Annotated in this window: 51 protein-coding genes and 1 tRNA gene (1 of these 52 running past the window's edge); 34 read left to right on the forward strand and 18 right to left on the reverse strand. The window is 62.3% G+C overall.

The window, feature by feature from the left end:
• Positions 1-87 precede the first annotated feature (87 nt).
• Positions 88-1377 (reverse strand): isocitrate lyase, encoded by a 1290-nt coding sequence (aceA, locus tag USDA257_RS01800; RefSeq protein WP_014761156.1) that lies wholly within the window; start codon positions 1375-1377, stop codon positions 88-90.
• A 228-nt stretch (positions 1378-1605) separates the two neighbouring features.
• On the opposite strand from aceA, the gene USDA257_RS01805 reads away from it, so the two are divergent.
• The 5 genes from USDA257_RS01805 to USDA257_RS01825 all read left to right on the forward strand — a co-directional run bounded on the left by USDA257_RS01805 (position 1606) and on the right by USDA257_RS01825 (position 7328).
• Positions 1606-3015 (forward strand): helix-turn-helix domain-containing protein, encoded by a 1410-nt coding sequence (locus USDA257_RS01805; RefSeq protein WP_014761158.1) that lies wholly within the window; start codon positions 1606-1608, stop codon positions 3013-3015.
• A 204-nt stretch (positions 3016-3219) separates the two neighbouring features.
• Positions 3220-4314, forward strand: a complete 1095-nt coding sequence (locus USDA257_RS01810; protein ID WP_014761159.1) for a polyamine ABC transporter substrate-binding protein — start codon at positions 3220-3222, stop codon at positions 4312-4314.
• A gap of 130 nt (positions 4315-4444) precedes the next feature.
• A complete protein-coding gene (locus USDA257_RS01815; RefSeq protein WP_041414896.1) occupies positions 4445-5587 on the forward strand; it encodes an ABC transporter ATP-binding protein in 1143 nt (380 codons plus the stop codon).
• Between the two features lie 4 nt (positions 5588-5591).
• Positions 5592-6503 carry an ABC transporter permease subunit gene (locus tag USDA257_RS01820; RefSeq protein ID WP_014761161.1) on the forward strand — a complete coding sequence of 304 codons (912 nt, stop codon included), beginning with the start codon at positions 5592-5594 and terminating at the stop codon, positions 6501-6503.
• 3 nt (positions 6504-6506) lie between these two features.
• Positions 6507-7328 carry an ABC transporter permease gene (locus USDA257_RS01825; RefSeq protein ID WP_014761162.1) on the forward strand — a complete coding sequence of 274 codons (822 nt, stop codon included), beginning with the start codon at positions 6507-6509 and terminating at the stop codon, positions 7326-7328.
• A 7-nt stretch (positions 7329-7335) separates the two neighbouring features.
• Here USDA257_RS01825 and USDA257_RS01830 read toward each other — a convergent pair whose 3' ends face one another.
• Positions 7336-9156 carry an AsmA family protein gene (locus tag USDA257_RS01830; protein ID WP_041413803.1) on the reverse strand — a complete coding sequence of 607 codons (1821 nt, stop codon included), beginning with the start codon at positions 9154-9156 and terminating at the stop codon, positions 7336-7338.
• A gap of 167 nt (positions 9157-9323) precedes the next feature.
• On the opposite strand from USDA257_RS01830, the gene USDA257_RS01835 reads away from it, so the two are divergent.
• A complete protein-coding gene (locus tag USDA257_RS01835; RefSeq protein WP_014761164.1) occupies positions 9324-11276 on the forward strand; it encodes an acetoacetate--CoA ligase in 1953 nt (650 codons plus the stop codon).
• 284 nt (positions 11277-11560) lie between these two features.
• Here USDA257_RS01835 and USDA257_RS01840 read toward each other — a convergent pair whose 3' ends face one another.
• Complete coding sequence (locus tag USDA257_RS01840) at positions 11561-13243, reverse strand: ABC transporter permease (protein WP_041413806.1); 1683 nt, start codon at positions 13241-13243, stop codon at positions 11561-11563.
• 80 nt (positions 13244-13323) lie between these two features.
• Positions 13324-16734, reverse strand: a complete 3411-nt coding sequence (locus USDA257_RS01845; RefSeq protein WP_041413807.1) for a PAS domain S-box protein — start codon at positions 16732-16734, stop codon at positions 13324-13326.
• 332 nt (positions 16735-17066) lie between these two features.
• Here USDA257_RS01845 and USDA257_RS01850 point away from each other — a divergent pair, with 332 nt between their 5' ends.
• Entirely contained in the window at positions 17067-17513 is a 447-nt protein-coding gene (locus USDA257_RS01850; RefSeq protein ID WP_014761167.1) for a phasin, read from the forward strand.
• 160 nt (positions 17514-17673) lie between these two features.
• Positions 17674-17750, forward strand: a tRNA-His gene (locus USDA257_RS01855).
• A 19-nt stretch (positions 17751-17769) separates the two neighbouring features.
• Here USDA257_RS01855 and USDA257_RS01860 read toward each other — a convergent pair.
• Positions 17770-18651, reverse strand: a complete 882-nt coding sequence (locus tag USDA257_RS01860; RefSeq protein ID WP_041413809.1) for a LysR family transcriptional regulator — start codon at positions 18649-18651, stop codon at positions 17770-17772.
• A 113-nt stretch (positions 18652-18764) separates the two neighbouring features.
• Between USDA257_RS01860 and USDA257_RS01865 the strand changes: the two genes are divergently transcribed.
• The 3 genes from USDA257_RS01865 to USDA257_RS01875 all read left to right on the forward strand — a co-directional run bounded on the left by USDA257_RS01865 (position 18765) and on the right by USDA257_RS01875 (position 22624).
• A complete protein-coding gene (locus USDA257_RS01865; RefSeq protein ID WP_014761168.1) occupies positions 18765-20261 on the forward strand; it encodes a CoA-acylating methylmalonate-semialdehyde dehydrogenase in 1497 nt (498 codons plus the stop codon).
• Between the two features lie 202 nt (positions 20262-20463).
• Positions 20464-21579: a YjgN family protein gene (locus USDA257_RS01870; protein ID WP_014761169.1), complete on the forward strand. Its 1116-nt coding sequence runs from the start codon at positions 20464-20466 to the stop codon at positions 21577-21579.
• Positions 21569-22624 (forward strand): M48 family metallopeptidase, encoded by a 1056-nt coding sequence (locus USDA257_RS01875; protein ID WP_041413811.1) that lies wholly within the window; start codon positions 21569-21571, stop codon positions 22622-22624. Before USDA257_RS01870 ends, USDA257_RS01875 begins: the two co-directional genes overlap by 11 nt.
• Before the next feature lie 3 nt (positions 22625-22627).
• Here the strand turns inward: USDA257_RS01875 and USDA257_RS01880 are convergent, their stop codons facing one another.
• Together USDA257_RS01880 and USDA257_RS01885 are read right to left on the reverse strand one after the other, a co-directional pair.
• Complete coding sequence (locus tag USDA257_RS01880; protein ID WP_048657444.1) at positions 22628-23098, reverse strand: acyl-CoA thioesterase; 471 nt, start codon at positions 23096-23098, stop codon at positions 22628-22630.
• 218 nt (positions 23099-23316) lie between these two features.
• Complete coding sequence (locus tag USDA257_RS01885; RefSeq protein ID WP_014761172.1) at positions 23317-24360, reverse strand: Fe(3+) ABC transporter substrate-binding protein; 1044 nt, start codon at positions 24358-24360, stop codon at positions 23317-23319.
• A gap of 182 nt (positions 24361-24542) precedes the next feature.
• Here USDA257_RS01885 and rirA point away from each other — a divergent pair, with 182 nt between their 5' ends.
• The 9 genes from rirA (at position 24543) to USDA257_RS01925 (ending at position 32843) form a co-directional block, all read left to right on the forward strand.
• On the forward strand, positions 24543-25007 hold the full coding sequence (rirA, locus tag USDA257_RS01890) for an iron-responsive transcriptional regulator RirA (protein ID WP_014761173.1): 465 nt from the start codon (positions 24543-24545) through the stop codon (positions 25005-25007).
• Between the two features lie 407 nt (positions 25008-25414).
• Positions 25415-27010, forward strand: a complete 1596-nt coding sequence (locus tag USDA257_RS01895; protein ID WP_014761175.1) for an ABC transporter substrate-binding protein — start codon at positions 25415-25417, stop codon at positions 27008-27010.
• 108 nt (positions 27011-27118) lie between these two features.
• Positions 27119-28123 (forward strand): ABC transporter permease subunit, encoded by a 1005-nt coding sequence (locus USDA257_RS01900; protein ID WP_014761176.1) that lies wholly within the window; start codon positions 27119-27121, stop codon positions 28121-28123.
• Positions 28124-28132: 9 nt separating this feature from the next.
• A complete protein-coding gene (locus USDA257_RS01905; RefSeq protein WP_014761177.1) occupies positions 28133-29041 on the forward strand; it encodes an ABC transporter permease subunit in 909 nt (302 codons plus the stop codon).
• 1 nt (position 29042) lies between these two features.
• Positions 29043-29897, forward strand: coding sequence for an ABC transporter ATP-binding protein (locus USDA257_RS01910; protein ID WP_014761178.1), 855 nt, complete (start codon positions 29043-29045; stop codon positions 29895-29897).
• Positions 29894-30721 (forward strand): dipeptide ABC transporter ATP-binding protein, encoded by an 828-nt coding sequence (locus tag USDA257_RS01915; RefSeq protein ID WP_014761179.1) that lies wholly within the window; start codon positions 29894-29896, stop codon positions 30719-30721. Before USDA257_RS01910 ends, USDA257_RS01915 begins: the two co-directional genes overlap by 4 nt.
• Positions 30722-30901: 180 nt before the next feature.
• Positions 30902-31246: a RidA family protein gene (locus USDA257_RS01920; RefSeq protein WP_014761180.1), complete on the forward strand. Its 345-nt coding sequence runs from the start codon at positions 30902-30904 to the stop codon at positions 31244-31246.
• 153 nt (positions 31247-31399) lie between these two features.
• Positions 31400-31570, forward strand: coding sequence for a hypothetical protein (locus USDA257_RS36990; RefSeq protein WP_080605498.1), 171 nt, complete (start codon positions 31400-31402; stop codon positions 31568-31570).
• A gap of 145 nt (positions 31571-31715) precedes the next feature.
• Complete coding sequence (locus tag USDA257_RS01925) at positions 31716-32843, forward strand: AI-2E family transporter (RefSeq protein ID WP_014761182.1); 1128 nt, start codon at positions 31716-31718, stop codon at positions 32841-32843.
• A 31-nt stretch (positions 32844-32874) separates the two neighbouring features.
• Here USDA257_RS01925 and USDA257_RS01930 read toward each other — a convergent pair whose 3' ends face one another.
• Positions 32875-33672, reverse strand: coding sequence for a response regulator (locus USDA257_RS01930; RefSeq protein WP_014761183.1), 798 nt, complete (start codon positions 33670-33672; stop codon positions 32875-32877).
• 173 nt (positions 33673-33845) lie between these two features.
• Here USDA257_RS01930 and USDA257_RS01935 point away from each other — a divergent pair, with 173 nt between their 5' ends.
• Positions 33846-34037, forward strand: coding sequence for a NepR family anti-sigma factor (locus tag USDA257_RS01935; protein WP_041413814.1), 192 nt, complete (start codon positions 33846-33848; stop codon positions 34035-34037).
• A 99-nt stretch (positions 34038-34136) separates the two neighbouring features.
• Here the strand turns inward: USDA257_RS01935 and USDA257_RS01940 are convergent, their stop codons facing one another.
• Entirely contained in the window at positions 34137-34388 is a 252-nt protein-coding gene (locus tag USDA257_RS01940) for a YMGG-like glycine zipper-containing protein (RefSeq protein WP_014761185.1), read from the reverse strand.
• A 321-nt stretch (positions 34389-34709) separates the two neighbouring features.
• Here USDA257_RS01940 and USDA257_RS36705 point away from each other — a divergent pair, with 321 nt between their 5' ends.
• From USDA257_RS36705 to USDA257_RS01970, 6 genes are all read left to right on the forward strand, one after another.
• Positions 34710-35021 carry a hypothetical protein gene (locus USDA257_RS36705; RefSeq protein WP_041413816.1) on the forward strand — a complete coding sequence of 104 codons (312 nt, stop codon included), beginning with the start codon at positions 34710-34712 and terminating at the stop codon, positions 35019-35021.
• A gap of 100 nt (positions 35022-35121) precedes the next feature.
• The gene (locus USDA257_RS33365; RefSeq protein ID WP_014761188.1) at positions 35122-35286 is read left to right on the forward strand and encodes a DUF1328 domain-containing protein; all 165 of its coding nucleotides are present in this window, start codon (positions 35122-35124) and stop codon (positions 35284-35286) included.
• A gap of 270 nt (positions 35287-35556) precedes the next feature.
• A complete protein-coding gene (locus USDA257_RS01955) occupies positions 35557-36810 on the forward strand; it encodes an NAD(P)/FAD-dependent oxidoreductase (RefSeq protein WP_014761190.1) in 1254 nt (417 codons plus the stop codon).
• 153 nt (positions 36811-36963) lie between these two features.
• A complete protein-coding gene (locus USDA257_RS01960; protein WP_014761191.1) occupies positions 36964-37209 on the forward strand; it encodes a hypothetical protein in 246 nt (81 codons plus the stop codon).
• 77 nt (positions 37210-37286) lie between these two features.
• Positions 37287-38047 (forward strand): IS5 family transposase gene (locus USDA257_RS01965; protein WP_086017989.1). Its coding sequence is split into 2 segments (ribosomal slippage): positions 37287-37614 and positions 37614-38047, totalling 762 coding nucleotides; the frame shifts between segments, so codons are not numbered across the junction.
• Between the two features lie 67 nt (positions 38048-38114).
• Positions 38115-39329: an IS701-like element ISRm31 family transposase gene (locus USDA257_RS01970; protein ID WP_080605500.1), complete on the forward strand. Its 1215-nt coding sequence runs from the start codon at positions 38115-38117 to the stop codon at positions 39327-39329.
• 353 nt (positions 39330-39682) lie between these two features.
• Here USDA257_RS01970 and USDA257_RS01975 read toward each other — a convergent pair whose 3' ends face one another.
• Positions 39683-40243, reverse strand: coding sequence for an MgtC/SapB family protein (locus USDA257_RS01975; protein WP_041413819.1), 561 nt, complete (start codon positions 40241-40243; stop codon positions 39683-39685).
• A gap of 118 nt (positions 40244-40361) precedes the next feature.
• Positions 40362-40754 (reverse strand): hypothetical protein, encoded by a 393-nt coding sequence (locus tag USDA257_RS01980; RefSeq protein ID WP_041413821.1) that lies wholly within the window; start codon positions 40752-40754, stop codon positions 40362-40364.
• A gap of 282 nt (positions 40755-41036) precedes the next feature.
• On the opposite strand from USDA257_RS01980, the gene USDA257_RS01985 reads away from it, so the two are divergent.
• The 3 genes from USDA257_RS01985 to USDA257_RS02000 all read left to right on the forward strand — a co-directional run bounded on the left by USDA257_RS01985 (position 41037) and on the right by USDA257_RS02000 (position 46041).
• The gene (locus tag USDA257_RS01985; protein ID WP_014761196.1) at positions 41037-42182 is read left to right on the forward strand and encodes a fumarylacetoacetate hydrolase family protein; all 1146 of its coding nucleotides are present in this window, start codon (positions 41037-41039) and stop codon (positions 42180-42182) included.
• A 215-nt stretch (positions 42183-42397) separates the two neighbouring features.
• On the forward strand, positions 42398-42763 hold the full coding sequence (locus USDA257_RS01990; RefSeq protein WP_014761197.1) for a hypothetical protein: 366 nt from the start codon (positions 42398-42400) through the stop codon (positions 42761-42763).
• Positions 42764-43083: 320 nt separating this feature from the next.
• Positions 43084-46041 (forward strand): calcium-binding protein, encoded by a 2958-nt coding sequence (locus tag USDA257_RS02000; protein ID WP_041413826.1) that lies wholly within the window; start codon positions 43084-43086, stop codon positions 46039-46041.
• 149 nt (positions 46042-46190) lie between these two features.
• Here the strand turns inward: USDA257_RS02000 and USDA257_RS02005 are convergent, their stop codons facing one another.
• Positions 46191-46499 carry a hypothetical protein gene (locus USDA257_RS02005; RefSeq protein WP_014761199.1) on the reverse strand — a complete coding sequence of 103 codons (309 nt, stop codon included), beginning with the start codon at positions 46497-46499 and terminating at the stop codon, positions 46191-46193.
• A gap of 7 nt (positions 46500-46506) precedes the next feature.
• A complete protein-coding gene (locus USDA257_RS02010) occupies positions 46507-47304 on the reverse strand; it encodes a DUF899 domain-containing protein (protein ID WP_014761200.1) in 798 nt (265 codons plus the stop codon).
• A 91-nt stretch (positions 47305-47395) separates the two neighbouring features.
• Here USDA257_RS02010 and USDA257_RS02015 point away from each other — a divergent pair, with 91 nt between their 5' ends.
• On the forward strand, positions 47396-48616 hold the full coding sequence (locus tag USDA257_RS02015; protein WP_014761201.1) for a hypothetical protein: 1221 nt from the start codon (positions 47396-47398) through the stop codon (positions 48614-48616).
• Positions 48617-48665: 49 nt separating this feature from the next.
• The gene (locus USDA257_RS02020) at positions 48666-49298 is read left to right on the forward strand and encodes a Vgb family protein (RefSeq protein ID WP_014761202.1); all 633 of its coding nucleotides are present in this window, start codon (positions 48666-48668) and stop codon (positions 49296-49298) included.
• 47 nt (positions 49299-49345) lie between these two features.
• Here USDA257_RS02020 and USDA257_RS02025 read toward each other — a convergent pair whose 3' ends face one another.
• Entirely contained in the window at positions 49346-51109 is a 1764-nt protein-coding gene (locus USDA257_RS02025; protein ID WP_014761203.1) for an adenylate/guanylate cyclase domain-containing protein, read from the reverse strand.
• A 520-nt stretch (positions 51110-51629) separates the two neighbouring features.
• Between USDA257_RS02025 and USDA257_RS38980 the strand changes: the two genes are divergently transcribed.
• Positions 51630-51947 (forward strand): GFA family protein, encoded by a 318-nt coding sequence (locus tag USDA257_RS38980; RefSeq protein ID WP_435369378.1) that lies wholly within the window; start codon positions 51630-51632, stop codon positions 51945-51947.
• Between the two features lie 20 nt (positions 51948-51967).
• Here USDA257_RS38980 and USDA257_RS33370 read toward each other — a convergent pair whose 3' ends face one another.
• Positions 51968-52183: a hypothetical protein gene (locus USDA257_RS33370; protein ID WP_080605501.1), complete on the reverse strand. Its 216-nt coding sequence runs from the start codon at positions 52181-52183 to the stop codon at positions 51968-51970.
• A 149-nt stretch (positions 52184-52332) separates the two neighbouring features.
• Here USDA257_RS33370 and USDA257_RS02030 point away from each other — a divergent pair, with 149 nt between their 5' ends.
• Positions 52333-53070 carry a TetR/AcrR family transcriptional regulator gene (locus USDA257_RS02030; protein WP_014761205.1) on the forward strand — a complete coding sequence of 246 codons (738 nt, stop codon included), beginning with the start codon at positions 52333-52335 and terminating at the stop codon, positions 53068-53070.
• Positions 53071-53121: 51 nt separating this feature from the next.
• On the opposite strand, the gene USDA257_RS02035 is transcribed toward USDA257_RS02030, so the two are convergent.
• The 3 genes from USDA257_RS02035 to USDA257_RS02045 all read right to left on the reverse strand — a co-directional run.
• Complete coding sequence (locus tag USDA257_RS02035) at positions 53122-53655, reverse strand: cytochrome P460 family protein (protein WP_014761206.1); 534 nt, start codon at positions 53653-53655, stop codon at positions 53122-53124.
• A 12-nt stretch (positions 53656-53667) separates the two neighbouring features.
• Positions 53668-53985, reverse strand: coding sequence for a cupredoxin domain-containing protein (locus USDA257_RS02040; RefSeq protein WP_080605503.1), 318 nt, complete (start codon positions 53983-53985; stop codon positions 53668-53670).
• A gap of 121 nt (positions 53986-54106) precedes the next feature.
• Positions 54107-56114, reverse strand: partial view of an amylo-alpha-1,6-glucosidase gene (locus USDA257_RS02045; RefSeq protein ID WP_014761208.1) — the 3' portion only. 302 nt of this gene lie beyond the right edge of the window; the window shows 2008 of its 2310 coding nt (coding positions 303-2310); the start codon falls outside the window, past its right edge; it ends in the stop codon at positions 54107-54109.

Consider the following 56114-nt stretch of genomic DNA (forward strand, 5'->3'; position numbering starts at 1 on the left):
GGGAAACCATTTCGTGCCCCGCTTACGGTTCGAGTATGCTTCCGGGGCGCCCAACGGGCAGGGATGTCGCGCGCCCCGGACTTGCATTCATTGTGCCGCCGGCAGGAACTGATCGTGTTCGGTCGACTCCTTCATCGCCGTCGTCGACGACTGGCCGCCGGTGATCGCCAGCGATACGGCGTCGAAATAGCCGGTACCGACTTCGCGCTGGTGCTTGGTCGCCGTGTAGCCGTTCGCCTCGGCAGCGAACTCCGCTTCCTGCAGCTCCGAATAGGCGGCCATCTGCCGGTCCTTGTAGCCGCGCGCCAGTTCGAACATGCCGAAGTTCAGCTGATGGAAGCCGGCGAGCGTGATGAACTGGAACTTGTAGCCCATGGCGCCGAGCTCGCGCTGGAACTTGGCGATCGTCGCGTCGTCCAGGTTCTTCTTCCAGTTGAACGATGGCGAGCAATTATAGGCGAGCAGCTTGCCCGGGTGCACCTTGTGCACGCCTTCGGCGAATTTGCGCGCCTGCTCGAGGTCCGGCTTCGAGGTCTCGCACCAGATGAGATCGCAATGCGGCGCATAGGCGACTGCGCGGGCAATGCAGGGCTCGAGCCCGTTCCTCACCTGGTAGAAGCCTTCCACCGTGCGGCCGGCATCATAGTCGACGAAGGGCTGGTCGCGCTCGTCGATGTCCGAGGTCAGGAGTTTCGCAGCCTCTGCGTCGGTGCGGGCGATGACCAGCGTCGGCGTGCCCATGACGTCGGCGGCAAGCCGCGCGGCGTTCAGGTTGCGGATATGCGCGGCGGTCGGAATCAGCACCTTGCCGCCAAGATGGCCGCACTTCTTTTCCGAGGCGAGCTGGTCCTCGTAGTGGACGCCCGCTGCACCCGCTTCGACAAAGGCCTTCATGATTTCGAAGGCATTGAGCGGCCCTCCGAAACCGGCTTCAGCGTCCGCGACGATCGGCGCGAACCATGTCTCGACCGAAAGGCCCCTTCCTTCCGAAGTTTCGATCTGGTCGGCACGCTGCAGGGTGCGGTTGATCCGTTTCGCGAGCTCCGGCGCAGCATTGGCCGGGTAAAGCGACTGGTCCGGATACATTGCCGAGGCCGTATTGGCGTCGGCCGCAACCTGCCAGCCGGAGAGATAGATCGCCTGCAAGCCGGCGCGAACCATCTGCATGGCCTGGTTGCCCGAGAGTGCGCCAAGCGCGTTGACGAAGTCTTCTTCGTGAATGAGCTTCCAGAGGCGGTTCGCGCCCATTTCGGCAAGCGAATAGCGGATCTCGACCGAGCCCCTGAGCCGCTGCACGTCCGCGGCGGAATAGGGCCGCTCGATGCCGTCGAAGCGGCCCTGCGGTGCGCTCGGAACGGGTTTGTAAAAATCAGTCATACATATCTCCTCGTCAAAATCGTGAGCTCTACAACTTTCGTCCTAGCTCGCATCGGCTCATGAGTTCATATGACAGTTTTTACATTGCAGTGCATAAACAAGCCACGTCTATTCCTGCATCGCCAAGCTAAAAGGGGTTACCTTGTCTTGTGTTTGACAATGCGGAGCAGTAAACATGTAAATGTTGTCAAAGGCGCTATAGCGGAAATTCTGTAAAGGGAGTGACAAATGGCCGAGAACAAGATCTTCGCCGGACCGCGCGTCAGACGAATCCGCAACGGGCTTCAACTGACGCAGACGGCGATGGCGGAGGCGCTCGGCATCTCGCCGTCCTACCTGAACCTGATCGAGCGCAACCAGCGGCCGCTGACGGTGCAGCTGCTGCTCAAGTTGGCCTCGGTCTACAAGGTCGACCTCGACGAACTGCAGGGCGAGGCGGGCGGCAGTCTGGCGCAGTTGCGCGAGGTCTTTGCCGATCCCTTGCTTGCCGGCGAGCTTCCGGGAGATCAGGAACTGATCGAGGTCACCGAGGCGGCACCGAACGTGTCGGGCGGCGTCGTCAAGCTCTACCGCGCCTATCGCGAACAGGCGTCGCGTCTGAAGGATCTGGCGGAGCTTCTTGCGGGGCAGGGGCACATGGCGACGCTTGCCGACACGCGGCTGCCAATCGACGAGGTCCGCGAGACATTTGAGGCGCGGCCGAACCATTTCGCCCGAATCGAAGAGGCGATGGAGGCGTTCCATGCGAGCCTGTCGCCTGGCGATGACCTTGCAGCGGCGCTGAAGGCTTGGCTGAAACGGGAACACGGCCTCGTCGTCCGGACGCTGCCGGTTCACGTCATGCCGAATCTCCGCCGCCGTTTCGACCGCCACTCGATGCGCCTGTTCATTTCCGAGCGGCTGTCGCCCTTCGACCAGACGCTCGAAATTGCCATGGAGGTCGCATCGATCGCCTGTCACGAGGCGATCGATGCGGAGCTCGACCAGATCCCCTTTTCGACCGCGGAGGCGCGCCGCATAGGCCGCTTCGAGCTCGCACGCTATGCCGCCCATGCGCTGATGATGCCCTATGCAGCCTTCCATGCCGCTGCCCAGCGGGCGAAATACGATGTCGATCTCCTGAGGGCACGCTTCCAGGTGTCGTTCGAGCAGGCGGCCAGTCGCCTGACGACGTTGCAGCGGCCCGGCGCCGCCGGCATTTCGTTCTTTCTGATGGAGATCGACAATGCCGGTCACCGCCTGCGCCGCGCCGGGGCGCAGGGCTTTCCGCATGCCCGTTTCGGCGGCGCCTGCCCGAAGCTCAACATCCATGCGGCCTTCGCGGTGCCGGGGCAGATTCTCGTCGACCGCGTGGAAATGCCGGACGGCGGCGAGTTCCTGACCGTCGCCCGCACAGTCGAAGGCCCCCAGGCCGCCTTTCAGGAGCGGGTCAGACGCACTGCGCTACTGGTCGGTTGCGACGCCGGCTTCGCGCAGGAGACGGTTTACGGGGCCGCGCGCCTGCCGGCGATCGCCGTCGGTCCGGTCTGCCGCCTCTGCGAGCGCCAGGGCTGTCTGGCACGCGCCGAGCCGCCCGTCACCCGACCGCTCGGTCTCGACGAGATGGCGACGGGCTTGAGCGTATTCGATTTTCAATAGTCAGCGCGGACGGGCGCATAAGCCCCGGATTTTGCTTGTGCTTACGAAAATGCAACCGACCTGAGGATGGCGGAATTGCCCCATTCGAAAGCGCTTGAGGTTATTGAGAAACATGCCTAACTTCGGCGTGGCAACGAACAACGGACAGGGCGCGACCGCGCGAAATGGGCGACTTGTCTCGAACCGATAAATGAGGGGAGTTGTATGTCCAAACTCATCGTCGCAGCCTTGGCGGCCGCAATGCTGGCGGGATCGGCCACGCTCGCTTCCGCCCAGGAGCGGGTCGTCAATGTCTATAACTGGTCGGACTATATCGACGACAGCATTCTTGCGGATTTCACCAAGGAAACCGGCATCAAGGTCGTCTATGACGTCTTCGACTCGAACGAAATCCTGGAAACCAAGCTGCTTGCCGGCGGCTCCGGCTATGATGTGGTGGTTCCGACCGCTTACTTCTTACAGCGCCAGATCGCTGCAGGCGTGTTCCAGAAGCTCGACAAATCGAAGCTGCCGAATCTCTCGAACATGTGGAACGTCATCATGGAGCGTACCGCCCAGTACGATCCTGGCAACGAATATGCCGTCGACTACATGTGGGGTACCACCGGCATCGGCTACAATGTCGAGAAGATGAAGGAAATCCTCGGTAGCGACGAGAAGCCGAACTGGGACGTCGTGTTCAATCCCGAGATCGCGGCGAAGTTCAAGGATTGCGGCATTCACCTCCTTGACTCGCCGACCGACATCATACCCTCCGCGCTTGCCTATCTCGGCCTCAATCCCGACAGCCATGAGCAGGCGGATCTCGACAAGGCCGCCGAACTGCTCTTGAAGGTCCGCCCCTATATCCGCAAGTTCCACTCGTCGGAATATATCAATGCACTGGCAAACGGTGACATCTGCCTGGCGGTAGGGTTCTCCGGCGACATCTTTCAGGCGCGCGACCGTGCAGCCGAGGCGAAGTCCGGCGTGACGGTCGACTATTCGATCCCCGCTCAAGGGGCGCAGATGTGGTTCGATATGCTGGCGATCCCCGCCGATGCGCCGCATGTGGCCGAGGCGCACGAGTTCATCAACTACATGATGAAGCCGGAGGTCATCGCCAAGGCATCGAACTACGTTTTCTACGCCAACGGCAACAAGGCCTCGCAACAGTTCCTCGATAAGGAAGTGCTCGAAGACACGGCCATCTATCCGCCGGAGGCGGTGATGCAGAAGCTCTTCACCGTCACGCCGTTCGAGCCCAAGGAGCAGCGGATACTGACCCGCCTCTGGACCAAGATCGTCACCGGTCAGTGAGAGCCGAAACAAATTGCCCGGACCCAAGTCCGGGCAATTTCATGAGAGCGGGTTGCAGAAGCGGTTTCAACTCGCAACGGTCAGGCACCGGGGGCGGCGCCGCACCCATCGTCGCATTCGGGGTTAAATGATGAAATCTCTCGGTAGCATCCGGCGTTCCTTCGCACCATGGGCGGACCCCGCCTCAAGGCCCTTCATTTCCGTCAAAAACGTCACGAAGAAGTTCGGCGACTTCATCGCCGTCGACGATCTTTCGCTGAACATCTATACACGCGAGTTCTTCGCGCTGCTCGGCGCGTCCGGTTGCGGCAAGTCGACCCTGTTGCGCATGCTTGCCGGTTTCGAGCAGCCGACCTCCGGCGAGATCATCCTCGATGGCCAGAACCTCGCCGGCATCCCGCCCTATCGACGGCCGGTCAACATGATGTTCCAGTCCTATGCGCTGTTCCCGCACATGAATGTCGAGACCAACATCGCCTTCGGGCTGAAGCAGGACGGCATGCCGAAGCCCGAGATCGCCGAGCGGGTGGCGCAGATGCTGAAGCTCGTCAAGCTGGAGAAATTCGCCCAGCGCAAGCCGCATCAGCTATCCGGCGGTCAGCGGCAGCGCGTGGCGCTCGCCCGTTCGCTGGCCAAGCGGCCGAAGGTGCTGCTGCTCGACGAGCCGCTCGGCGCGCTCGACAAGAAGTTGCGCGAGGAAACTCAGTTCGAACTGATGGATCTGCAGCAGGAACTCGGCCTCACCTTCGTCATCGTCACCCATGATCAGGAAGAAGCGATGACAATGGCCGACCGCATCGCCGTCATGAGCCACGGCAAGGTCGTCCAGGTAGCGACGCCGGCCGAGATCTATGAGGCGCCGAATTCGCGCTTCGTTGCCGACTTCATCGGCGACGTGAACCTGTTCGATGGCACGGTGACCGCGGCCGAAGGGGGCACTGTCCGCGTGGAAACGACGGGCGGCATTCCGGTCCGCATGGGCTCGGCCGAGAAAGTCGCGAACGGTGCAAGCGCTGCCGTCGCCATTCGTCCGGAAAAGATCAGGATCAGCCGCCAGGCGCCCGCCCACGCACCGGTCAATGCCGCCGAAGGCGAGATCTGGGACATCGGCTATCTCGGCGACATGACCGTCTTCCACGTCCGCCTTAAGGACGGCAAGGTCGTCAAGGCATCGTCGCTCAATGCCGTGCGCGCCGTCGAGGATCCGCTTGGCTACGACCAGCAGGTCTGGATCTCGTTCGGCGAAGATGCGGGCGTGGTGTTGAAGGATTGAAGCCATGGCGAAACTTGCCTCAGCCCTCGTCAGCCGACTGGTGATCATCGTCCCCTACGCGTGGCTCTTGTTCTTCTTCCTCATTCCCTTCTTCATCGTCTTCCGCATCTCCCTGTCGCAGACGGCGATTGCCATGCCGCCCTATACGCCGGTCCTGGATCTGGCGGGTGGGCTCGCCGGCATTCTGGAGAAGGCCCGCGAATTCTCCGTCGACAATTACGTCTGGCTGACCGAGGATGCACTTTATTTCAATGCCTATCTGTCGAGCCTGACCATCGCGGCCGTTTCGACGTTGCTGACGCTGCTGATCGGCTACCCGATCGCCTACGGCATGGCCAAGGCGCCGCGTTCGATCCGACCGACATTACTGATGTTGGTCATCCTGCCTTTCTGGACGAGCTTCCTGATCAGAGTCTATGCCTGGATCGCCATCCTCAAGCCGGAGGGGCTGCTGAACCAGTTCCTGATTACCATCGGCGTCATCGACCAACCGCTGATCATCCTCAACACCAATACCGCGATCTATATAGGCATCGTCTACTCCTATCTTCCCTTCATGGTGCTGCCGATCTATTCGGCGCTGGAGAAGATGGACAACGCGTTGATCGAGGCGGCCCAGGACCTCGGCTGCACACAGATCAGCGCCTTCTGGCGCGTCACCTTCCCGCTGTCCTTGCCGGGCGTCGTCGCGGGCTGCCTGCTCGTCTTCATTCCGGCCGTCGGCGAGTTCGTCATCCCCGACCTGCTCGGCGGGTCGGAGACATTGATGATCGGCAAGACGTTGTGGAACGAGTTCAATGCCAACCGGGACTGGCCGGTGTCGTCGGCGGTGGCGACGGTCCTGCTTATGATCCTGGTCATTCCCATCGTCTATTTCCAGAATGTCCAGGCCAAGGCCGATGGCGAGGGGAGGTAAGACATGGAAAAATGGTCCCGCTTCAACGTCGCCTCGGTCGTCCTCGGATTCGGCTTTCTCTACCTGCCGATCGTGCTTCTGGTGATCTTCTCGTTCAACGAGTCGAAGCTGGTGACCGTGTGGGCCGGTTTTTCGACCAAGTGGTACAGCCAGCTTTGGCACAATCAGGGGCTACTCGATGCCGCCTGGGTGACCATTCGCGTAGCGCTGCTGTCGGCAACCTGCGCGACGGTTCTTGGCACATTGGCGGCACTGGCGCTGGTGCGCTACACGCGCTTCCGCGGACGCGTCCTTTTCTCCGGCATGGTCTATGCGCCGCTGGTCATGCCGGAGGTGATCACCGGCCTGTCGCTGCTCCTGCTGTTCGTCGCAATCGGGCTCGATCGCGGTTTCTGGACGATCACGCTTGCCCACATCACCTTCACCATGTGTTTCGTCGCGGTCGTCGTGCAGTCGCGCCTCCTGAGCTTCGACCAGTCGATCGAGGAGGCGGCGCTTGACCTCGGCGCGACCCCAGTCAGGACCTTCTTCGCCATCACCCTGCCGGTGATCGCGCCGGCAGTGTTTTCGGGCTGGGTCCTGGCCTTCACGCTGTCACTCGATGACCTCGTCATCTCGAGCTTCACCACAGGGCCGGGTGCGACGACGTTGCCGATGAAGATCTACAGCCAGGTACGCCTTGGCGTGACGCCGGAGATCAATGCGATCTGCACCATCCTGATCGGTATCGTCGCCCTGGGGGTGGTTGTCGCGTCGATCGTCACCAAGCGGCGGGAAGTCCAGCGCGAAAAGGACGAGCGCGCAGCTTTTGCGGCAATCGGCTGAGGGGCGGCTACTTCGGAGCGACGAGCACGGAAAGCGGCGAAATGACCGCATTCGGCCAAGAGCCGCCGACGAAGAAGCGAACCGGTTGGTTACTGCTGGGCGTTTCGGTTTGGAGCGTCCCGGCAAGCGCCAGGCTGCCATTGCGATAGGGGATCACGCCGGTCACCGACATGTTGCCTGACGTGCCGACGAAATCGGCCCGGTCGAGACGCGCCGTTCCGTCGGCGAAGCTGGCCTTTATGTTCGCAGCCTGGAAGTCGAAGCTGGCCTCGTTCGCTTGCGACAGTGAAAAGAACTCGCCCTTGCGGACGAGATCGGCAAAGGCGTGGGCGTCGAAGCCGGTGATGCTGCCATTCGCCAGTGAAAAGGTGAGATTGCCCGATATGTCGCCAAGGCGGGTTGCCCAGACGGCGTGATCGGTCCCGACATCGATGCTGAGAATCCCCCGGCCGGCCGGGACCGGGCCGTTGAGGCCGAAACCGCCGAGCACCGCGGCGAAATCGGCGTCCTTGAGGCGCGCCTGCAGTCGGCCGCCGTGCTCCAGCCCTTGTTCCGAGAACACGGCGCGGGCGCTCAGGCTGCCATTCGCGAAATTGCTGTCGCCAATATCCAGTGACGCGCGTTTCCCATCGATCAACACCCCTGCGGCCACATCCGTCAGATGGAAGGGACCGGCGAGGACCTCCTGAGAGGAAAGCCGAATGTCCGTGTGCCAGGCGCCGACAAAGGTTTCCACGAGACGCCACAGATGGTCGTCGCGGCCGAGTGGCGTAAGCGCGGTGACAGGAACGCCGTTGAGATCGATGCGATCGAAGGCGAGCGTCCCTTCCATCCTTGGCGCCTTGCCGTCCTGCAGGGCGATATCCAGCACGCCGGTCGCGCTGGCGCCGCCCATCGTGAACGCCAGATCGTCCAGCTTGAGCGTCTTCTCGCCGGTGGTCACTCTGGTGTCGATGCTGATCCCTCCCGGCGAGAGCGTCGTCGCCGAAGTGCCCTGGTACCACTGGACGAGTGTCGCAAGGGAGGGCGCGGACATCTGCAGATGGCCCGACGCGAAGGGAACGGATGAAAGATTGCCGACGCCCTCGAAGGAGAAGGTCAGCGGCGCCGATGTGATGGATGTCTTGAGCGACGCGTTCCGCCTCGCGAAGAAAGCGAGCGGATCCTCGCAGACGAACGCCCAGGCGACCTCTTCGCCGCTTAGGCGCGCCGATAGTTGCGCGCTCAATCGTTCGGCAAAGGCGGGCCATTTGATCGTGCCGGAGATTCCGGGAATATCGACGTCGTTGCCAGCCGCCATTCGGTCGAGCACGATAACCCGGCCATTGACGACCGCGATGTCTCCGATTGGACTTTCCTGGGCCGGCGCCGCGGCCTCTGGCGGGGCGATCCACTGCGGCTTTTGCCAGTTGATCGTGCCGTCGGCTTGGCGCTCGATCGTGATGATAGGATCGACAAGGCTGATGTCCTCAAGCGTTGGGTCGCCGAGAAGGGCCGAAAGCGGGTTGAACGATGCGGTAATGCGGCCGATTTCGGCAAGCCGGCGGGGTTCGAGGCCGGTGGATTCGATCGTCGCCGAAGGCAAGGTCAACAGCAGCTCCGGCCAGAACCGGATCTCCGGCTCGCCATTGATCCTGCTCTTGCCGCCCGACCAGCTGTCGAGCGTCCGCTCCATCGTCGCGCGCACGCCGGTTGTCGAAACGAGCAGGGGGAGGGCGGCGTTGTACCCGATGGCGAGAACGACGCCGATTGCGGCAGACCAGACGAAATGGCGGCGGCGCAGGCGCAGCCTCAGGACGCGCGATATTTTCCGGATCAATCTGGTCATGTCGGTCGGTGGGCGTCGCCTTCGGTGAAACCGTTTGGATAGGCCCTGAAGAGGGCAAATGCAACTGACATGGAAATGTCGTCTTCGCGAGAGCGAGGCCCCCATGCACGCTGTTTATTTTGCGTTGCAGCATGTTATAGAACTGGGCCAGAGGACTGGAGGAACGAATGCAAACAGATCGACCTTTGTGGGTTCCTGATGCCGAGACGCTCGCCAGGAGCCCGATGGCGCAGTTCATGGCCTGGTGCGAAGAGCGTTTCGGACAAAGGTTTTCCGACTACGGTGCCTTTCACGACTGGTCCCTGGCGGAGCGCGGCGATTTCTGGACTGCCGTGTGGGAGCATTGCGGCGTCATAGGCGAGCGGGGAGACCAGGCGCTAGTCAACGGCGAGCGGATGCTCGAGGCCCGCTTCTTCCCGGACGCCAAGCTCAATTTTGCCGAAAACCTGCTGCGTGGGAGCGGCGATGGCGATGCGTTGATCTTCCGCGGTGAAGACAAGGTCCGTTACCGGCTCTCTTGGGACGAGTTGCGCAGTCTCGTGTCACGCCTGCAGCAGGCGCTGCAGGCAGAAGGCATCGGCGTCGGCGATCGTGTCGCGGCGATGATGCCGAACCTGCCGGAGACGATCGCGCTGATGCTCGCTACCGCCTCGCTCGGCGCCATCTGGTCCTCCTGTTCCCCGGATTTCGGCGAGCAGGGCGTTCTCGACCGCTTCGGCCAGATCGGCCCGAAGCTTTTCGTCACCTGCGACGGCTATTGGTACAACGGCAAGCGCCAGGACGTCGACGCGAAGGTGCTCTCCGTCGCGAAGACGCTCGGCGTGCCGACGCTGGTCGTGCCCTATGCGGGCGACAGCGCCGCGCTGGCGGCCGGAATTGAAGGCGGCGTGACGCTTCCCGATTTCGTCGCCGTCTTCGAAGCCAAGCCGCTTGTCTTCGAGCGGCTGCCCTTCAGTCATCCGCTCTACATCCTGTTTTCCTCCGGCACGACGGGCGTGCCGAAATGCATCGTTCATTCGGCCGGCGGAGCGCTCCTCCAGCACCTCAAGGAGCATCGGTTCCACTGCGGGCTGAAGCAGGGCGAGAGGCTCTTCTACTTCACCACCTGCGGCTGGATGATGTGGAACTGGCTGGCCTCCGGCCTGGCCGTGGGCGCGACCTTGTGCCTCTATGACGGCTCGCCCTTCCATCCGGACGGCAATGTTCTCTTCGACTTCGCAGCCGAGGAGCGCTTCGCCGTCTTAGGTACCTCGGCAAAATATATCGATGCGGTGCGCAAGGCCGGTTTGACGCCGGCCGAGACGCACGACCTTTCGGCGCTCAGGCTCCTTACGTCGACCGGTTCGCCGCTGTCTCCGGAAGGCTTCTCCTTCGTCTATGAGGGGATCAAATCGGACGTCCAGCTTGCCTCGATCTCCGGCGGCACCGACATCGTCTCCTGCTTCGTGCTCGGCAACCCGCTGAAGCCGGTGTGGCGCGGCGAAATTCAGGGGCCCGGCCTCGGACTTGCCGTCGACGTCTGGAACGACGAGGGCAAGCCGGTGCGCGGAGAGAAAGGCGAGCTCGTCTGCACCAAGGCGTTTCCGTCGATGCCGGTGATGTTCTGGAACGATCCCGACGGCGCCAAATACCGCGCCGCCTATTTCGAGCGCTTCGACAATGTCTGGTGCCATGGCGACTTTGCCGAATGGACGCCGCATGGCGGCATCATCATTCACGGCCGTTCCGACGCGACGCTCAATCCGGGCGGCGTGCGCATCGGCACGGCGGAAATCTACAATCAGGTCGAGCAGATGCCAGAGGTCGCCGAGGCCCTCTGCATCGGCCAGGATTGGCAGGACGACGTTCGAGTGATCCTGTTCGTGCGGCTGGCGCCGGGCGTTGCGCTGACGGAGGAACTGACGCAGGCGATCAAGACGCGGATCCGCACCGGCGCCTCGCCTCGGCACGTGCCGGCGAAGATCATCGCCGTCGACGACATTCCGCGCACCAAATCCGGCAAGATCGTCGAACTGGCGGTGCGCGACGTGGTGCACGGCCGGCCGGTCAAGAACAAGGAGGCGCTGGCAAATCCCGAGGCACTCGAGCTCTTTGCGGGGCTGGAAGCACTGAAAAGCTGAGTGCGGGACGAGCCGGTTCCGTTAACCTGTCGTCCCCGTGCAATTAACCAAGCAAGCCGACTTGCGCCTCGTTCCCTAAAATTGTCGGGTCCGGCGGTAAGGTCCTGTTAACGTTTGCCGGGGCATGGTCGAGCCAACTGGAGGCCGGTCCATCAAGGCGCCGGTGCCACAGCAGCGATGCTGTCACAGACATGACGTCCCGAGTTCTCGAGCATTTGTTGGTTAGCATGACTTCAGAGGCAGCCGCGAGCTGCCTCTTTTTTTGTATCGTTGGGCCCAGCCCCCTATGAGCGTCTTTCCAGAGACCGCGACACCAGAATGACTGGTATCATGCCGGCGATGACGATGATCATCGCGGCCACCGATGCATCCTCGACCTTCGCGCGTGACGCATCCTCGTAGACCAGCGTGGCAAGCGTATTGAAATTGAACGGCCGCAGCATGATGGTGGCGGAGAGCTCCTTCATCGTTTCGATGAAGACAAGCAGCGCCGACGTCAGCACCGCCGGACGCATCATCGGCAGAAGCACCGAGCGCAAGGTCTGGGCGCTGGTCCGGCCGAGCGCCCGAGCGGCCATGTCGAGATGCGGCGAGAGCTTATGGAAGCCGGCCTCCAGGGTCCCCTCGGCCATGGTAAGAAAGCGCACTGTGCAGGCATAGACGATCGCAAAGCCCGTACCGCTCATGACGAGGCCGGTGGAAATGCCGAAGAGGTGGCGCAGCCAGGCATCCAAGGTATTGTCGAGCGCTGCGAGCGGAAAGAGCACACCGATCGCCAGTACGGTGCCAGGCACGCCGTAACCGAAGGAGGCGAGCCGCCCGGCGACTTCCGTGATCGGCGAGCGACCGGCGCGGGCCGCATAGGCCAGAACGAAACCCAGGACCACGGCGGCGAGTGCCGTCAGGCCGGATACCAGAACGCTGTGCAGCAACGCGTCCAGGAGGCGCGGCGCCAGGAATTGGTCGAAGCGTTTCAGCGCATAGTTGCCGAGGACCAGGAAGGGGACGGCGAAACCTGAAAGGACGGGCAGGAGACAGACGAGCATTGCCGTCCATTTCTTCCAGCCGGAAAGCTCGAGGCGCACCGCATCATGGACGGCGGCCGTCGTCTTCTGGCTGGAAAAGCGCTGGCTGCGCCGGGCGGCGCGCTCGACCATCATCAGCCCGATGATGAAGATCAGCATGATGCAGGCGATCTGCGCCGCACCGGCCAGGCTGCCGCGGTTGAGCCAGGTGTCGAAAATGGAGAAGGTCAGGGTCTGGACGCCGAGAAACTCGACCGCGCCGATGTCGTTCATCGTCTCCATGGCGACGAGCGTCAGGCCGATCATAATAGCCGGCCTTGCCATCGGGATCTGGATCCTGAGGAAGACCTTGACCGGCCCGGCGCCGAGCGTGCGCGCCACATCGGCGGCCGCCCGGCCTTGCATCAGAAACATCGAACGGCAGGCAAGATAGATATAGGGATAGAGGACCGAGCTCATCACCAGCACGGCGCCGCCGAGCGAGCGCACGTCCGGGAACCAATAATCCCGGCTCGTCTGAAAGCCGAAGAGCGCCCGGATCATCCCCTGGACCGGTCCGGTGAAGGTCAGGAGCTCGCCGAATGCATAGGCCGCGAGATAGGCCGGTATGGCGAGCGGCAGCACGAGCGCGGCGGAGAGCAACCGGCGCAGCGGAAAGTCGCAGGTTGCCACCAGCCAGGCGGTCAGAATGCCGACGACGGCCGTCGCCGCGCCTGTCAGGCCCATCAGCATCAGCGTTCTCAAGGTGGCGCGCGGGATCACGTTCGCGATGAGGTGCGGCCAGTCCGCGCCGCCGCCGGTGACCGCAAGCCAGGCAATGGCGACGATCGGCATCAACACGATCGCCGAGGCGAGGCCGGACCAGGTCGCGAGCAGCCGATGCCTGAGGCCCGAGCCCGACTTGGCATAGCGTCGCTTGAGGCTTTTGGTGGCGAAGTGCAAACGATCCGTTCCGAGGCAACATGCTGGCGGGGCCGGCAAACTGGCGCCCGTTGGTCAACATTTTCTTACAGCATCGGAACTCAGTTCGCCAAGACGCGTTGCGACGGGAAGGATATTTCCACGAGCGTCCCTTCGTTCGGCGCGGAGCTGATGGCGAATTGGGCGCGGTTCGCCTCGGCCATCGCCTTGGTCAGCGGCAGCCCGAGACCGGTGCCCTCGCCACGCTTGCGGCCGCCGGTCGTCACCTGCCTGAACGGCTTCATCGCCTGATCGAGTTCGCTGCGCGTCATGCCGATCCCCATGTCGCGGATCCTGAGGATGACGCTGCCGTTCGCCTCGTAGGACGTCGACACGACGATCTGCCCGCCGGACGGCGTGAAGCGGATGGCGTTCGCCAGGATGTTGAGCGCGATCTGCTTGATCGACCGGCCGTCGGCGACGACCTCCGGCACCGAGGCGGAGAGCGAGGTGCGGATGATTACGCGCTGGCTGTTGGCTTGCGGCTGCACCAGCGATACCGCCTCGGAGACCGCCTCGTTGAGGTCGACGGCGCTGAAATCGAGCTCCATCTCGCCCGCCTCGATCTTCGAAATGTCGAGCAGGTCGTTGACGATGTCGAGCACGTGCCGCCCCGACCGGCCGATGTCGCCGGCATATTCGATGTAGCGGGGATTACCGATCGGCCCGAAATGCTCGCTCGCCATCATGTCGGAAAAGCCGATGATGGCGTTGAGCGGCGTGCGGATCTCGTGGCTCACCCTTGCGAGGAAGTCGGTCTTGTGGGCGTTCGCGGTCTCGGCGGCACGCTTGGCGTTGCGCAGTTCCTCCTCGGTCCGCTTCCACTGGGTGATGTCGCGGATGACGGCGCAATAGCCGTGGGAGGAGGAGAGCCGCCCGATGGTCATGAACAGCGGAATGAAGCCGCCTCCCGCCTCCCGGCCGATCACTTCCCGGCCATCGTTGAGCACGCTTGCGACACCATGGCCGGAAAGGCCGTGGAGGTAGTCGATCACCGCCTTCTGGCTCTCATGGGCGAAGAGCGCGGCAAACGGCTTTCCGCGCATCTCGTCTTCGTCATAGTTGAAAAGCGCGCTTGCCGAGCGGTTCATCGTGCGAATGTCACCGTCCTGCCCGAGGACCACCACGCCGTCGGTGGCGGTTTCGAGGATCGAGCGCAGTTCGTCGATTTCCATCCGCAGCCGCGCTTCGGCTCCCGCCGAGGCGTCCGCGTCGGGCGAAGCCGTATTAGCTGCGCCTGTCGCCGCGGGAGTGAGCGCCAGCATGAGCGTGCTCCGCCCTTCCCACTGGATCGAATGGAGATGGGCGCTGACCGGTGCAAGCTGGCCATTGGCGCGGACCAGCGTCATCGTCCCGTCCGGCTGTGTCTCTCCGGATGTGTTGCCATAGGCGAAGAGGGCTTCCAACCCTCCTTCCTGCTCGAAGACATCGAGAGTCGCGTAGCCGGTCAGCCGCAGAAATTCCGGATTGACGTGCAGCAGTTCGTCCCCATAGTGAATGAGGAGCGCGACAGGCAGCCGGTCGAGGATTTCGCTGCTCATGCTGACGCCGCTGCGCGGGACAGGGGGCGCCTCGTCCTCGACCGCGGGCCCCGTGTCCTCTAGCGGGTCGGCAATTGCCTCGTCCGGTGATGGGTTGTCTGCGGCGGGGGAGGCGGCGGCTTCGGCCGGAGGCGCGGGGCCCGCCGAGCGCTCGTCGTCCTCGCCTGCCGCACTCGCGGCAGGCTCGTCGAAATGTGCGCCGAGCTGCCGCGCGATCTCGCGGAAGGCCGCCTGCTCGCCGCGCGTCAGCGCCCCGGAACCCGCGGGCCGGCGCTCGTCGAGAGCGATGACCTTGTCGGAGGGCGGCCGCGCGGCCGTGTCGACAATGCGAAGGGCCGGCCGCTCGCCGGCAAACGGGTCTTCCGCCGTTGAAAGTTCTCCCGTAGCGCCGTCTTCGGGCTCACTCTGCGGGGCATCGGCAGCGGGGGAAGATTCCGCTTCCGTCTCATCCTGGATCGCGGCCGGTCCCTCGGGAGCGGGTTCCACCGGTGCTTCGGCCGGCATGTCCTCGCGCCGGGGTGTCCCGGTATCGCCGAGCGACAGCCCACTTGCCCTTGCGTCCTCAACCGCATCGGCGATCCTCACGATGCCGAAGCCGCGGAAGCCGTCGAACTCGCGCGAACGGGAATAGGTCGGCAGGGCGGCGAGGTCGACCGGGACCTTGAGGCTCGTCCCCTCGATCGGCCACAGGATGGTCTTGCCGGACCAGGTGTCGCGGCGATGCAGAAGCTCGTTGATCTTGTGGTCGGGGTCGAGATCGTAGCGGTCCGCAAGCGCGGCGAAGGTCGTTCCGACCACGTCGGCCGATTTCGGGCCAACGGCCGAAGCGAATTCCTCGGAGATCTCACTGAAGCGTCCCTCAGCGTCGATTTTCCATACGAAGCGGACGGCCCGGCTACCCGGCGTGAAGGTAAAGCCCGAAGCCGCTGCTGTGTCCTGCTCGGCGTCCGATGCTGCCGTTTCCTGCACGGACTCGAGGGTCTCTGCGATAGTCGTCTGCGGCGGTTCTGCCGTCTCGTCGCCGGACTGCAGAGTCAATTCGCCCTGTTTCTCGTCGATTGGCGCCGCATCGGCCGGCTCTTCGGCTTCGGCTCGTTCAGTCGTCGACGGGGTCCCCGAATCTTCCACCGCATCTTCGACCCTCGGGGTTTCGGCAGGCTCGTCCGGCGAAGGCGCATCTGGCCCCGTCTCGATCTCAGCGAATGCTGGCGCATCGACTGCGTCCGGCTCGTCCTTCGCGATGGTCTCTCCGGCATCCGGCGCTTCGAGCGTGGTTTCCACGGCAAAGAGAAGATGGAGGGCCGGGTGGTCGGAAATCTTGCCGATGGCGGCGGGCAATTGCCCCTTCTCGGTCGCCACGAGGCGCTTGATCAGCCGGTCCTTTTCGCGCGTCACCGCCGAGACGAGCGTCCGCCGGATTTCGGCCGACAACCCCAAATGCTCGAATCCGGGCGAACGGGCGACGATGTCGCCGTCGTCGTCGAGCACGGCCATATGCGTGTCCGGCCCGTCCAAGCCGGCGATCATCGCGGCCGCGCGTTCCTCCGCCGAAAGTGCCTTGCCGTTATGCGGAGCGGTGAAGAGAACGGCGTCCTCGCCCGGCCGGATGCGGATCATCTCCACCGTCGCGTTGAGCGGCAGCCTGCGGAAGCCGGCCGCAATCCGGATCAGCAGTTGGCGACGGTCGCCGACAGCGGCAAGCTGCGCTGCAGCGGCACCCAACTGGCGCAGCGAGAGGTCGTTCGCGTTCAAGGGGCTATCGATGAAATCGTAGACCGACGCGACGCCGAACAGCCTGGCGCCCTGATCATTTGCCCACAGGACGCGCGCCAGATCCTTCGAAAAGAGAACCGACGCATCGCCGCGGGCAAAATGCTCCCGCACCCGTGCATGCACGGCAATGTCAATGAAAGGGTACTGTCTCGCGGGCATGGGCAGGCCTATTGACGGGTCCCTACGGCGCCGTGCGCCTTTGAGACGCATGAAGGTCGCTGTAGCAGTTTGATTGCTGCATGATTTTATCCTTTAATCGGCTCCGATCTCAGGAACCATGCAGCAGCGCGTTAACACTCTATTAATAACCGCCGCATCTGCGAGGGTCCAGCGACGGCCCCTTTTCCGCCACGGCTTTCGTCCCGCAAGGTTAATGGCAGTCGTTTTTGTGCGATGCACAATTTTGTTGCAATGCACAACGATATCGATTATAAGATCGGCATCACTCACCAAGGCGCCTCTTAAGAGGGCCACACCAAGGAGCGCATACAATGGCTACCAGGAAGACCGAAGACGCATTTTCCCTTTCCTTTGACCCGACCAAGTTTGCCGACGGCTTCCGCGAGTTTGCCGAAAAGGGCGCCGCGCAGTCGAAGGACGCCTATGCCAAGATGAAGACCGCCGCCGAAGAGGCAACGAAGACCGTCGAAGCGACGCTCGAAAACGCCCAGTCCGGTTCCGTCGAACTCGGCCTCAAGGCCATCAACGCGCTGCGCACCAATGCCGAGAACTCGCTCTCGCACATGGAAGCGCTGCTCGGCGTCAAGTCGCTCTCCGAGCTCCTCGACCTGCAGACCGCCTTCATCCGCAAGCAGGCCGAGGTCGCTGTCGAGCAGGCGAAGACCATGCAGGAAGCCACCCGCAAGGTCGCCGAGAACGTCGCTAAGCCCGGCAAGGACGCCGCGGAAAAGGTCGTTTCCACTTTCAAGAAGGCCTGATCGCTCGAAGCGCAGCCGATCGGAATCGATGAAAGACCGGGTGCTTGCCATCCGGTCTTTTTGCTTGATAATCTGAAGTTAAGGCTTGCAAATCGGCCGAAGTGACCGTATGTGAGCCGCCAACGCAACGACCCAAGCGATTTGGGGTCGCGTCCAAAGTGCGGTTGTAGCTCAGTTGGTTAGAGCGCAGGTTTGTGGCACCTGAGGTCGGTGGTTCGAGACCACCCAACCGTACCATTTTCTTCTCCCGATAAATTCACACAAATATCTGATGCTCCGCCGTCACCAGTTCCTGCAGGAACGAGACGACCGTACGCACGCGCACCAGTTCGCGCGCGCTTTCGTGATAGGTGGTCCAATAGGCGCGGCGGATCGTCGTTTCGGGCAAGAGCCGGAAGAGCTCCGGATATTGCCGGGCAATGTAGTTGTGCAGGATGCCGATGCCGGCGCTGGAGCGGACCGCCTCGGTCTGGCCGGTGGCGCTGGAGATCTCGAAGGAGGCGTCCCAGCTGCGCATGACCTCCGCCGAGAAATTGAGCGACGGCGTGAAGATCAGGTCCTCCACATAGCCGATCCGCCGGTGGCTTTTCAGATCGTCGATCGTTTGCGGCGTGCCGTAGCGGGCAAGATAATCCGCCGATGCGTAGAGCCCCAGTGTATAATCGGTGAGCTTGGACGAAACGAGACGTCCCTGTTCGGGCCGCTCGATGGTGATGGCGATGTCGGCCTCGCGCTGCGACAGCGAGAAGGAGCGCGGAACCGGCACGAGTTGCAGCTTCAGCTCCGGGTGGCGCGCAGTCAACCGACCGAGCCGCGGCGCCAGGAAGGAGACGCCGAAGCCGTCAGGTGCGCCGATGCGCACCGTGCCGGCGATCGCCGTGTCGATCCGCCCGATCTGCGATTGAGCCGCGAGCATTTCGGTTTCCATGCGCTCGGCGGCCGAAAGGAAAATCTCGCCCTCGGCGGTCAGCTCGCAGCCGTTCGGGCGCCGCACGAGCAAGCGCGTCTTCAGCGTCTCCTCGAGCGCGGTGACGCGCCGGCTGAGGGTGGCGTGATTGATACCGAGCCTCTTCGAAGCGGCGAGGATTTGGCCCGTTCGCGCCACCGCGAGAAACACCCTGACGTCGTCCCAGTCCATGACGTTGCTCCTTGGACTTTAATTTTTGCACAACGGTTTCTGAATATCGGAAATTGATTTGTTGAAATCGTAGTGCGATCATGCACCCGAGATCAAGACCAGGAGGAAAACCCATGTATGAAGTAGGACATTTCATCGACGGCAAGCGCGTCGCCGGCCAGAGTGGCCGCGTCAGCAACATCTTCAACCCGGCGACGGGCGAGGTTCAGGGCACGGTGGCGCTCGCGAGCGACGCGGAACTTGCCGCCGCCGTCGAGAGCGCCAAGGCCGCGCAGGTCAAGTGGGCCGCCACCAACCCGCAGCGCCGCGCCCGCGTCTTCATCAAGTTCGTCCAGCTCCTCAACGAAAACATGAACGAGCTGGCCGAACTGCTTTCCCGCGAGCATGGCAAGACCATTGACGACGCCAAGGGCGATGTCGTGCGCGGCCTCGAGGTCTGCGAGTTCGTCATCGGCATTCCGCACCTGCAGAAGAGCGAGTTCACCGAGGGCGCCGGTCCCGGCATCGACATGTACTCGATCCGCCAGCCGGTCGGCGTCGGCGCCGGCATCACGCCGTTCAATTTCCCGGCGATGATCCCGATGTGGATGTTCGCCCCGGCGATCGCCTGTGGCAACGCCTTCATCCTGAAGCCGTCCGAGCGCGATCCGTCCGTGCCGATCCGCCTCGCCGAACTGATGATCGAAGCCGGCCTGCCGGCTGGTGTCTTGAACGTCGTCAACGGCGACAAGGGCGCGGTCGACGCGATCCTGACGCATCCCGACATCGCCGCCGTCTCCTTCGTGGGCTCGACCCCGATCGCCCGCTATGTCTATGGCACGGCGGCGATGAACGGCAAGCGCGCCCAGTGCTTCGGCGGCGCCAAGAACCACATGATCATCATGCCCGATGCCGACCTCGACCAGGCCGCCAACGCACTGATCGGCGCCGGCTACGGTTCTGCCGGCGAGCGTTGCATGGCGATTTCGGTCGCCGTTCCGGTCGGCGAGGAAACCGCAAACCGGCTCATCGACAAGCTGACGCCGATGGTCGAAAGCCTGCGCATCGGCCCCTATACGGACGAGAAGGCCGATATGGGCCCGGTCGTCACCAAGGAAGCCGAGCAGCGCATCCGCAGCCTGATCGACAGCGGCATCGAACAGGGCGCGAAGCTCGTCGTCGATGGCCGTGATTTCAAGCTGCAGGGCTATGAGGACGGCCATTTCATCGGCGGCTGCCTGTTCGACCACGTGACGCCGGACATGGACATCTACAAGACGGAGATATTCGGACCGGTTCTCTCGGTCGTGCGTGCCAAGAACTACGAGGAAGCCCTGTCGCTGCCGATGAAGCACGAATACGGCAACGGCGTCGCGATCTATACCCGCGACGGCGATGCGGCGCGTGACTTCGCCTCCCGCATCAACATCGGCATGGTCGGCGTCAACGTTCCAATCCCGGTTCCGCTCGCGTACCATTCCTTCGGCGGCTGGAAGTCCTCGTCCTTCGGCGATCTCAACCAGCACGGCGCTGACTCGATCAAGTTCTGGACCCGCACCAAGACCATCACCGAGCGTTGGCCCTCGGGTATCAAGGACGGCGCGGAGTTCTCGATCCCGACAATGCGGTGACGGAGTAGAAATCCTCCCCCACTCGAGCCTCCCTCTGGGAGGCTCTTTTTTGTTGCATACTGCGCAGCGGCACAACTAACGTCGGGATCGACGGGTGAGGCCGAACGATGATTCGCGCATCCGTTGAGTTCACTGATGCCGGCCGCTAACGGGATGACGCGGTTCGCACTCTGGGCGTTGGGCTTTGATTGGGGGATAGATCATGGTTTTGGCAGAACCATTGCCGGCACAGAGTGTCGGCCAGGCTAGTTTCGGACGCGCGGCTCCGGGGGATTTTCACCGCCTTTCATTTACCGGCAACGGTAGCGAGTATTTCGGGATCTGGATCGTCAACATCCTGCTGACGATCATCACGCTCGGCATCTATTCCGCCTGGGCCAAGGTTCGCCGCAATCGCTATTTCTACGGCAATACCGTGCTCCTCGGCCGCGGGTTCGAGTATCACGCCAGAGGCGGCCAGATCCTGATTGGCCGTCTCATCGTCTTCGCCTACCTGATTCTTTACAACGTCCTGCTGACTTTCGCACCGCTCGCCGGCATTGCGCTCGTTCTGCTGTTTCTCTGCTTCGTCCCGTGGCTAGTCGCCCGGGGCTTGCGCTTCAGCGCGCGGGTGACGAGCTACCGCAACGTCCGTTTCGATTTCGTCGGCCGGGCCGGTGGTGCCTTCCTCGCTTTCATAATCGGGCCGATACTCGCGGCGCTGACGCTAGGGATCCTCGCGCCGCTCGCCAGCCGCTGGACCTATCGCTACATCGGCAGCAACCTGCGTTATGGGCAAAGGGTCTTTTCGACCGATCCCTCGGTCGGGGCGATCTACAAGACCTGGGGGATCTCGGCTGCGATCCTCGTGCTCGGGCTGTTGATCATCGGGTTCATCGCCTTCCTCAACATCGCCCTTGTCTCCACCGCCATGGAGAATCCCGATTTCCTTCCCGGGGCGCAGCTGTCGCTCGCCGTGTTGGCAGTTCTTGGCTACGTCTTGATCCTGTCGATCTTCGGCGTCGCGGCGCTTGTCTATCGGGCCGGCGTGCGCAACGTCGCCTGGTCCGCCACCACCTTCGACGGCAGGCACCGGCTCCTGAGCGACCTGTCGCGCCTGCGTTATACGTGGATCGCCATCTCGAACTTCGTCGTCACGCTTGTTACAATCGGGCTGATGCGGCCTTGGGCTGCCGTTCGGATGGCGCGCTACGTCAACGAGCATACCGGCGTCCGCTTCGACGGCAATGTTGGCGAAATCTTCTCGGCGATCGCCCAGGAAGGTTCGGCGGTCGGCGCCGAATTCATGGATATCGAAGGCTTCGACTTTGGCTTCTGACAATTTGGCCTTTGCGCTTGGCGAGTGGCATCCCCCCGGATCGAGCCGCTCGGTCACCTCCGGTCTCGTCGAGGCCGGAGACCGCCTGGTCGCCAGCGATGAAACCGGTGCCGAACTCGCCGGGGGCAGCCTGTCGACCATTGACATCTCCGCACGGGTCGGCCGAGTCCCGCGAAGGGTCACTTTCCCCGACGGTTCGCTCTTCGAGACCGACGACAACGAGGCAATCGACCGGTTTCTTTCGCGCAAGGGGCGGGCCGGGGCGGGGATCGTCCATCGGCTGGAGCGCTTCCACCCGCGGCTGATTGCCTTCGTGGCGGCGACCATCCTGCTTGGCACGTTGATCTACCGTTACGCGTTGCCAGCCCTGGTGGAGGTTGCCGTCGTCGTCACGCCGCCGATCTTGCCCCGCATCATGTCGGCGACCACGCTCGAAACCATGGACAGGACGCTGCTCGGCGAGTCGAAACTGGATGAGGCGCGGCGCGGCAGGATTGTCGACGGCTTCCGTCGCATCGCCAGCGTTTCGGCGGCTGGCAGGGTGGCCTATACGCTGAACTTCCGTGAAGGTGGGCCGATCGGCCCCAATGCCTTCGCGCTGCCTGACGGAACGCTCATCCTCACGGACGAGCTCGTGGAGCTTGCAGGCGATGACACGGAGATGATCGTCGGCGTACTGGCGCACGAAATCGGCCATGTCGAGCACAAGCACAGCCTCCGGCAGATCTATCGCGCCGCCGGGGTTGCCGCACTCATCATGCTGATCGCCGGCGATATCGGCTCGGGCGCCGAGGACGTCCTGGTGGAAGGCGGCGGCCTTCTCGCGCTCTCCTATTCGCGCGCCGCGGAAGCTGAGGCGGACCGGCATTCCGTCGAGCTGATGATGAAGGCCGGTCTCGATCCGACGGCAATCGCCCGTTTCTTCGAGCTATTGGAGGCGAAGCTCGACGACCATTCGGAAACGAGCATCTTCTCCACGCATCCGGGTACACCCGAGAGGCACAAGGCGATCCTCGATCTGATTGCCGAATTGCGGAAGGGCTAGAAGCTAACCCTTATCGGATGCGGCCGTCGAGCCGGCAGCCCGGAAACGCTCCTCGAACTCCCGGCGCAGCTCCCGTCTGACCTCGGCAGCGCGGTAGCGGCGTTCCCTAATGCCGGGCTCCGGACGATAAGGCGGCACGCTCGTCGGCCGGCCCTCCGCATCGACGGCGACCATCGTGAAATAGCAGGAGTTCGTGTGTCTCCGTTCGCCGGTGCGGATGTTCTCCGCTTCGACCCGGATACCGACCTCCATCGACGTCCGGCCGGCGTAATTGATGGAAGCACGAAAATGCACGAGCTCGCCGACATGGATCGGCTGGCGGAAAACCACCTGGTCGACGGAGAGCGTCACCGCATATTGCTTCGAGTAGCGCGAGGCGCAGGAGAAAGCGACCCGGTCGAGGAGGTTGAGGAGCGCCCCGCCATGTACCTTGCCGCTGAAGTTCGCCATGTCGGGGGTCATCAGCACGACCATATCGAGCTGGCTCTTGTCATTCGTCGCTTCCAATGTCCCCTCCGAGTCAGGCCGCTTCACTCAAGTGCGATTTTCAAGGGCCCGAGAATCCTACCGTTGGAGCGGCCCGTCAATGCGCCTTCGTATGCGGCGGCCGTGGTGGGGAATTATCGTCGATCCGCTCAAACGAAAAACAGCGGGCCTGCGCCCGCTGTTTCGTCTTGACTGGCAATGACCCCTTAGTCTTGCGGGCCGTCGTTATAACCGATCTTGTCGACGAGCTCCGATGCCTTCTTCCGATTTGCCGCAACTTCGGCAAGCGGCAGGCTGTCCGGCTTGATGGTTCCAAAGGACTTGACGACATCCGACGGCTCGGCGCCCGGAAGCACCGGATATTCGAAGACCTGCTCGGCATAGATTTTCTGCGCTTCGCCTGCCGAGAGGAATTCCATCAGCTTGACGGCATTCTCCTTGTTCGGGGCGTTCTTCGCGAGCGCCATGCCGGAGATGTTCACATGCGTGCCGCGGTCCTTCGCGTTCGGGAAGAGGACCTTGATGGCCGAAGCCCATTCCTTCTGCTCGGGCTCCTTCTCGTTCGTCAGCATGAGGCCGACATAGTAGCTATTGCCGAGTGCGATATCGCATTCGCCGGCAAAGATCGCCTTTGCCTGATCACGGTCGCCGCCATCGGGCTTCTTGGAGAGATTGTCCCTGAGCCCGGTCAGCCACTTCTCCGTCTCGGCCTCGCCGTGATGCGCGATCATCGAGGCGAACAGGCCGACATTATAGGAATGCTGGCCATCGCGGGTGCAGAACTTGCCCTTCCATTTCGGATCGGCGAGTTCCTCATAGGTGATGTCGTTCTGCGCCACGCGTTCCTTCGAGGCATAGACGACGCGGCCGCGGGTCGTCAGGCCGAACCAGTTGCCGTCCGGGTCGCGGAAATGCGCGGGGATGTCCTTGTTGATCGTCTCGTTGACGAGCGGCTGGGTCACGCCCGCGTCCTTCGCCTCGGTCAGGCGGCTGATGTCGACGGTCAGAATGACGTCGGCCGGAGAATTCGCCCCCTCCGCCTGAATGCGCTCGACGAGGCCCTTGTCGAGGAAGAGCACATTGGCGGTGATACCAGTCTCCTTGGTGAAGGCGTCGAGCAGCGGCTGGATGAGATCGGGCTGGCGGTAGGAATAGATATTGACCTCGCCGTCGGCCCGGGCGGGCGCCGTAAGGGCAAGGAACGCCGCCGCGACCGACAGGGTGCCGATCAGCGTTTTTGAGGCAATCATGGTGTTCTCTCCGTGTGGTGCTTATAAGTTAACCAAGTGGGTCATATTTCCACCGCCGAAGAGCGACAGTCAACGGCGAAACGGCGAAGTAAAGCCTTCGTGAATTTTTCCTATTTTGGAATTGTTCCAAACTACGTTCCGTCCTATATGAGGGGGACGAATTCTCGACTCCGGAGCGAATGATGCGTCTGACGAAGCAAACAAACTACGCGGTTCGCATGCTGATGTACTGTGCTGCGAATAGCGAGAAGCTCAGCCGCATTCCTGAGATCGCCAAGGCTTACGGTGTTTCCGAGCTGTTTCTGTTCAAGATCTTGCAGCCGCTGACCAGGGCCGGGTTGGTCGAGACCGTGCGTGGCCGCAATGGCGGCGTGCGGCTCCCGAAACCGGCATCGGAGATCAGCCTGTTTGACGTGATCAAGGTGACCGAGGACAGCTTCGCCATGGCGGAATGTTTCGAGGCGGGCGAGATCGACTGCCCTCTCGTGGACAGTTGTGGCCTCAATGCCGCCTTGCGCAAGGCGTTGAATGCCTTCTTCGACGTGCTCAAGGGCTATACGATCGACGACCTCGTCAAGGCGCGGCCGCAGATCAACTTCCTTCTCGGGCTGGACGTTGGCCCGCGCCCGCAGCCGTCGGCCGCTTAAGAATTCCCGTCCATTACTACTTGCAGCCTTAAATCGTAGCCGGTTTAAGGATGCCGCAATTCAAAGTGCTGCAGCGACCTTTGCGCGTCTGATAAGACGCGCGGCGCTATTCTATAGCGCGGAGCCCGTTCTCCGCGCTTTTTTGCGTCGTCTCTTTCGATGTTTCAACGTCGCCCGTCGCCTCGGGCGACGGCTCGTTGGCGAGCAATTGCGCTTGGCCGCCGCTCCGAATCACTGCCGGCTCAATCCTCTACCTGTGGAAGAATTTTTCGCATAGACAAATTTCTTAAGCGAGTTATTGCATTGCGACGCCAAATGTCGTTCCATCCGTCCTTGACCGGATGGAAAATTTCCTGCCGCGTTCGAAAACAATACGAGAACAAAAAACAAATCTGGGAAGCAAGCTCATGAAAAAGCTCACGACTCTCTTCGCAGCGACGGCGCTTGCCACGCTGATGGCCGGCACTGCCTGGTCAAAAACGTTCGTCTTTTGCTCGGAAGGCTCGCCGGAGGGCTTTGACCCCGGCCTCTACACGGCCGGCACCACGTTCGATGCTGCCGCGCATACCGTCTATAGCCGTCTACTCGAATTCAAGAAGGGCACGACCGAAACCGAGCCCGGGCTTGCCGAAAGCTGGACGATTTCCGACGACGGCCTGGAATACACCTTCAAGCTCCGTCCTGGCGTCAAGTTCCAGACGACCGAGTTCTTCACGCCGACCCGTGAGCTGAACGCCGACGATGTGATCTTTTCGCTCGAGCGCCAGTGGAAGTCGGACAATGCGTGGCACGGCTATGTGACCGGCGGATCCTGGGAATACTTCGCCGGCATGGGGCTGCCGGACTTGCTGGAGTCGATCGAGAAGGTCGACGACATGACGGTCAAGATCAAGCTGAAGCGCAAGGAGGCGCCGTTCCTCGCCAACCTGGCGATGCCCTTCGCTTCGATCATGTCCAAGGAATATGCCGACAAGCTGCAGGCTGAAGGCAAGATGAACCAGTTGAACCAGATGCCGCTCGGCACCGGTCCGTTCTCCTTCGTCGGCTATCAGCAGGATGCGGTCATCCGCTACAAGGCCCATCCGGACTATTGGGGCGGAAAGCAGAAGATCGATGATCTGGTCTTCGCGATCACCACGGACGCGGCCGTTCGCTTCCAGAAGCTGCAGGCCGGCGAATGCCACCTGATGCCCTACCCGAATGCGGCCGATGTCGGGGCGATGAAAGCCGATCCGAACCTCAAAGTGATGGAACAGGCCGGCCTCAACGTCGCCTATCTCGCCTACAACACGACGCAGCCTCCGTTCGACAAGGTTGAAGTCCGCAAGGCGCTGAACAAGGCGATCAACAAGCAGGCGATCGTCGATGCCGTTTTCCAGGGACAGGCGCAGCCGGCGACAAACCCGATTCCGCCGACGATGTGGTCCTATAACGAGCAAATCGAAGACGACACCTACGAGCCGGAAGTCGCCAAGAAGCTGCTCGAGGATGCCGGCGTCAAGGATCTGTCGATGAAGGTCTGGGCAATGCCGGTCGCGCGGCCGTATATGCTGAACGCCCGTCGCGCCGCCGAACTGATGCAGGCCGACTTCGCCAAGATCGGCGTCAAGGTCGAGATCGTCTCCTATGAGTGGGCCGAATACCTCGAGAAGTCGAAGGCCAAGGACCGCGACGGTGCGGTGATCCTCGGCTGGACGGGTGACAATGGTGACCCGGACAACTTCCTTGACACGCTGCTTGGCTGCGATGCCGTCGGCGGTAACAACCGCGCTCAGTGGTGCAACAAGGAGTTCGACGATCTGGTCACCAAGGCCAAGGAAACCTCCGACGTCGCAGAGCGCACCAAGCTCTATGGAGAGGCACAGGCCGTCTTCAAGCGCGAAGCGCCCTGGGCGACGCTCGATCACTCGCTGTCGATCGTCCCGATGCGCAAGAACGTCGAAGGCTTTGTACAGAGCCCGCTCGGCGACTTTGCCTTCGACGGCGTTGATATTGTAGAGTAATCTGACCGACTGACCCGAAGGGGCGTTTGCCGTGGGGCGAGCGCCCCTCTTCCTTTTTGCCAATGCTGCAGCAGCGCGGCCGCAGCGATTATGGCATGAGGTTTGACAATGTTTCGATTCTTGCTGGGGCGCTTGGCAGTGCTGATCCCGACCTTTATCGGGGTCTCGATCATTGCCTTCTCCTTCATCCGCCTGCTTCCGGGCGATCCCGTGGCGCTGCTTTCCGGCGAACGGGTGATGTCGCCGGAGCGGCACGCCGAAATCTCTCACCAATTGGGCTTCGATCGCCCCATCGTCATGCAGTACCTGGATTACCTCTGGGGTGTGCTTCGCGGCGATTTCGGGGTGTCGATCGTCACCAAGAAGCCGGTGATCGACCAATTCCTGGAGCTCTTCCCGGCAACCGTCGAGCTCTCGCTCTGCGCCATCATCTTCGCCGTCGTCCTCGGTATTCCGGCCGGCGTGATTGCGGCAATCAAGCGGGGCTCCATCCTGGACCAGTTGATCATGGGCACCGCGCTGGTCGGCTTTTCGATGCCGATCTTCTGGTGGGGCCTCCTGCTGATCATCGTCGTCTCCGGCATGTTGCAGTGGACTCCGGTGTCCGGGCGTATTTCGCTGATGTTCTTCTTTCCTTCGGTCACCGGTTTCATGTTGGTCGATTCCCTTTTGTCGGGGCAGGAGGGGGCGTTCCAGTCGGCCTTCAGTCATCTGGTCCTGCCGACGATCGTGCTCGGCACCATTCCGCTCGCCGTCATCGCGCGCCAGACCCGTTCGGCGATGCTGGAGGTGCTTTCGGAAGACTACGTTCGCACCGCCCGCGCCAAGGGCCTTCCCACCTTCCGGGTGGTTGGCATCCATGCCTTGCGCAATGCGCTGATTCCGGTCGTGACCACCATCGGCCTGCAGATCGGTGTGATGCTGGCTGGCGCCATCCTGACGGAAAGCATCTTCTCCTGGCCGGGCATCGGCAAGTGGATGGTCGATTCAGTGTTCCGGCGCGACTACGCCGTCATTCAGGGCGGGCTGCTGATCATCGCCGCTGTCATCATGCTGGTGAACCTTGCCGTTGATTTGCTGTATGGGCTGATCAACCCCCGCATCCGGCATTGAGGAGGCGATATGACCGAAATTACCGCAACAAGCCCCATATCGACCGATCCGTCTCGCCGGGCGCGTCTCGCCGAATTCTGGTACTATTTTTCGGAGAACCGCGGCGCCGTCATAGGCCTGATGTTCTTTCTGTTTCTGGTGGTGCTCGCCCTGTGCGCTCCGCTCGTCGCACCGCATGATCCGACCATCCAGTACCGCGAATCCGTTCTGCTTCCGCCCTTCTGGCAGGAGGGCGGCCGCGCCGCGTTCCTTCTCGGAACGGACGCCGTCGGCCGCGACATGCTCTCCCGTCTCATCTACGGCACGCGCTTTTCGCTGTTCGTCGGCGTTATCGTGACCACATTGTCGCTGACGGGCGGCATCCTTGTCGGCGTCATCGCCGGTTATTTCCGCGGATGGGTGGACACCGTCATCATGCGGATCATGGACATCATTCTGGCCTTTCCGTCGCTGCTACTCGCGCTCGTTCTGGTGGCAGTGCTCGGGCCGGGCCTCACCAATGCGATGATCGCGATCGCTCTCGTTTTCCAGCCCCACTTCGTTCGCCTGACGCGAGCGGCCGTGATGACCGAGAAGACCAGGGATTACGTTGTCGCGGCGAAGGTGGCCGGAGCGGGGCACCTGAGGCTGATGTTCAAAACCATCCTGCCGAATTGCATGGCACCGCTGATCGTCCAGGCGACACTCTCCTTTTCGAGCGCCATTCTCGACGCCGCGGCGCTCGGCTTCCTCGGCATGGGCGCACAGCCGCCGACGCCGGAATGGGGCACGATGCTGGCGGAAGCCCGCGAGTTCATTCTGCGTGCCTGGTGGGTCGTCACGCTCCCCGGCCTCGCAATCCTCGTGACGGTGCTGGCGATCAATCTGATGGGCGATGGCCTGCGTGATGCTCTCGACCCCAAGCTGAAGAGGTCCTGACATGGCGCTTCTCGAAATCGAAAATCTCGTCGTCGAATTCCAGACGGCAACCGGGCCATTCCGGGCCGTCGACGGCGTCTCGCTCAAGGTCCATGAGGGCGAGGTTCTGGCGATCGTCGGGGAATCCGGCTCGGGCAAGTCCGTGTCCATGCTGGCGGCGATGGGGCTCCTGCCCTGGACCGCGAAGGTGACGGCCGACAAGCTCGCCTTCAACGGGCGGGATCTCCTGAAAATGCCGTCGGCCGAGCGCCGCAAGATCGTCGGAAAGGACATCGCGATGATCTTCCAGGAGCCGATCGCAAGCCTCAATCCGTGCTTTACGGTCGGCTTCCAGATCGAGGAAGTGCTACGTATCCATATGGGCCTCGATCGGGCGGCGCGGCGCAAGCGCGCCATCGAGCTCTTCGAGGCCGTCGGCATTCCCGATCCCGCCGAGCGCCTCGGGCATTTTCCTCACCAGATGTCGGGCGGGCAGTGCCAGCGCGTGATGATCGCGATTGCCCTTGCCTGCAATCCGAAGCTCCTCATCGCCGACGAGCCGACGACAGCGCTCGACGTCACGATCCAGAAGCAGATTCTCGACCTTCTGATGAAGCTGCAGCAGGAATACCGCATGGGCTTGATCATGATCACCCACAATATGGGTGTCGTCGCGGAAACGGCCGATCGCGTCGTCGTCCAGTACAAGGGCCGCAAGATCGAGGAGGCGGATGTGCTGTCGCTGTTCGCGGCGCCGAAGAGCAACTACACGCGCGCGCTTCTCGCCGCCCTCCCGGAAAACGCCACCGGGGATCGGTTGCCGACGATCTCCGAACTTTTCAATGAACAGCAGACGCTCGAGGGAGCCGCTCGATGACGCACGTTCTCGAAGCCCGTAACCTGGTGCGCGACTATCACATCCCGGGCAGTCTGTTTCGCAAGGCGCGCACCGTCCACGCGTTGAAGGGCGTCAGCTTCACCGTCGACGAGGGGAAGACGCTGGCGATCGTCGGCGAAAGCGGCTGCGGCAAGTCGACCCTCGGACGCATCATCACGCTTATCGACCCGGCCACCGCGGGAGAGCTGCTGATCGACGGCAAGAAGGTGGATATCGCCAGGGACGGCCTGACGTCTGAGATGCGCCGCAAGGTGCAGATTGTCTTTCAGAACCCCTATGGTTCCCTCAATCCGCGCCAGAAGATCGGCGACATCCTTGCCGAACCGCTCGTCATCAACACCAAGGTTCCCGCCGGCGAGCGCCGCGAGCTGGCGATGACGATGCTCAAGAAGGTCGGCCTCGAGGAGAAGCATTATAACCGCTATCCGCACATGTTCTCCGGCGGCCAGCGGCAGCGCATCGCCATCGCCCGCGCCCTGATGCTCAATCCCAAGCTGCTGGTGCTGGACGAGCCCGTCTCGGCGCTCGATCTCTCCGTTCAGGCGCAGGTCCTGAACCTGCTTGCCGACCTGCAGGACGAGTTCAAGCTCACCTATGTCTTCATCAGCCACGACCTCTCGGTGGTACGCTACATCGCCGACGACGTGATGGTAATGTATTACGGCGAGGCCGTCGAATATGGCAGCCGCGACGAGGTGTTTTCCAATCCGCAGCACAGCTACACGAAGACGCTGTTTGCGGCCACGCCGCGGGCGGATGTGGAGAGTATCAGGGCGCGGCTCGCCCGGAAGAATGCCGCTTGAGCGGCTCCAAACGGATCGGTAGAAAATCCAGCAATTCGCGTCTCCTACGCGAGTGCGGCTTGTTGGCGTTCTCATCCTGATCGTGTAGAGCATCTGCGCCGCTACTGTATTCTGGCCTTGGCGGCGGGCAGCCGAACTGGCCGGCAATTCCTTGTTCGGCCCAACACCAGGATGACCAATATGGAAATCAAGCGCTTTGAAACCGGTCCGCGGATGAGCCAGGCCGTGGTCTACAACAACACGGTCTATCTGGCCGGCCAGGTGGGCAACGCTGGAGACGATGTCGTCACTCAGACCAAGCAGGCGCTCGCCGAAGTGGATCGCCTGCTGGCGCTCGCCGGAACCGACAAGACGCGCATCCTCTCCGCCACCGTCTGGCTCGCTGACATGGCGGACTTCGCCAAGATGAACTCCGTCTGGGATGGCTGGGTGCCGCAGGGCCATACGCCTGCCCGCGCCACCGGCGAGGCCAAGCTCGCGACACCGGAGTACCTTGTCGAGGTCATCGTGACGGCAGCCCTCTGAGGGGCCACGTCACGCCACGTAACGTGTGTATTTGAACGCCGCCGGCTGAACAGTCCGGCGGCGTTTTGCCGCGCGTTGCCGGTGCGGCACAGCAGGAACGATTCCCCTCTTTGAAGCGTTTATCGGATCATTCCGCACGTGGAGGAATCGCCCATGGTCTATTGGCTGCCGCGGCTTTGTTTGCTGCTGATCGCCGGGGTGATTCTGGGCTTTGGCCTGTTCCCGCGGACCTCGGAGGAGGTTGCCTACACGTTGTTGATAATCCTTGTGGGGCTGGGGCTGCTTTCCGTGACGCTCCACATATTTCCGCCCGAAAAGCATTGATCACGGGGCCGCCGAAACCATGGGCGGAGAACTGCCCACGGCTTCCTGATGTCGGCCTAGCGCTGCAGACGCGTGGCCGGCGGTTCATGGCACGCGTGAGAAGAAAGAGGGAGCCGAAGCAAGTGCAGCTTGAAGAGGCGTATCGATGGACGCCAAAAGTGTAGCGGCTGTCCGTAGCCGCAAGCGCAACGCCGAAAAGGAAATCGCCTTGGCCGAGGCGACGAAGGCGGCGGCCCGCAAGCGCGATGGAATGGATCTCCTCGTCGCCTGGAGCATCATCGGGTTGTTCATCGTCGCTTGCTCGGCAGTCGTTTACGCCATGACGGCTATCCTGATGCCGATTGCTTTCGCCATCGTTGTCGGCATCGTGCTTGGCAGGGCAGCCGACGAGCTGGCGCGCTTCGGCCTTCCGCCGATCCTTGGCGGCCTCTTGCTGGCGCTTTTCTTCGTGCTCGGCCTCTCTTCGCTCGTCAATGCGCTCCTGGGGCCGATCACCGAGGTTGCGCGCGAGGCGCCGAGACTGGCCGAAGGCGTGGTGGAACGCGTGCTGCCCTTCATAGAGCGTTTCGAGTGGGGGCGGATTGCGCTCGCGCGAAGCATCGGCGCCGATGCCTTTGCGGACGTCATTGTGAAGAATGCAGGCCCGTTCCTCGGCGCGGTCGCGGCGAGCGTCACGCCGGCGCTGATCCAGACGCTGATTTTCCTTGCTGCCCTCGTCCTGTTCCTGCTCGGTCGCGTCCAGTTGCGCAGCACCATCATCCTGGCATTTCCGAGCCGCGAGGGCCGTCTGAGCGCGATCCGGATCATGAATGCCCTTGAAGACGGACTGACGCGATATTTCTCGACGGCCAGCCTGATCTATCTGGCGCTGGGCGGCTTCACCATGATGATCGCCCTGGTCGGCGGGCTGCCAATGCCGCCCCTGTGGGGGCTCTTCGCCTTTGTCTCGAGCTTCATTCCCTATCTCGGGGTCACGTTCATGACGCTGTCGCTGCTCGTGGGGGGCTTGATGGCCCATGACGCGCTGGTGCTGGCGTTCGCGCCGGCGACCGTCTTCTTTCTTATCCATCTGGCCATGGAGAACCTGGTCTTCCCGGCGATCCTCGGACGGCGCTTCGAAGTCAATCCCTTCCTGATCTTCGTCGCGATCCTGTTTTGGACATGGATGTGGGGGGCGGTCGGGGCCATCCTCGCGATGCCGCTGTCACTGATCGCCATGACCATCTTCGAGCAACTGCGCGAGGTTCCCCCGGAACCGCAACTGCCCGGGTGAAGTCATGAAAGGCTCCAGTCTTAGTCTTAGTCTAGCGACTTCCCGCCTGTGCTTGTTCGTCGAAGAACAGCGCCTGGCTGATCAGCGCCTTGACCATCTCCGGGTTGAAAGGCTTGGTCACGAGGAAGGCCGGCTCCGGCTTGTTGCCCGTCAGCAGCCGTTCGGGGAAAGCGGTAATGAAGATCACCGGGACGGCCGCCTGCGTCAGAATGTCGTTGACCGCGTCGATGCCGGAGCTCCCGTCGGCGAGCTGGATATCCGCGAGAATCATCTTGGGCGAAGTCTGCCGATAGATATCGATTGCCTCGCGATGCGTGCGGGCAATGCCCGTGACCCGATGCCCCAGGCTCGTCACCATGTCCTCGATGTCCATGGCGATGAGCGGCTCGTCTTCGATGATCATGATATCGGTGGCCACCTGGCGCGAAATCTCTTCCGAGGCGCCGGCCAGTAGTTTGGCAAACGCGCCCTGGTCGACCGACATGATTTCAGCGGCCTCGGCGCTAGAAAAACCTTCGACTGAGATCAGCAGGAATGCCTGTCGTGGCGCCGGCGCGATCAGCGACAGATTGGCGGCGGCCCTCTGCTCCCAGGCGAATGGCGAGGTCAGATTGGATCGATCGACCTTCAGCTTGTCGAAGAGCGAACAGAAAAGCTTGTATACGCTTATCCGGTCGCTCGATGCCGAGGGGAAACGGTTGATGTCTTCGATCAGCGCTTCCAAGACGGCGGCGACATAGGCATCGCCTGCCGCTTGCGAACCTGTGACGGCGCGGGCGTAACGCCTAAGGTAAGGAAGATGTGGCGCAATCCTGGTGGAAAGTGACATTTAGGCCTTCCTAAACTATTGTGCGTAAAGTCGGCACTTATGGGCGGTGGCGTGACGCAGGATACGTCAATGTAGTGCACGCGTCTTCCGAATGTAGGAAACGGTTTGCAGACTGCAATATACGAATGGAAAACAGCCGGGGGATTTGAGCCTTCGGTATTCGGAATTGAAAAATGAACGATGAGTCCAACGGGCGCGCGCGAGGCGTATTGGCTGCCGGCGCCAGGAAAAGCGATGCGAATGGCGTAGTCGCTTCCAGGTTGAGAGCACTTTATCAGGCTGTCGAGTCGGAGCCCGTGCCGCAACAGCTCATCGACCTCCTCCGGCGCCTCGACGAGGCCGAGAGGGCGCAAACAGGCGATTGACGAAAGGAAATTCTCCGGCCCTCCCGCCCGGGGAGGGCCGCGTGCCCCGCGGAATGATGACGAAGCTACCGCCGCAAATCCGCTTTCGCGAGGTCGTTGTCAGCAACGCGCGGTGTAACGGCGGCCGTAGCGGTCGCGGTAGACGCAGTAGCCGGGCTCGTTCGCACGGCCGATAAGGGCGCCGGCAACACCACCGACCGCCGCGCCGACCGCAGCACCCCTGACATCGTTCGATATGGCCCCACCGATGATGCCGCCGGAAGCGGCGCCGATCGCAGCACCCCTTTCCGTTTGCGTGCACGCAGCAGCAAGCGGAAGAATTACGCTGACGACGAGAAGGATCTTCTTCATGGTGCTTTCCTATCCGAGGTTGGTTGATCGAAAATGGGCACGGGGCGGCGAAACGGTCCGGTCGAAACCGGCCGGAATGAAGATCGCGAGGACGATTGCAGAAAGCAGGGTGAGTCGGCGTCTGCCGGGAGCACCAGAATAGGCGCGGCGAAGACTTGCAATTTCCCGACTCCCTTGTAGCTGTCGCCGCTGCGGCGCTCGTTATCGTTGTCAGAACGCCGATTACCGCCTTTTGTTCCGCGCGACCTCGGGGTGCCACGCCCGGTTGTTGCCGCCCGGGCCGGCCGGAGCTGAAATCTCATCTGTACAGCATTCGGGAAAATGACCGCTCTAGCGACGGGATCCGCGCTCGGTCCGTTCCAGGTTCTCGAGCAGGGCCTGGAGACGCTCGTTGCTCTTTCCTTCCGTGTGCATCTCAAGCTCACGCAGCGTTCTGCCGATGTGCAGATTATGGTTGCGCATATCCGCTGCGTGCCGGGGGATCTCTGTCACCGTTTTGAGTATATGTCGCGAAGGGATTTTCATTTCTTACCTGAGGAACTCTGTTTCCCGGAGAACGCCAAGCTGTGGCGAAGGTTCCTGCTGTCGTGGGTCGGCTCGCAATTGCGGATTGATTTTTCTTCGTTTCGCTAAACACATGGTTTCCGCCTGGTTAACGGCGTTGGGGACGAAACCGGAACAAAGGCGAAAGGCCGAGCGTTTGGATTTCAGTTCCAAGGCAAGGAGATAGCAAATGCTCTACTATGCCCTCATCTTTCTTGTGGTCGCCATTATAGCCGGCGTTCTCGGCTTCGGCGGCATAGCCGGCACCTCGGCGGGAATTGCCCAGATCCTGTTCTTCCTGTTCCTGATCTTCCTGGTGGTCTCGCTCGTTATGGGCATCTTCCGGCGAACGTGACGAGTGTTCACTGACTTGCGGAGCGGATCGCTCTCTGCTCCGCGCCAGTTTCCCAAGACCTTGTTTCTTTCATGGGGTGGGGCCTGACGCCTCGCCCTTTCGTGGCGCCTGCGCTGTTCCCTTGCCCCTTCTCGTCCGCTTGGCTATTCATGCGAACATCCTGCCGGTCGACTCCAATCAGGCCCTGCTGCCGGCTTCCCTGGGGCAGATCATGAGCAAGCTGAAGAAGTGACGCGCCGATTCATCGGGCGAAAGAACGGGGCATCATCTATGAAAACTGATGTAGTGGTATTGGGCGCCGGGATCGTCGGCATTTCGAGCGCCATTCACCTGGCGCGGCGCGGCAAATCGGTGGTGCTTCTCGATCGCCGCGGCGCGGGCGAGGAGACGTCGTTCGGCAATGCCGGCCTCATCCAACGGGAGGGCGTTTTCCCCTATGGCTTCCCGCACGACTTCGGGGCGCTTTTCCGCTACGCGCTGAACAACACCATCGATGCCAGCTATCACTTCCGCGCGCTGCCAAGCCTGGTGCCTTTCCTGGCGCGGTACTGGTGGCACTCGGGCTTCACCCAGCATCAGCGCATCGCCCATCTCTACGCGCCGCTGATCGAGAATTCCATCGCCGAGCACAGCGACCTGATCGACGCGTCCGGCGCCGGCGAGCTTATCCGCAAGGACGGCTGGATGAAGGTGTTCCGCACCGAGAAGGAGCGCGACGCCGCCTACAAGGATGCCGAAAAGCTCTCGGCCGGATTCGGCGTCAATCACCAGAAGCTTTCGACCAGTGAGTTGAAGACCCTCGAGCCCTCTATCCAGGTTGAGCTGGCCGGCGGTTTGCGCTGGACCGATCCCTGGTCGATCCGCGACCCGCACAGTCTGAACAAGGCCTATCTCGGCTATTTCCAGTCGCTCGGCGGCCGGCTTGTCTCGGGCGACGCTGCAACGCTCGAGCATATTCTGGAAGGCGCCGGCTGGCGCGTCGCGACGCCGGAAGGTCCGCTGGAAACCCGCGAGGTGGTGGTCGCCCTCGGCCCATGGGCCGACACGGTGACGCGCAAGCTCGGCTATCATTTCCCGCTTGCAGTCAAACGCGGCTATCATATGCATTACGGCACCAAGGATGGTGCTCAGTTGAACAACTGGGTGCTGGACGAGGAGATGGGATATTTTCTGGCGCCCATGCTGCGCGGTATCCGCCTGACGACGGGCGCCGAATTCGCGCTGCGCGACGCCCCGAAAACTCCCGTGCAGTTGACCCGTGCCGAGCGCGTCGCTCGTGAATTCTTCCCGCTCGCCGAACGGCGCGACGAGGAACCCTGGATCGGTGCTCGGCCGTGCACGCCCGACATGATGCCGATCATCGGCAAGGCGCCCAGGCACGAAGGCCTGTGGTTCGCCTTCGGTCATGCCCATCACGGCATGACCCTCGGCCCCGTCACCGGTCGGGCGCTTGCCGAAGCGATGACGGGCGAGAAGACCGTGGTCGACCTTGCGCCTTACCGGCCGGATCGCTTCCTCGCTTGAGCTCCTTCGGTTTCCGGAGCGTTTTTTTCACTCCCCTGGAACCAAAGCAGCCGAGAGGTGTTTTCCTCGCGGCTGAAGACGAGGATTCGGTGCGCTTGTGCTTTGCGTTGAGCCGGTCGCCGTCACTCAGGCGGCGAGGGAGGAGCCGATTCCATGAAAAACCAGACGATCGAATTCGCCGGCGAGGCCGTGGGCGCGTTGATGCCCGACGATGGGCAATTACGTTTTGTCGCTGTCAAATACAGCGTCTGGCCGCTCGATGGCCGGAGATTTGCGACGGCCGAGGAGGCGCTTCGGGCCGTTGCCGCCCTGCACGTCTTGCGGCAGAGGGGGCCGATCGGGACAAGAGCGGCGCCGACTGATCATTGCGAAGCGGTCGGTACTGCCGGTGCGCACTAGGCCGTAGTGACGATTTAAGATTTGGGATTCCCATCAGGGTGCAAATCAGATTCAACGCTGGCTTTTGGAGGCCAGCGATGGAAGGCGAAGCTCTTCGTGACGATCAGTGGGAGAAGGTGAAGCCGTTCGTTCCCGGGGGACGGAAGGGAAGGCGCGGCCCGCGCAGCGACGGGCGCCGCTTCTTCGACGCGTTGTTATGGATGGCCCGTTCCGGTGCACGCTGGCGTGATCTTCCAGAGCGATTCGGCCCATATCAGACGGCCAAGCGTCGCTATTACCGCTGGATCGAGATGGGCGTGTTTGACCGCCTGTTCGAAGCGATTGTCCGTGATCCCGATCTCGAATGGCTGGCGATCGACGCCACTGTCATCCGGGCGAATGCACAAGCCGCAGGCGCGCGGCGCAAAAGGGGGGACCTGAAGCCCAGGCTCTCGGGCGCTCGCGCGGCGGCTTCGGCACCAAGCTCCACGCCGTCGTAGATGCACTCGGCCTGCCGATCCGCTTCGCGATCGGACCCGGCCAGCAGAACGACATGGCGCCAGCCTGCGGCCTTGTCGCCGGACTGGCTTCAGGCCAAGTCATCGCCGACCGCGCCTACGATGCCGACAGCCTCCACGACGCCATCCTGGATCAGGGCGGCGAGCCGGTCATTCCGCCTCGCCGTCATCGCAAGCATCAGCACGGCTATGATCGGATCGCCTACCGCCAACGCTGGGGAATTGAGGGCTTCTTCGCCAAACTCAAGCAGTGGCGCCGCATCGCAACACGCTACGATAAGCTCGCAGCAACCTTCCTCGGCTTCGTCAAGCTCGCCAGCATCATGCTCTGGCTCAAATGATTAAATCGTCACCACAGCCTAGCATCACAGTTGCATATTTATTTATGATCTGAATCTATGGGTCTCCATGATTCGGAGGTCATGGATGGCAGGTGCATCAATCGAGACGACGCTTGAGCTTTGGGCATCATCGTTGCGCGACGTGAAGGCTCGCATGCGCGGACTGTTTACGCAGGAGCGAGTTGCAGCCTCTGCGAACCTTTTCCTGGACGGCTTGCTGGGTGACGAGCGGCGTAAGACAGGTTGGATGCGTGCTGAGGCGGCCGGTGATCCCGGCCCGTGGCGGCAACAAGCCATTCTGGGGCGCGGGCGCTGGGACGCGGACGCACTTCGCGACATCGTGCGAGAGTATGTCGTAGAAAACCTCGCCACGGATGATGCGGTCCTGGTCATCGACGAGACGGGCTTCCTCAAGCAGGGCAAGACATCGTGCGGTGTTGCACGTCAATATACAGGTTCGGCTGGCAAGATAACGAACTGCCAGATCGGTGTGTTCGCCGCCTATGTGTCCGTTCGCGGCCATGCCTTTATCGATCGAGCCCTGTACTTGCCCAAGAGCTGGACTGGCGATCCGGCAAGGCTTGCAGCAGCTCATGTTCCTCAGGCTACAGCCTTCGCTACCAAGCCAGGCCTGGCTGTCGAGATGATACGGCGTGCGCTGGCAGCCGACGTGCCGTTTTCATGGGTGGCCGCAGATGCGGTCTATGGCGTCGGGGACGTCGAAGGGACCCTGCGTCGAGCCTGCAAAGGCTACGTTCTTGGGGTTAAATCGGACCACCATTTCGGCTCCTGGTCGGGTAAGCCTCCGGTCGCCGGCACAGCGCAGGAGATCGCCCGTGATCTCGATCCAAGTGCATGGCAGCGTCTTTCCGCCGGTGAGGGCACCAAAGGCGCGCGGCTTCATGACTGGGCCTACTGCGAACTCGCCGATCTCGATGCCGACGAATATAACGAGACGAAATCGGGGCTTTGGACCCGTGGCCTGCTGATCCGGCGCAATATCAGCGACGGTGATCTCGCATTCTTCACCACATGGTGCCCGGCCGGGACGGACATCCAGACGCTCGTTTCCGTTGAAGGCCATCGCTGGGCGATCGAAGACAGCTTCGAGACCGCCAAGAACGAGCTCGGACTCGATCACAACGAAACCCGGTCATGGCATGGCTGGCATCGCCACGTCTCCCTCGTCATGCTTGCCTTCGCCATGATGGCGGTGATCCGGTACCGCGCCAATGACGCGACGCCCCCAAAAAGACCGCGGATGCCGACCATCAGGATTTGATCCGCTGGTCTATCCAGGAAGTCCGGCGCATCGCCATCAGGCTTGCTCAGCGTCGCATTAACCCCGCTTACGTCATCGCATGGTCATGCTGGAGACGCGCCCATCAGGCGGCCGCTCAACGAGCTCATCTCAAAACTAAAATGCAACTGTAATGCTAGAGCCTTTCCTGGTTAAATTGAGCCAACCCGAAGGGCCGGGCATCTTTCCGCCAGGATCAGAGGCGATCGCCTCGGCCGTACGTCCGGGTACGACTCTCGGCAATCGCCTATGCCCTGTCGAAAACCTGCTCCGGCAGAATGTTTCCATTTAACCAGGAAAGGCTCTAGGCCAAACTTCTCGCTTTGTTGAGTATGTCACCGGCCTCGGTTTTCCGAGCCGGTGGGCGCAGCATCGCGGTGGCGCGCTTCTCGGGAACCGTTCTCCTCTGTTCCTTCGGGCGCCTTCCATTGCAGCGCCACCTCCATCCGACCGAGGATGAAGAGGACGATGAGACTGGCTATGGCGGCAAAGGCGGCGATCAACCAAAAGCCGAAGCCGATCGACAGGCCGACGGCACCGGCAAGCCACATGCCGGCGCCCGTCGTCAGGCCTTTGACCTCGCCCTTCGAGAAGACGATCATGCCGGCGGCGAGGAAGGCGACCCCTGCGGTCACCGCCTCGACGACGCGGATCGGGTCGATGCGGACCTCCGGGCCCGACAGGCTCGCCATATGCACGCTTTCGACGGCGACCACGGCGAAGATCGCCGAGGCAAGACTCACCAGAATGTGCGTCCTGAGACCCGCGGGTTGCTGGCGCTTCTCCCGCTCTATACCGATGAGAGCACCGAGCAGGATTGCGCCACACAACCGCGCGAATATCACCGGATAGGGCGTGCGCGTCCCAACGAGGATGTCGGCAAGAATCTGGTCCATGAACGTGCTGATCGTGGTGGAATGGATTGAAAACCTAAGGCAACATCGCGTCGGAGCGACGGAATTCAAGGTTTTGAGGGCGGAGAGGCTTCTCCCCGCCCGAATCGTCTCTTGCCGGTCACTGTGCGGGAGGGGTCTGCGGCTGCGGTGCCGTTCCTTCAGGTGCCGGTGCCGGGGTCGCCGGCTGGGGCTGTGTTTCCAGCGCGGTAGGTGCCGTCTCCTGCGTCGTTCCCGATGTTCCTCCGGCCGGCGGCGTCGCCTCGCCGCTCGTCGCCGGTTGGTCGGTCGAGGGTTCTGTCGTCGTCGATGAGGTCGGAGTATCCTCCGCATCTCTGGTGAGTTCGGCCGGCAGCCAGGCGATCAGCGCAAGCACGAGACCGGCAAGCAGAATGACCAGCAACGGCCAAGTGCTGCGGGCCGCGCGCGCCTCGTGCACTTCTGGGGGCGGTGCCGGTTGTCCGGTTACTGGATCGACCGGAGGTCTATCCTTCAACTGGTCCTGTGGGTCCATGGCAGTCACATCCTTTCTGGCCTTCGTCCCTAGGCGCCAGCATCTGGCGATGATGATTCCCTAAATCAGCGAGGACTCAAGGAGGGGCGCTCGACCAAGCAAGTATAATTTAGAGCCTCGCCACGGGAGATGGAGAGGCGCTGGAATATTAAACGCGCGAAATATTGCAAGGTTCCGTTGCGCTCCTTCCGGAACACACCTGTGCTGGTAGAAGGTCCTTTACAGGGAAGCCGTTCGACTGCAAAAACGGAACGGGAATGCGAGAGCAAGAAGCGGGGAGGGATGGAAATGACCGGATCCTATGAAAACGGCACGTTCGTCGGACGTGCGTGGCGCGCCGATATCGAGGGGCCGAGCCTGGTGACGGTTCGAGCGGGAGAATTGATCGACATCACCTCGAAGGCGGTGCCGACGATGCGTGACCTCCTTGAGCTTCCCGACCCCGTCGCCCATGTCCGTTCTGCCCCTGGAGAAGCCCTTGCGTCCGTCGACGCCGTTATGGTCAAGGCGGAACGGGGCAGGGACGAGGTCCATCTTCTTGCCCCTTGCGACCTTCAGGCGATCAAGGCCTGCGGCGTCACCTTCGCTCGCTCGATGATCGAGCGCGTCATTGAGGAGCGCGCCGCCGGCGATGCCGCACGGGCCGAAGCGATCCGCACGCGGATAACGGCAATCATCGGCGACAGCCTCAGAAACTTGAAGGCCGGTTCGCCCGAAGCCGCCGGCGTCAAGGCCGCACTGATCGAGGAGGGCGTCTGGTCGCAATATCTCGAAGTCGGGATCGGCCCGGATGCCGAAGTCTTCACCAAGGCCCAGCCGCTCTCGGCGGTCGGCTGGGGTGCCGCGGTCGGCCTGCATCCGATTTCGCGGTGGAACAACCCGGAGCCGGAGATCGTCGTTGCGGTCTCCGCCGACGGTCGTGCCCAGGGTGCGACGCTCGGCAACGATGTCAACCTGCGCGACGTCGAGGGGCGATCGGCGCTGCTTCTCGGCAAGGCCAAGGACAACAACGCTTCGTGTGCGATCGGACCCTTCATCCGCCTCTTCGACGAGACCTACTCGATCGACGATGTGCGTAGTGCCGACCTCGATCTCCTGATCGAGGGCCCTGACGGCTTTCGCCTGAAGGGGGCGAGCACGATGCGCGAGATCAGCCGCGACCCGCTCGATCTTGTCGCCCAGACGATCGGGCCGCATCACCAGTACCCGGACGGGCTGATGCTCTTCATGGGAACCCTCTTCGCGCCGGTCGAGGACCGCGGCGAGCCGGGCCAGGGCTTTACCCACAAGATAGGCGACGTGGTGACGATCTCGAGCCCCGCCCTCGGCAGCCTCGTCAACACGGTGCGGCTTGCCACCGATTGCCCGCCCTGGACCTTCGGAACTGCAGCGTTGATGCGCAATCTCGCCAAACGCGGGCTGCTCTAGATCACGATGATTTTGGTTGGTTCGACCAAAAATCATAAACGTGATCGATTCTTAAGAAGGTTGAGCGGGATGCGGGCGGAAACGGCCCACATTTTTCCTCATCCCGCTCTAGACGCGAAGACATGGAGGAGAGATCGGACGGATTGCATCCGGCCGTCGTTCGTCGCAATCTCGGACGTCTGGATTGATCATTCGTTCAGGGTCTGAGGGTCGAAATGAAAGTCGTCATCGGGTTGGCCGCCGCCAGCCTTTTCGCTGCAGTCGCGGCGCATCCGCTGCGGGCGGAACCGTTGCAGAGCGTCGAGGAGGTCAGCACTGCACTCGGCCAGTGCTGGACTCCCCCGGCCGGCATCAGGGATTCCTTCGTCACGCTCAAATTCGGCTTCCGCGGCAACGGCACGCTGATGGGCCCGCCGCAGCCGACGGCGATCCGCGTTGCCGGAGACGCGGACCAGCGCAAGGCCTTCGTCGCCGCCGCGACGGCGGCGCTGCAGAACTGCATGCCGCTGGAGTTTTCGACGGAGCTCGCCGAGGAGATCGCGGGCAATGTGTTTACGTTGCAGTTCTATTCGGCGGACTAACCGGGCCAAACGGCCGCGGGTGTTGACGCGACGCTGCAAAGTTCAGGCGTTACGCGAAGGTCGCTGCCCAGCGTCTTTCGGCGATTGTGCCCGAAGGTCGGCCAGAGGCGACCTCGTGGCAGCTTCCAGGAGAGCCGATGGAGCAGATGGAGTTCTTGCTCCGTCAGCGGCCCACCCATCGCCCGGTCTGCTCTCCTCCGCCCTGCGGCTACCACCTAGCGATTGCACCCCTGTCACCGAAGGAACAACTCCTGGCTCCCTCGCAGATTAGCAATTTGCTCACGCCAGATCGGCGTAGCGATGCAACACTTGAGGAAGCCATGAGCAAGAAAGTGAAGTCCATAGCGCCGCTTCAGGCGACGTTCGCCCTTGATCCGTTGGCCGCCGGCTACACCATACCCGGCGTCGGCGATCAGACGGTGAATGGCGACGAGGGCAGTAATTCGATCAGTACCGGCTCCGGCCTTGACACGATCAACGGCGGTCTTGGCGCCGACACGATCAAGGCCGGCACTGGCGACGACGAAATTCTTAACCGGAGCGCCGCGGGCCTGCTTGGCGACAAGATCGACGGCGGTCTCGGCTTCGACATACTCGGAATCGATTTCAGCGGTTCGAGCAAAGGGGTCTCCTTTGCTGCCTTCGACCCGATTGTCTCGAAATCGGTTCTCGGCGCCACCATCGTCAACGTCGAGCGCTTCGAACTTGAGGGCAGCAATTTCGCCGACACGTTCACCGGCGGGCGCTGGGACGACTGGTTCGAGAGCGGAGCCGGCGATGACGTTCTGAACGGCGGCCTCGGCAAGGACTGGCTCGAGGGAGAGGACGGCAACGACAGGATTTATGGCGGCAACGGCAATGATTCCGTATTGGGCGGTGCCGGTGACGACTACCTCTCCGGTGGTTACGGAATCGACTGGCTCTCTGCCGACGATGGCAACGACACTTTGCTCGGCGGCGCCGGCGGCGATTACCTTTACGGCCATCACGGCAATGACAACATCAAGGGCGAGAGCGGCACCGACACTATATCTGGCGGCGGCGGCCGCGATGTCATCGACGGCGGCTCCGAGGACGACTATCTTGCCGGCGACGGCGACAATGACACGGTCCTCGGCGGAGCGGGCAACGATACGATTCGGCACAACATGGAAAGCTGGGCCGGTGACGGCAAGGACGTACTCGACGGCGGCGTCGGCTACGATGAGGTCGTACTGAGCGGCCTTTCCGGAACCTTCGCCGCCAAGTCCTCCTCGACCAAGCAGACGCTTTCCAACGGCACCACGATCGTCAACTTCGAGACCTACAGGATCAGCGGTTCGGAGACGGCCGACAGGTTCACTGGCTGGACCGGCGCCGATACGCTCTCCGGAAACTCCGGCAATGACACGCTCATAGGCCTCGGCGGCAACGATCATCTGAATGGCGGCCTCGGCAGCGACGTCCTCGATGGTGGTGACGGCAACGATCTCCTGATCGTCGGCAGCGGCGGCAAGGACACGATCAAGGGCGGCACCGGCTATGACACCATCTGGATCGATCGTTCCGACAGCACCAGCGGCCTGACCTTCAGCGTCTCCGGCGCCGTCGCAAAGCTCTCCGACGGCACCGTCGTGACCGATGGCGAAAGCTTCAGCATTGAAACGGGCAGTGGCAACGATGTGCTCTCGGCCGGAACTGCGGGCCATGTCGACTTCGACGCCGGCAGCGGCAACAACACGCTCACCGGCGGCAAGGGCAACGACCAGTTCTACAGCACCAGCGGCAACGATACCGTGAAGGGCGGCGACGGCGACGACCGCATCGGCGACAATGGCGGCGGCACCAACAAGCTCGACGGCGGTAACGGGAACGACCATATCACCGCCGACACCGAATCCGGTACGGGGCTGACGACGATCCTGGGAGGCGCGGGCAATGACATCGTGACCGTCAACAATGCCGGCGGTTCCACGGCGGGGCGCTTCTCCGTCGATGGAGGCATCGGCACCGATACGCTCTGGATCAGCCGCTACGACAGCACGAAGAATCTCTCCTTCGCGCTTTCCGCCAATGCGACGATGGCCAACGGCGACATCACGGCGAAGAACTTCGAGCGCGTCCACATCACTTCCGGTCAGGGTAACGACACGCTGACGGCCGGCGGTCTCGACGACGATCTGAACGGCAGCGGCGGCAACGACACGCTCAAGGGCCTTGGCGGCGCCGACGACCTCACCGGCTGGACGGGCGCGGACAAACTCTACGGCGGTGACGGGGACGACACGATCTACGGCAGCGGCGGCATCAAGGACACCAGTGCCGATCAACTTTACGGCGAGAAAGGCAACGACCTTCTGTTCATGAATGCTGGTGACTATGCCTCGGGCGGCGATGGCGCGGACCGGGTCATCATCGACCTCGCGGAAGAGACGTTCGATGTGTCCTTTGCCTTCGGAAACGGCCTTGTGAAGGTGAACGCCAATACGTCCGTCAACGGCATGGAGGCGGTTGATTACATAGGCGGCTCCGGCAAGGACACCGTGACCGGCAGCGCGTATGACGACTATCTCGACGGCGGAGCCGGAAACGACACCTTCAAGGGTGGCGGCGGAAACGACATCCTGGTTGACGGGAGAGGTAACGACAAGCTCTACGGCGATGCGGGCAACGACGAGTTCACCCGCTTCAGCGATGAAACCGGCACCGACTATTTCTCCGGCGGCTCCGGCGTCGACACGCTCGACTTTGACATAGTCTCTGACCAGTCGGTCATCGTCGACCTGGAGAACAATGCGAAGAACGGCGGGGTCGCCTCCGGCCTGTCGCTATCGAGCATCGAGAACGTGGTCGGTCGGACGAGCGACGATACGATCCTCGGCAACGGTGTCGCCAACACGCTGAAAGGCGGGCTTGGCGACGACAGGCTCGACGGCCGCGCCGGCAACGACACCATTGAAGGCGGCGGCCATGGCGACCTCCTGACCGGCGGAGCGGGCGCGGACAAGTTCATCTATGGCTCGGGTGAGGCGATCGGCTCCGGTGACCAGATCACCGACTTCAAGCGCGGCGAGGACAAGCTCGTCATCGATAAGGGCGTATTCCACTTCTCCAATCTCGTGCTCTACTCCGGCAACGACCTGAAGCCGACGGGTACGGCAGCCCAGTTCTTCTTCGAAAGGGACAACGGTCGCCTCTGGTATGACGCCGACGGTACCGGCAACGAGGCCGACGCCGTGCTCATGGTGACGCTGGACAAGGTCACGTCCCTCGCCGCCACCGACTTCCTTTTGATCTAGACACTCGCTGAGGGGCCGCCGGCCTTAGCTCGACGGCCCCTCATCATCGAAAAGTTCTGAACCCTTTCATGAGTCGCGGGCAACCGCCGTCGACCGGAGGGGCGGCAGAGTACGCTGGTAAGCAACGCATGAATGCAAGGTTCGGCGAATCAAGATCGGTGTGCGTCGCTTCGCCGGCCTGAGATCAGCCTCAGCCAGGGCGCCGAATGGAAGGCGCTCATCAGCCCGTACATCGGGACCATGCCGGTTATCGCGGATGCATCGCCGGCGGACGAGCAGAGCATGTCCGGCGGGCCGCCGAGAACGCCGGTAAGCAGCGCCATGGTTGCAAAGGTCGGCGCTGCAGCGAAGGACAGCCAGTCGGTCGCGCCGAACGCAGCGGTGTTGCCGTCCGAGGCGCCGCCCGGTCCGTGATCGGCGGACGGCGACCTTGTCGAGCTGTCGGAAGGGCGCAACATTGCGATGTCAGCCTTGACCATATTCGTCGTTTCGGCGCCACCAGACGCCGTTCTCGTTGCGCCCCAGCGGGGCTCGGTCGAGCCATTGGTACATACCCCAGATACCGTCCAGCCCGCGCGCATAGCTGGAATAGCTGTGGTAGACGACGCCGTCGTCGAGCACGAAGGCGCTGAGGCCCGGCCTGTCGCGCGTATAGGTGGCGACGTCGGTTCCGGTCATGGCTGCAATCTGTGCGACCGGTCCCTCGCTGCCGCGCAACTGCCACTCTTGTACGGTTTTTCCTGCGAGTGGTTCGGGCGCGGGCGGCTCGCGGCGGAAGTTGTACTCTATCCGGCCCTCACGCTGTTCGTCCGCTGTGAACCAAACGGAAAAGTCGCGGTTGAAATCGCTGTCGTTCGACGACGCCCAGGGAAAGCTCCAGCCCATCCGCCGCTTGTAGGCCGTAAGCTTCTCAAGCGGCGCACGCGAGACGGCGGTAAAGGCGACATCGTGGTTTTCGAGATGGACGACGATGCCGTTGAAGCCATCGGCGATCGAGGAACAGGACGGGCAGCCGGCCGTGTAATCGGGGCCGAACATGAAATGGTAGACAAGCAGCTGCGAGCGCCCTTGGAAAAGCTCCTTGAGCGAAGCGCTGCCCGCGTCGGTCTCGAACCGGTAGTCCTTGTCGATCCTGACCCACGGCAAGGCCTGGCGCTGCCGCGCCAGCTCGTCGCTTCTCCGCGTCAGTTCCTTCTCGGCTTCGAGCAGCTGGAGCCGTGCCTTGAGCCATTCTTCGCGGGTCCCGGTCCTGTGTTCCGTCATCGCTGGTCTCCTTCTTTCAGCTTTGCAAGTCAGCGGATAGACTACCGCCGCATGTCGAAGCGGTGGGAGTTACAAGTGTGACGGGATTTCGATGGATTCGCTGATCACCGCTGCGGCACGCGCCCTCGCAGGCGGTGATCCGCTCGGTGCCCTGAAGCGGGTCGCCCTGCGCGATGATCCGCCGGCGCTGGCCCTCAGAGGCATCGCCATGGCGCAGCTCGGCGACCTCGCTCGGGCAAAGACCCTCCTCAAGAATGCCGCGCGCGGCTTCGGTCCGAGAGAGGCGAGGGCCCGCGCAAGGTGCGTCGTCGCCGAGGCCGAAATCGCCCTCGTGTCGCGCGATCTCTCCTTTCCCTCCAAGGCGCTCGACATGGCGCGCGCGACGCTCGAAAAGCATGACGACTGGGTGAACGCCGCGCATGCGCGCAATCTCGTGGTGCGGCGCTTGCTGCTGGTCGGCCGGGTCGACGAGGCCGAGCGTGCGCTGGCCGACGTCGATCCCGCACCGCTTCCGCCCGCCTCGCGCGCCGCATATGAGCTGGTGGTCGCCGGAATCGCAATTCGCCGCCTGCAGACGAAGACGGCGCGGGCTGCGCTTGCGCGGGCCGAACGCGCCGCGCGCCACGCCAATATCCCCGCGCTGACGGCGGAAGTCGAAAGCGCGTCCCTCCTCCTCGACACGCCCGCGGCACGCCTGATCGAGCGGGGAGAGGGACGCCCCCTCCTGCTCGAGGAGGTCGAAATGCTGTTCGCATCGCAAGCGCTTGTCGTGGACGCCTGCCGCCATGTCGTTCGGGGTACTGGCACCGTGGTCTCGCTCGCGACACGGCCTGTCTTGTTCGCTCTTGCACGCGCGCTCGCGGAAGCCTGGCCGGGCGACGTGCCGAGGGGCGCCCTCATCGCGCGCGCCTTCCGGGCAAAGCATGCCGATGAATCGCATCGTGCCCGCTTGCGCGTCGAGATCGGCCGGCTTCGCGCGGAGCTTGGGAAGCTGGCGGAGGTGAGCGCAACGAAGCGCGGCTTCGCGCTGGCGCCGCGCCAGGCAGGCGAGCTCGTCGTGCTGGTACCGCCCGTCGAAGGTCAGCATGCGGCGATGCTCGCCTTTCTTGCCGACGGCGAGTCGTGGTCGAGCTCGGCGCTCGCGATTGCCCTTGGCGCCAGCCCGCGCACGGTACAGCGGGCGCTGGAAGCGCTTGGTGCCGCAGGCAAGGTGCAGTCGTTCGGCCGCGGGCGCGCGCGCCGCTGGATGACCCCGCCGGTGCCGGCATTCCCGACAGTCTTGTTACTCCCCGGTCCGCTGCCGGGCGACTAGGATCGGCGCGTCAGAATACCTCCTGCAACCGATCGAATGGGATCAACATATGAAACACGTTCAGGCCGAAATTCTCCGCGAATATGGACCCTTTCCAGGAGCCGACAATGTGCATGGCGTCACCTTCGACGGCCAGCATGTCTGGTTCGCGTCCGGCGACAAGCTCAACGCCTTCGATCCGGCGAACGGCGAGACGGTGCGCGCGATCGATGTCGCCGCACACGCCGGAACGGCCTTCGACGGCCGGCACCTGTTTCAGATTGCCGAGGACCGCATCCAGAAGATCGATCCGAAGACCGGCCGCGTGCTTTCGACGATCCCGGCGCCCGGCGAGGGGGGCGACTCGGGGCTCGCCTGGGCCGAAGGGACGCTCTGGGTCGGGCAGCATCGCGGCCGGAAAATCCATCAGATCGACCCCGAAACCGGCGCGATTCTCCGCACCATCGAATCCAACCGCGTCGTCACCGGCGTCACCTGGATCGACGGCGAGCTCTGGCACGGCACCTGGGAGGGCGACGAGAGCACGGTGAGGCGGGTCGATCCCGAGACGGGCAAGGTGCTGGAGACGCTCGATATGCCGGCCGGAATGGGCGTGTCGGGGCTCGAATCCGATGGCGGCGATCGGTTCTTCTGCGGAGGCGGAAAGAGCGGGAAGGTGAGGGCGGTGAGGAGGCCGAGATGAGCGCTGGCGCTGGGAGGTGGCTGCACGACCCCCGTACCCGTCTCCGTTCAGATGGAGACTCCGGCCTCGCGGAGGCCGTCCAACAGCCGATCGAGCAGGCCAGGGTCCCGGTAAGGTAAGGCCCGCCTCAGGTGGTCGATTGAGAAGTTCGGGTTGACCTCCAATACCTCCCGCCAATAGCGTCGCGCTTCTTCGTGGTGCCCGATGCGACCGTAGAGGCAGGCGAGATAAAAGCGCGTCATGTCCGATCGTGGCGCAAGCGTTAGCCGACGCTTGAAGGCGATCTCCGCCTCGTCAAAACGCCCGAGACTCAATAGAGCCCTCCCCAGGAAATGCAGCGACAGGTCGAATTGCGGGTCAAGCCGGTGGGCTCGTGTGTACGACGCAAGGGCCTCTTCGTGCCGGCCCTGGAAATCCCGTATGGTGCCAAGTGCTGTATGGGCGTTGGCGGAATTGGGGTCGAGTTCGATCGCCCGCTCTGCAGCGCGCTCCGCCTCGTCCAGACGCCGCATCCATGAAAGGGCAAGCGCAAGTGTGAAATGGCCTTGTGGCTCTGTACCGTCGGTCGCGATTGCCTCGTGGGCCAGTTCGAGTGCCTGTGTGAGATTGTCAGGGGTCGCGCCGTTCCACTGATTGATGAAGTCGGTCAAGGCGATGATCGAAAGCGAAGCATGGGCAGCCGCCATCCCTGGATCGATCTCGAGGGCGCGCTGCAGCATGTTGCGAGCCTCCGTGGACGATACGGCGCTGAACTGCAGGATGGCCTGACGGGCGCGGACGAGCAGGTCATAGGCTTCCGGATCCACCTTGCCGCGGCCCTCGCGGCGTTCCTCTTCTCCGGCCGTCAGCTTCACTCTGAGTGCGTTGACGATGGTGCGTGTCACTTCATCCTGAACCGCGAAGATATCTTCCAGTCCGCGGTCATAGCGCTCCGCCCACAAATGTCCGCCGGTGGTGCCGTCGATCATCTGGGCGTTGATGCGGATCCGGTCGGCCGCCCTGCGCACGCTGCCTTCCAGAACGTAGCGGACGCCGAGTTCCCGGCTCACCTTGCGAATGTCCGGCGTCTTGCCCTTGTAGGCGAAAGAGGAATTCCGGGCGATCACGAAGAGGCCGGAAACCTTCGAAAGATCCGTGATGATGTCCTCGGTGATGCCGTCGGCGAAATAGCCCTGCTCCGGGTCGCCGGACATGTTGTCAAACGGTAGAACGGCTATCGACGGTTTCTTTGGAAGATGCGGCGGGGTTTCGGCGGCGGAATTGATGGGAACGTTCGGGCGGTTGTTCGGCGACCAGGTCCAGATATGTACCGGACGTTCTATGTTCTTGACCTCGTGAAAACCACTGTCGGCAAAATCCAGATCAGTGCGACCATGCACATATTCATGAATTCCATCGGAAAGCGCCACGCCGCCAGGATCGGCAAGCGCCTCGATACGGGCAGCTACATTGACCCCATCGCCGTAGAGATCGCTGTCTTCGACCATGACGTCGCCCAGGTTGACACCGACGCGCAGGACGATAGCCTGGTCTTCCGGCATGTCTCGGTTCGCGGCCGCCATGGCCTGCTGAAGGGCTGCGGCGCATTCGACAGCATTGACGGCGCTGCCGAACTCGACAAGCACACCATCGCCAGTCCTCTTGAAGATACGGCCTTGGTGGATAAGGACGAGCGGCTCCAGCACCTCTTTCCACCGCGCCATTAGCAGCGTGTGGGTGCTTTTCTCGTCCCGCTCCATAAGCCGGCTGTAACCGACCACGTCAGCCGCCAAAATGGCGGCAAGCCGGCGTCTGATGGATTCGTTGGCCATGTGCAATGGCGCCTTCCTAGCACCCACTGATCAAATTTTACCGGCGTCTTGCTTCCCTGTCTATTCGGCTCTGGAATTGGGCAACATTCGACGCTTTGTACAAACGTTCTCTTGTGTGGCATGCCGATGCGCTGGCTGACGGCGGGGTTGGTCTCGCTAAGTCGTCCATTCACGTCGCGCCGGCGGAGGTGCCGTTATGAGATTCGCGCGTTGAAAAAAAAGGCAAATTTGTCGCAAGTTGCGCGACATGAATCGGCAACTCTAAAGGATGCGGACTGATAAGCGGGGTTGAACTTCTAAGAGAAGATATTGGCTGGGGAACCTGACGTAAAACGGTAGATAATTTCCGCTGCTGGGGCCGAAGCAGACCTTCGCTAGCTGGTCAGCATCAGCAGAGATGGGTGGGACCAGCCGTTCGGCGTGGTTCTGCCGAACGGCTTGATAGAGCGCCAGAAACAGAGCTTGATCACCCAAGCATAATCTGGGGTCATATTTTGGTTACTGAGACCGGAGGTCCGAAATGAAAGGTCATTGTGATTGCGGAAGCGTGGTTGTGACAATCCCGGAATTGCCGAACGAGATCAACGCGTGCCCGTGTTCCTTCTGCAACCGGGCTGGCGCGCAATGGGGATACTTCCCAGCCGGAACAGTCGACGTGAAAGGCGAAACCGAAGCCTACTGCCGTGCATCGCGCACCATTGAGTTTCACCGCTGTGCCATATGCGGCATCCTTACCCATTGGCAGACCAATGATCGACGGATCCGACACACGGGAGTCAACATGAGGAACTTTGATCCGGAAGTGATTGCGACAACCACAGTTGTGGCGAATCCCTGAGACAGCCTGGCCGCTGTGGGCTAAATCGAGCCGCTCATCGCACACGACGCGAACGACTGCACCGGTTCAACTAGCGCGGTAGCTGGCACGAGGATCGGAGGGTTATACGCCTGGCGTCGCAGTTCAGAGGAGGAGCGACTCGAGGCGGGACCTTGCAGCGGCTCGCCGGTGTGGGAGCCATGACAGGGGCAGTCCCAATACTGTTCGAAGCGGTTGCAGCGCACGACGCAGCCCATGTGGGTGCAGGTTGCGCTGCGAACTTGAGATCGCCCTCGTCAGCTTGAAATCTGTGCAGAGGTAAGCAGGCGACGGGTATTTTCATCCAGTTTACTTTGCTATTTTCAGGCAAGAACTCTTGCCCGGTGGGCATCTGAGGGAGCTGAGATTGAGCGCCAAGCCACGTCGGAAGATCGTCGCGATAGAACCGGATGGTGCAGCCGCTGCGGGAGAGCAGCCGAAGTGCCGGCGATTACCATCCGGCGAACGTCGCATCGCTATCCTTGCGGAGGCAGCGGCACTGTTCGCGGAAGAGGGCTTCGGAGCCTCGACGCGGGGGTTGGCCTCACGGCTCGGTATCACGCAAGCCGCGCTCTACAAGCATTTCCGGAGCAAGGATGAGATCGTCGCCGCGCTGTTCCAAGAGAGTGCCACGCGTTGGCGCAAGGAGGACTGGCATACGGCGCTCACCTCGAACGAAGCGCCGCTTGCCGAGCGCCTCGGTCGCCTATATGCCGGCTACGTGGGTGCCATCACCGGCCAGTCGATGCGCCTGTTCGTTCGCGCCGGTCTGGATGGCTATGGCCAGCCCGGCCGGCGCGGCGCCGTGCTGACGGCCTCGATCCTCGAGCCGGTCATCGGCGCGCTGAGACGCGAGGCCGCCCTGCCGGACCTTTCGATCCGCCCCATGCAGCACGAAGAGCGCGAAATCGCCATGACGCTGCACGGTGCCCTCATGTTCCTCGCGATCCGCAAGCACGTTTATCGGATGCCGTTGCCGGAGGACCTTACGGAACATGCCATGCGCCAGGTGCGCCTTTGGCTGCCTGGTGCGATTGCCGAAATGCGGCAGCTTCACGCCAGTCCCCCGGAAGAGATTGTGCCGCAACTTGCGCCACGGCAGTGAATCGCCGAGGCCTATGGGCTCCCCCGATCGGAGCCGCGTACGCCGGAAAAGCTACTTGTCCTCGCGATCCAGAAGATACTTCGCGTAGGTGAAGTTGAAATCGCGGCCGGCCCGGTTCCGATGGCAGGAGAAGCATCCGTCAAACTTTGCATCCGCCTTGGGCGCGCCATCGGGCAGGTAGTGCGCATAGTCCCAGTCGCCATTGCGTACCTCCGGCGGATATGCTTCGCCCCAGCCCGCGCGCTTCTCCATGACAAAGATATTGGTTAGCTGGTCGGTCGGCACGAGCCGACCGTCCGGCCCCAGTTCAACACTGCCGGAGGCGTCCAGCTTCGCCCGATGATCCTCCATGATGAGAATGGTTCCATCAGGGGCCGGCTCGCCGGCCTTCGCTTTGGTGTGCGTCTCCGGGCTCACGTACATGAAACGGATGGTCTTTCGGTCCGGACGGTCAACGGTGTTGTAAAGCACGAAGCGTTCGGCATAGCCACTCGGTAAGGCGACCCGGTCCGGCCCAGCAAGGGTATAGCCAACCGGGCCTGTGGCGAAGACGCTGGCCAGGCTGATGGCGACGATCTTGTGCATGTTTCCCCTCCCTTACGGCCTTACGACGACGCGGGCGTGCATGCCCTCGTGAATGACGCATTCGACGTCAAACCTCCCTGATTTGCGGACCGTAAGCGTTGTCTGGCTTCCTGGATCCTGCTTACCGAGGTCGGTCGAAAAGCCGACGGTCGCTATCAGCACGTTGTGCGCCTGAGTGTCGTCATTCACGAAAACGAGCATGTCACCCACCTTCGCCTCGATCATCGAGGGCGAATACGCCATGCCCGCCATGCCTATACGGCGTTCGCCGGCGTGACACACAGATGCCGAAACAGTGCCAACCATGGTCAGAAGAATTACTGCGCGCATGTCTCCTCCCACAGGTTCATGCGTGTTGCAGATCCAGTAGATTTGTCCAGATGAATTAAGTTGTCAATCGACAACTTAATTCATTCAAAAGTGTGAGTTCGCCGATCTCACATCACCCGCTTCAATGCCCCGGCGTCAGACTTGCGAGAACGTCTTTGGCGCGCTCCCAGTAGCTTGCCGTGAGCGACCAGGGGCTCGGCTGCCGAACTACGTGCAGAGAGCCGCGTTTGTCCAGCACCTGGTAGCCGCTTCGTCCGTTGGCCTTGCGGAAGAAGCGGATGGTGATGGTCGCATCCGCGACATGCAGATTGGAGAGCGTGATCTCGGGCAGCCAGGCCGGGAGCCAGGGGTCGACGAACACCACCCGCAGAGGCGCGAAGGGCTGGAGTCCCAGCATGGCCTGGAGCAACGTATAGGCGGTGGTCGCCGACCATGCCTGCGGCGAATTGGCGGCCGGATAAACGGCGGGAAACGGATGGTCTTCGTCCCGCTGGTGCCCGGCAATACATTCCGGCAACCGGTGAAAATCAAAAAGCGCGGCGGTTTCGAACTGCGAACGACATATCCGTTCGACATAGTCATGACATCCGTAGCGATAGGCGCCAATCGCAAACGGGCCGTGCTCCACCGGCCAGACCGTGCCGCGATGGTAGGAATGGGGATTGAAGGCGGGATGAAGGGACGAGAGCGTCCGCACGCCCCAGCCGGTGAACATGTCATCGGCAAAAAGCCGCTCCAGGGTCCGAGGGACAAGGGCCGTATCGGCAATGCCCGTGGCGACGCAGTGCAGAGCATTGGAGCCAATCGATCTGACCTGGCGCTTGTCCGGATCAAGGGCCATTGCAAAAAAGCCTTCGTTCTCCATCCAGAAGGCATCGTTGAAGCGTTTCTTGAGTTCCCTTGCCGTTGTGTACAGGTGCTTTGCCTCGTCTCCCCGATCGAACCACCACAAGACTTCTGCCAGGTTCATCATGGCGGCGTAGACGATTCCCTGTTCTTCGCAAGTGGCAACCGGCTTCGGCACCTGCGATCCGTCCTCGTAGACAATCGCATCGCTGGAGTCCTTCCAGGCCTGATTTTCAAGCCCGAGTTCCGAGCGCGTCTTGTACCCGCAGAAGCCGTCGCGATCTTCATCGCAGAACTCTTCCAGCCACTTGAGAGCGGCGATCGCCGGGTCGAGGTAAGGCTTGACGAAGGCCTTGTCGCCCGTCCAGTGCCACAGCTGTGCCACCACGAACGGATAGAAGCCCGACGTCGTGATCGAACCATAATAGCGGCCCTTCGGAGTGTAATTAAGAGCGGCGACCGGGCCGGTGTGAGCCTCGTGCAGCATTCGCCCCGGCTGCTCATCCCGCCAGTCATTCACCTCCTTTCCCTGCAGTCCGGCGAGCACCGGCAAGGTGCCTCGCATGATATCGCTTGTGACAAGTGCGGCCTCCCAGGCCACGGTGAGCGTGTCTCGACCGAATAGCGCGACGTAGGTCGGCAGTCCCGCCGCTATCGTCCAGGCTCGTTCGGCGGTATCGAGATCGTGGAGCCGCAAAGCGTCCAGGTCCCGCTTGCCTTGTTCGAGTGTTCCGATCACCACATTCGCCAACGTCACGCTCTCCGAGGTCTCAAAACGTGTGGCCTCCCTCATGAAGACTTGCGACGAGCGGTCATAGTCATTGGCTCGCGGCTGGAACGACCCGCACCTGTAGATCGGTTGCAGATCGCGACCGTCCACCACCGGAATAAAGTCAATGCAACAATGCCAATTCTGATGAGGGGCGAGGTTGATCCGGAAAACGATGCGCCGATCTTCGTGTCGTGGCCGCGTGGTTGCGTTCGAAAAGCGAACTCTGAGCCCGCGGCGGATCGAAGCTGCTCCCTCCTCGCCCTGATGATCGTACTGGTGATGTGCTTCGTAGTAGAACCTGAGTTCGGGATCTTCTTCGCCTTCGTCCCAGGTAAAGGTAAGCTTTCCATCCTGCCTGCGGTTGCCGCGCGTTTCGTCCTGATCGGCGAAATCAGCGTCGAGCTCGAGTTGGAGGGTGAAGCGGACGTCTTCTTGCGTGAAGTTCGCCAGATCGACATCCTCGTGCAGACCCTCGCCGACATAGCGCGACAGCCGCAGCTCGATCGTCTCC

It is taken from the genome of Sinorhizobium fredii USDA 257, from assembly GCF_000265205.3.
Lineage (GTDB): Bacteria > Pseudomonadota > Alphaproteobacteria > Rhizobiales > Rhizobiaceae > Sinorhizobium > Sinorhizobium fredii_B.

What these genes read in the sequence shown, in the direction of transcription:
- USDA257_RS01820 (WP_014761161.1), top strand. Translation starts at nt 5,592, where the DNA reads ATGGCGAAACTTGCCTCAGCCCTCGTCAGCCGACTGGTGATCATCGTC.
- USDA257_RS01880 (WP_048657444.1), bottom strand. Translation starts at nt 23,098, where the DNA reads ATGGTCGTGCTGATGACCCCCGACATGGCGAACTTCAGCGGCAAGGTA.
- USDA257_RS01920 (WP_014761180.1), top strand. Translation starts at nt 30,902, where the DNA reads ATGGAAATCAAGCGCTTTGAAACCGGTCCGCGGATGAGCCAGGCCGTG.
- USDA257_RS01805 (WP_014761158.1), top strand. Translation starts at nt 1,606, where the DNA reads ATGGCCGAGAACAAGATCTTCGCCGGACCGCGCGTCAGACGAATCCGC.
- USDA257_RS01900 (WP_014761176.1), top strand. Translation starts at nt 27,119, where the DNA reads ATGTTTCGATTCTTGCTGGGGCGCTTGGCAGTGCTGATCCCGACCTTT.
- USDA257_RS01985 (WP_014761196.1), top strand. Translation starts at nt 41,037, where the DNA reads ATGGAAATGACCGGATCCTATGAAAACGGCACGTTCGTCGGACGTGCG.
- USDA257_RS36705 (WP_041413816.1), top strand. Translation starts at nt 34,710, where the DNA reads ATGACCGCTCTAGCGACGGGATCCGCGCTCGGTCCGTTCCAGGTTCTC.
- USDA257_RS01810 (WP_014761159.1), top strand. Translation starts at nt 3,220, where the DNA reads ATGTCCAAACTCATCGTCGCAGCCTTGGCGGCCGCAATGCTGGCGGGA.
- USDA257_RS01860 (WP_041413809.1), bottom strand. Translation starts at nt 18,651, where the DNA reads ATGGACTGGGACGACGTCAGGGTGTTTCTCGCGGTGGCGCGAACGGGC.
- USDA257_RS36990 (WP_080605498.1), top strand. Translation starts at nt 31,400, where the DNA reads ATGGTCTATTGGCTGCCGCGGCTTTGTTTGCTGCTGATCGCCGGGGTG.
- USDA257_RS01955 (WP_014761190.1), top strand. Translation starts at nt 35,557, where the DNA reads ATGAAAACTGATGTAGTGGTATTGGGCGCCGGGATCGTCGGCATTTCG.
- USDA257_RS01835 (WP_014761164.1), top strand. Translation starts at nt 9,324, where the DNA reads ATGCAAACAGATCGACCTTTGTGGGTTCCTGATGCCGAGACGCTCGCC.
- USDA257_RS02035 (WP_014761206.1), bottom strand. Translation starts at nt 53,655, where the DNA reads ATGCACAAGATCGTCGCCATCAGCCTGGCCAGCGTCTTCGCCACAGGC.
- USDA257_RS02025 (WP_014761203.1), bottom strand. Translation starts at nt 51,109, where the DNA reads ATGGCCAACGAATCCATCAGACGCCGGCTTGCCGCCATTTTGGCGGCT.
- USDA257_RS01975 (WP_041413819.1), bottom strand. Translation starts at nt 40,243, where the DNA reads ATGGACCAGATTCTTGCCGACATCCTCGTTGGGACGCGCACGCCCTAT.
- USDA257_RS01925 (WP_014761182.1), top strand. Translation starts at nt 31,716, where the DNA reads ATGGACGCCAAAAGTGTAGCGGCTGTCCGTAGCCGCAAGCGCAACGCC.
- USDA257_RS02000 (WP_041413826.1), top strand. Translation starts at nt 43,084, where the DNA reads ATGAGCAAGAAAGTGAAGTCCATAGCGCCGCTTCAGGCGACGTTCGCC.
- USDA257_RS01895 (WP_014761175.1), top strand. Translation starts at nt 25,415, where the DNA reads ATGAAAAAGCTCACGACTCTCTTCGCAGCGACGGCGCTTGCCACGCTG.
- USDA257_RS01885 (WP_014761172.1), bottom strand. Translation starts at nt 24,360, where the DNA reads ATGATTGCCTCAAAAACGCTGATCGGCACCCTGTCGGTCGCGGCGGCG.
- USDA257_RS02020 (WP_014761202.1), top strand. Translation starts at nt 48,666, where the DNA reads ATGAAACACGTTCAGGCCGAAATTCTCCGCGAATATGGACCCTTTCCA.
- USDA257_RS01990 (WP_014761197.1), top strand. Translation starts at nt 42,398, where the DNA reads ATGAAAGTCGTCATCGGGTTGGCCGCCGCCAGCCTTTTCGCTGCAGTC.
- USDA257_RS01910 (WP_014761178.1), top strand. Translation starts at nt 29,043, where the DNA reads ATGGCGCTTCTCGAAATCGAAAATCTCGTCGTCGAATTCCAGACGGCA.
- rirA (WP_014761173.1), top strand. Translation starts at nt 24,543, where the DNA reads ATGCGTCTGACGAAGCAAACAAACTACGCGGTTCGCATGCTGATGTAC.
- USDA257_RS38980 (WP_435369378.1), top strand. Translation starts at nt 51,630, where the DNA reads ATGAAAGGTCATTGTGATTGCGGAAGCGTGGTTGTGACAATCCCGGAA.
- USDA257_RS33370 (WP_080605501.1), bottom strand. Translation starts at nt 52,183, where the DNA reads ATGGGCTGCGTCGTGCGCTGCAACCGCTTCGAACAGTATTGGGACTGC.
- USDA257_RS01930 (WP_014761183.1), bottom strand. Translation starts at nt 33,672, where the DNA reads ATGTCACTTTCCACCAGGATTGCGCCACATCTTCCTTACCTTAGGCGT.
- USDA257_RS01870 (WP_014761169.1), top strand. Translation starts at nt 20,464, where the DNA reads ATGGTTTTGGCAGAACCATTGCCGGCACAGAGTGTCGGCCAGGCTAGT.
- USDA257_RS01970 (WP_080605500.1), top strand. Translation starts at nt 38,115, where the DNA reads ATGATTCGGAGGTCATGGATGGCAGGTGCATCAATCGAGACGACGCTT.
- USDA257_RS01905 (WP_014761177.1), top strand. Translation starts at nt 28,133, where the DNA reads ATGACCGAAATTACCGCAACAAGCCCCATATCGACCGATCCGTCTCGC.
- USDA257_RS01830 (WP_041413803.1), bottom strand. Translation starts at nt 9,156, where the DNA reads ATGACCAGATTGATCCGGAAAATATCGCGCGTCCTGAGGCTGCGCCTG.
- USDA257_RS01850 (WP_014761167.1), top strand. Translation starts at nt 17,067, where the DNA reads ATGGCTACCAGGAAGACCGAAGACGCATTTTCCCTTTCCTTTGACCCG.
- USDA257_RS01865 (WP_014761168.1), top strand. Translation starts at nt 18,765, where the DNA reads ATGTATGAAGTAGGACATTTCATCGACGGCAAGCGCGTCGCCGGCCAG.
- USDA257_RS02040 (WP_080605503.1), bottom strand. Translation starts at nt 53,985, where the DNA reads ATGCGCGCAGTAATTCTTCTGACCATGGTTGGCACTGTTTCGGCATCT.
- USDA257_RS01940 (WP_014761185.1), bottom strand. Translation starts at nt 34,388, where the DNA reads ATGAAGAAGATCCTTCTCGTCGTCAGCGTAATTCTTCCGCTTGCTGCT.
- USDA257_RS01815 (WP_041414896.1), top strand. Translation starts at nt 4,445, where the DNA reads ATGAAATCTCTCGGTAGCATCCGGCGTTCCTTCGCACCATGGGCGGAC.
- USDA257_RS02010 (WP_014761200.1), bottom strand. Translation starts at nt 47,304, where the DNA reads ATGACGGAACACAGGACCGGGACCCGCGAAGAATGGCTCAAGGCACGG.
- USDA257_RS33365 (WP_014761188.1), top strand. Translation starts at nt 35,122, where the DNA reads ATGCTCTACTATGCCCTCATCTTTCTTGTGGTCGCCATTATAGCCGGC.
- USDA257_RS01980 (WP_041413821.1), bottom strand. Translation starts at nt 40,754, where the DNA reads ATGGACCCACAGGACCAGTTGAAGGATAGACCTCCGGTCGATCCAGTA.
- USDA257_RS02015 (WP_014761201.1), top strand. Translation starts at nt 47,396, where the DNA reads ATGGATTCGCTGATCACCGCTGCGGCACGCGCCCTCGCAGGCGGTGAT.
- USDA257_RS01845 (WP_041413807.1), bottom strand. Translation starts at nt 16,734, where the DNA reads ATGCCCGCGAGACAGTACCCTTTCATTGACATTGCCGTGCATGCACGG.
- USDA257_RS01915 (WP_014761179.1), top strand. Translation starts at nt 29,894, where the DNA reads ATGACGCACGTTCTCGAAGCCCGTAACCTGGTGCGCGACTATCACATC.
- USDA257_RS01960 (WP_014761191.1), top strand. Translation starts at nt 36,964, where the DNA reads ATGAAAAACCAGACGATCGAATTCGCCGGCGAGGCCGTGGGCGCGTTG.
- USDA257_RS02005 (WP_014761199.1), bottom strand. Translation starts at nt 46,499, where the DNA reads ATGTTGCGCCCTTCCGACAGCTCGACAAGGTCGCCGTCCGCCGATCAC.
- aceA (WP_014761156.1), bottom strand. Translation starts at nt 1,377, where the DNA reads ATGACTGATTTTTACAAACCCGTTCCGAGCGCACCGCAGGGCCGCTTC.
- USDA257_RS01935 (WP_041413814.1), top strand. Translation starts at nt 33,846, where the DNA reads ATGAACGATGAGTCCAACGGGCGCGCGCGAGGCGTATTGGCTGCCGGC.
- USDA257_RS01825 (WP_014761162.1), top strand. Translation starts at nt 6,507, where the DNA reads ATGGAAAAATGGTCCCGCTTCAACGTCGCCTCGGTCGTCCTCGGATTC.